Source organism: Paenibacillus sp. F4 (genome assembly GCF_002894905.1).
GTDB lineage: Bacteria > Bacillota > Bacilli > Paenibacillales > Paenibacillaceae > Paenibacillus > Paenibacillus polymyxa_B.
This window is the reverse complement of the sequence record NZ_POVS01000019.1, coordinates 115343-173013: the sequence shown is the minus strand read 5'-3', so window position 1 is coordinate 173013 and position 57671 is coordinate 115343. Positions and strand designations below refer to the sequence as shown.

Genomic DNA, 57671 nt, shown 5'->3' with positions numbered 1-57671 from the left:
TCCAGATGCAACCTTTGCATACTACGCTCTCCATGAACTTCACATTTTGCCACATGACCTTATGTCAATGAGTCAACGGGAACGCGCTGCGATTTACGCCATGATCTCTTATCGAATAGACCAAGAGAAAGCTGCTCGAAAGAAATAAGCAGAAAAGTTTCTCAGGCCTCTTGATTCACTACAAGAGTTGTAGTATTCTTGTAGTAGGAGGTGACGAGGTGAGTAATAAAGCGTTGAATATCATGATACCCGAGAAAATGTACAACGAGTTGAAAAAAGAGGCTGAGAAAAAAAGCATTTCTTTAGCTGCGTTGGCAAGGATTGTTTTTTCGGAATACCTTGATAAAAAATAAAAGGAAGCCCTTCTCCCCGACAAGAGATAAAAGGACTTCCCAACCAGGTTGTTGCCAACCTGTGAAATATTATAGCACGGGTTGCAACCTCCTAGCAATTAACAAGGAGGCAACATCAATGGAAAACATGTCCAAAGAAACCCGTATGACTGAAAAGGTTAGTGAATTTATCGAAACTTGGTTACACACATCACCGTGTGATCATGAAGTTGAAGAAGCGACTCAAATTTATAATCATATTATGGAACGGTTTGACAAGCTTCATTGGTTGGCATTGGGGGCTGTTTGCACTTTCGGAATCCAAGAGGGCAAACGCGCTGAACGCTCGAAAAATAAATTAACCATATGCGAGACAGAAGAAAACCAAACGATCGCTAAGGGAATACCTGAAGCTGATCGAATATATGTTTTGCAGTATCAAAACAAACTTAAAGAGCAGTGCTTGGGAATATTACTAGCTATAGTCGATGATGAATTGTACGACAAAGAAAATATCAAAACGGATGTTATTGAAATGGTAAAAACATTGAATGAATTAGAAGCTATTTTCCCTCTGTATGGGGGGGTCGCGCTCTAATGCCACGTTATTTTGATCATCAAATGTTCTTAGAACGTGTCGCAATCCTTGGGAACGGTGAATACACCGTTCTTGGGGAATATAAGAAGGCTAAAGAAAAAGTTTTAATCAAGCATAACGCATGTGGTCATGAGTATTTGGTTGCGCCTGACAAATTCTTGGGCGGAAGGCGGTGTCCGCCGTGTGCCGAGGAAATTCGCCGCAACAAAAGGCGTTTGCCATTAGAAGAGGTAAAAAGAAGACTCTTTGAACGAGTTAGGGATGAGTTCAGTATAGTCGGGGATTACAAAAGGAGGGATGCTCACACGATTCTAAAGCACAACATCTGTGGTCACGTTTGGGGCGCGAGAATAGATAACTTTTTAGAACTCGGAAGAAGATGCCCTAAATGTGGGGTGGAACGGAGAGGTTTGAAAAGAAGATTGTCGCAAGAGGAATTTGAAGAAAAGTTTCATTCTGCTCTAGGTGAAGGATACGAACCACTGGAACCTTATGTCACGGATAGACAGAAAATTAAGGTTTTGCACGTGGGATGTGGAACTGTTTTTTTAGCGCCACCAATGACCTTGTGGAAAGGACATGGATGTCCTGTGTGCAGGAAAAGCAAGGGTGAGTTAAAAATAGTTAATTTCCTGAATGATGCGAACATTGAATACATCCCTCAATATTCCTTTGATGATCTTAAATACAAGCTTAAATTAAACTTCGACTTCGCTGTTTTCAAAGACGAAAAGTTGATGTGTTTGGTTGAGTATGATGGAGAACAACACTTCCAGCCTGTCAAAGCATTTGGCGGAAAAGAGGAATTTAAGAAGGTTAAAAAGAGAGATCAACTTAAAGACCAATACTGCAAAGATAACGAAATAAAATTAATCAGGATACCGTTCACGCAATTTGATAATATCGAGGGGATTCTTGAACGAGAATTGAAGATTTTATCGAAGTTAAAATAATAGACTAACCCCTCCTTGTTTGGTAGAATGATGGTAAAATCTACCCATTCATGGAGGGTCATTTGTGAAAAAAGTCCTGACTTTAATTTTATTGGTTATTTCATTAACGATTGTTTCTGCCTGTTCTTCTGCTAAAGAAGAAGCGGCTACACCTACTCTTGATGATTATGTAAAGGCGCTTACGGATGTCGGGGCTAAAGATCAGGGAGAAAACGCATATGCTTTAGTTAATGCTTCTAGTGGGAAACTTCTCGCGCTAGGCACTACCCCAATACAAATTGTAGAGTATGATTCGGTTGACGAAGCGGAAAAAGCATTGAAAGAACAGCCCAAACTCAAAAAATGGTCAATACGTGGAAAGGTGCTATACAGCACCAAAAGCGACGAAGCGAAAAAAATACTAGACGAACTGAAATAATTGGTTGGGAAGGCGCCTATAAGGCGTCTTTTTTTATGCCGGAAAGGAGAAACGATGGCAACTGTATCAACTAGCCTCCAACTGTTCGATAACTTTTCTCAACGCCTAAACGCAGTCAATAGCGTCGTTCAGGCCACCACTAGGCAAATGGAAAGGTTGAGAACTGCCACGAACGCACACATGAGGTTTGATATCCAAATTGCTAATGAGGCAATTTTAATGAATCAGGTCAGGCTCATCAGACAACGAATACAAAGCCAACTAAGGGTTATCCAAGCTCGTATACAAATTGAACTACCAGCGTCATTGCAAGCTATGTTTGGCAATCTTCAAATGCTTGTGTTGCGTCTTATTCGTGTTGTCCGGCAACTCAGAACCAGTAGCGGAGCGAACGCAGCAGAGTTACAAGCCGCTTTAGCGCGAATAGCGGACCTAGAACACAAAATAGCCCAATTGCAAGAGCAAATAAACGGAAGCTTGAGAAGAGGCGAGGGAGCTTCAACTGGTTTGCTGGCTAACCTAAAAGGTATGGCAGCAGCCTACTTATCAATGCAAGGGCTTAAGGAATTGTTTAGCGCTACTGTGGGCGGTGCGATGGAACAACAGAAAATGCAAGATATGTTTGTTGCTCGTACAGGTCAGGAAGACGTGGGTAAAGCTATGTTTGGACGATTCAAGAAAAATGCGTTGGCGGCTGGGCAGGATGTTAATGAATCACTTCAAGGAACACTGTCATTTTTCTCCGCTACTCAAAATGTCGATCAACTGGATAAGCTGAACAACCTTGCGCAGAGATTGAATGCCTTCGATAGTGCCGGTAATGGCATGGAAGGAGCTGCCTTCGCCCTTAAGGAAGCATTATCGGCCGACATTGTATCTTTGGCTGAACGCTTCAATATGGGTAAATCCGATATTAGAGCATCTGGCATAGTGGACTTTGCCAAAAAAGGCGATATCGACGGTTTTATCAAGGGTTTCGACAAGTTATTAGAATCTCAAAAGATGGGACAAAAAGCGTTTGATACCATGTTGGCGAGTCCTGCTAAACAGTTGGAAATCATGAAAAACAACGCGAGGTCCATGTTTGCAGATGCTGGGGGAGCTGCTACCAAGTCACTTCTTCCAATGATCCAAATGCTAAACAATGCCTTTAAGCAAGGCAAATTTGACGCATTCTTTGCCAACCTGAGTAAAGGCTTGGATTGGGTAGTACAAAATGCGATTAAAGTTTTTAATGTTTTATCTCAAGTTTATGGTTTCATTTCGAGCAATTGGCAAAACATAGCGCCTATTGTCAAAGGGGTGGCAGCAGCGTTCGTGGCTTGGAATTTTGCTATGAAATCCGTAGGGATTACACTGGGAATCATAAAGTTTGCGACTGGTACTAGCACCATGGCTATATTCGCTCAAACCTTAGCAACACGAGGTCTTTCAGCGGCTTGGGCAACCCTAAATACTACAATGAAGGCAAATGTATTCATTGCGATTTTGACAGTGCTGGTGGCTATAGTGACGTGGATGTATGAAGTGTACACAACTAACGACATGGTTGCGGCAGCAATGCTGTTGAAATGGAATGAAGTATTGAATTTCTTCGATCAAGTACCTATCTTTTTTACTAAAGTCGGGTACGGCATCGCTCAAGCCTTTATGGACGCTAAAGCTAGCGTCATGCAAACAATGCAAGATATGATTAACGGTGTTGTGAATGGTGTGAATGATATGTTGGCAGCTTTGAACAAAACGGGAATGATCGAGGTTCAATATGTTGATCAAGTGCGAATCGCTGATGACTCCAAAATAGCCGCTGATAAATTCCGAAATGAAACCGCGGCCAAGATCGCTGCAAAGGAAGCCGCCGCTGCCGCAAAAGCCAGAAAACGCCAAGACGACACCATGGACTATATCCGTAAGCGTGATATGGATCGACGGAAACAAAACGCTGCTGCTAATCCTAAGGCAGATAAGCCTTTTGACTTCACCAAATGGAATGCAGCAGCTGACGCAGCTAAAAAAGCTAATGCTGGAGATGACAAAAAGAAAAACGTTGGCAAGGTAGATAAAGTCGGCAAGATTGAGGACAAGGTAGATATCTCATCGGAGGATTTGAAGGTCATGAGGGATATCGCAGAAATGAAGTCTATACAGAACTTCGTAACTCTTACGCCTACAGTGCAGGTCAAGACTGGCGATATAAACAACGGAGCTGATGTAGATACGATCATTAAGAAAATTGGCGACCATTTAGAAGAACAATTTGTTTCAACGGCACAGGGGGTGTACACCTAATGGAACACGCCATACTACTAAGTTACAACAACGGAGAAGAAGCATTCCGTATCCCAGTCAATCCGCCTGAAATGAGCATCAAGGAAGCTGGTGACGGCTCCACATTTAAAATCGTGGACGGGGGCGAGATTAACGCAATCCAGTCGCGAAAGCTGACGGAGATATCCTTTGATAGCTTCTTCCCTGGACAGGCGTACCCATTCGTCAACACCGATGAATTGCGGCCAATACCTGAATATATAGCTTTAATAGACAAGTGGATGGACACTAAGCGGCCCATCCGCTTTATTTATTCTGCGATCAGTTTTGATCCAGGCGCGCAGAAGAGTCCACAGGAAATTGCTATTAACATGCCAGTGACCATTGAGGAATTTGAATGGAAGCCAGTAGCGGGGACCTCGGATATCGAATACACCATCACATTTAAGAAATACGTGTTTTACAATGCGGTGCAGGCCAAGGTTAAGCAGACCACAACCAAGGCAGGCGCAAAAAAGACGACAACCACAAAGGCTAAGGCCAAGCGTCCTAATGAGAAGGTCAAACCCAAGTCGGTCAAGGTTAAAGCTGGAGATACGCTTTGGATTATCGCTAAAAAGAACCTGGGTGACGGGTCCCGTTACAAAGAGATTCAAACACTCAACAAAATCACGAACGCACAGGCCAAACGGCTAAAGGTTGGGCAAGTGCTGAGACTGCCGGGGTGATGGCATGGACATTTTTATAGACAACCGTGACGGCAATGTATGGCAGGTATCTGGCGAGGCCTTAGCCGGGAAGGAAAATGCATCGGGGTTGGTATCTGAGCTTACGTGGAAAACAGAACGCACCGGGAGCCCAGGGAGCGTAGATATCACCCTTGTTAAGGATGGAATCTATCAAAATAAAAAGTTCAAGGTGCAGAACGGGGATATCATACGGATCACCAAGGGCAAGTACAAGATATTTTATGGCTATGTTTTCTCGGTGGAACAGTCGGAGAAATCCGACATGAAGATTACTGCGTACGACCAAATAAGGTATCTCAATGCCAACGATACCTATGTTTTCAAAAACCTAACGGCCGGGGCGGTTATCAAGCGCATTGCGGAGGACTTCAAACTTAAGACCGGGATGATTGCTGATACAGGATATAAGATTCCGGCCATGGTCGAGGACAATCAAAAGCTATTAGATATCATTTACAAGGCTATCGACCAAACGCTCATGTCTACTGGATCAATCTATGTATTTTACGATGACTTCGGCGCTCTGGCCCTTAAACGTGCCGCTGACATGCTTGTATCTGTATCCGTGGGTGATGGCAGCCTAATGACCGGATACGCGCTTAAAAAGAGCATAGACAGTGAGACCTACAACTATGTAAAGCTGGTGCAGGATAACAAAGAGTCCGGCAAACGGGATGCCTACGTTTACCAGGACGGTAACAATATTAAAAAGTGGGGTAAGCTTCAACTCTATGACAAAGTAGACGAGAAGATGAATGCAGCTCAAATAAAACAAAAGGCGCAAAATCTGCTCACCTTACGCAACAGAGAAAGCAAAAGCTTAAGCATAGATGCTATGGGAGACTTGAGCATCCGGGCGGGGTGTTATGTGCCTGTGTTCATCGACGATTTGAAGGTGAGTCAAGTGTATTTGGTTGATTCATGCACACATAAATTTTCGGGTTTAGAACATACCATGTCACTCGAATTGAAGGTGATTTAATGTACAAACAATTACAAAAAATAGCGCTGGGTACTTTAGATGCATCTAAACCAAGCGAAAGTATAGTCGGACAAGTAACGGGAGTAAATCCGCTTGAAATTACTGTTGATCAAAAGCTGGTGTTGGACGCAGATTTATTGCTTGTTACGGAGCGTGTAAAGCGGTATGTGGTTAGTCTTACACACAGCCATATATACAAAGACGTGACTCCGACAGAAACGGCTACAAAGACCACTCAAACTGCCCTGCCGGATGTGCTGGTGATTCGCGAAGGATTGAAAATGGGGGATGCGGTTGTCTTGCAACAAATGAAAGGCGGTCAGCAGTTCGTCGTCGTGGATAAGTTGGTGAAACCATGATTCCAGAGGGTGGCAGCATCGTTGATGAAGAGATTGAAGAAGAAGAAATTCCCACCAAGACATATGCCTTGGACTTCACGAATGGTCGCGCACGCGGCATTGTGGACGGTCTGGAGGCTATGCGGCAGGTGGTGTATAAGATACTTCAAACTCTACGCTACGAAAACTTAATATATTCCGATGATTACGGAGCTGAGATAGACCGGCTGCAAGGGCAGAGCCGGTTATTTGTGCAGACCGAATTAAAGAGGCTGGTTCGCGAGGCGCTACTGGCGGATGACCGGATTACAGATGTGCGAGATTTTCAATTCACATTTAACGGTAGCGATGTTCTGGCCGAATTTGAAGTGATCACAACACAAGGGAATTTTAGAGATGAAACGGGGGTCGGAGGCATTGTATGAAAGTCAAACATTTGAGGCTATTCTAGAACGTATGCTTGCTCGCATACCGGATAGCATGGACAAACGAGAGGGGAGTGTTATATATGATGCGCTGGCCCCAAATGCTGCTGAATTAGCTCAAGCATATGTGGAATTAGACACTCAAATAAGCTTGGTTTTCCCTAATCCTGATAACGAGGAATACTTAGATAAATCTGTTGCTTGGTCGGGTACAGAACGCAAAGAAGCGATAAAAGCGCAGTGGCGAGGTAAGTTTTATAACAACCAAAACGAGCTTATGGATGTACCTATCGGTAGTCGTTACTCGATTGAAGAGTTAAACTACGTAGTCATAAGTAAACTGGGAGTTGGACAATTTTCTGTTGAGTGTGAGACTGCTGGAGTAATAGGCAATAAATACACAGGAACATTGCTTCCTATTGATTTTATCGACGGACTAGCAAAAGCTGAACTAGTAGATTTATTGGTTTCTGGAGAAGATGTGGAGTCAGGAGAGGCTTTGTTTGATAGATATCAAGATAAAGTCACCAAACCGATCACCAGCGCAAACAAGAACCAATATGTCGTGTGGGCACGGGAAGTAAGTGGCGTAGGGGATGCAAAGGTATTCCCGCTCTGGAATGGGAACGCCACAGTTAAGGTTGTGATTCTTAACAATGACAAACGAACACCTTCACCTGCTGTTGTACAGGCTGTGCAGATGCATATAGACCCTACTCAGGATGGACACGGTGAAGGCGCTGCGCCTATTGGTCCGGTTGTCACGGTTGTGGGCGCTGGGGAGGTGCCTATAAACGTCAGTGTTCGAGTACAGTTGGCACGGGATGCGACACCCGAAGATGTCAAAGAGCAGTTGGAGGCCAGCATTTCAAAGTATCTCGAAGGCTTGGCCTTTAACGATACCGATACACTGGTACGAATTACTCGGATAGCAAACTTTATCTTGGACGTGCCGCCTGTTATCGATTACTTTGACCTGACTATTAACGGAGTGACCAGCAATATCCAAGTGCCTTTGGATTCGGTTGCTGTGCTTGGGATGGTGGATGTACATGTCTAAAAAACTTATGTCTTATCTGCCTGACTATTACCAAGAGATTGAAGAGTTTGTTCAGATAATGGACGCTGAAGATATCGAGTTCGACAAGTTGAATGCAGCAATAGTGGATACATTCCGCCAGTTTCACCCGGAGACGGCGACCTGGGGCATTAAGTATTGGGAGAAGGATCTAAAAATAGTCTCAATGCCTTCCAAGCCGATCGAGCAACGCCGCAGCGTGGTTATCTCTAAGATGCGCGGGAGCGGCAAAGTGTCTGCAAGCATGATTAAAAATGTGGCAGACAGCTATGACCGCGGCGAAGTTGATGTTACTGTATTTCCGTCTGAATACTATTTTGTGATCAGGTTTATCGGGACACTAGGATTGCCGCCAAATCTCCAAGACTTAAAAGATGCCATAGAAGAGATCAAACCGGCACACTTAGAAGTGCGGTATCAGTTCAGGTACCTTGTTATACGTGAGATACACCACATGATGAGGATCAGTGAAATTAATAACACTCAATTAAACAAATTTGCAGGAGGTGTACCGATTGGCTAGTAATACACCTAAGTTAGGCTTATATATGAAGGACCCCGTAGCAGACGGTAACGATTTCTTCGATGTAAAAACGATGATGAATGACAACTGGGAGAAGATAGACGGTTTTGCTGGTAATATGGATGAGGTTGAAGAACGCCTAAACACTATATCCCGTCAGGACGTAACGCTGAATGCAGGCATGCAGGTCATCACTGCCATTAAGTCGGCTTTGTTTTCTCTGTCCGGCGTAACTGGACGAATGTTGGTGAACTTGCTAGGGCGTATGGGAAACTGCGAAAGCGTGGGCCTGTGGTCGTCTAATACCACAATCGCAACGGATACGGCTAATAAAACCAGCGGGACCAGCAGTTTTAAGCTTACACTTGGCTCTGTGCCTGCCACAGCCTCCGCTACCTTCCTTACCGCGCCAGGTAAAAAGTATATAGCCATTGCTGATGTTAAAAACGGCAATACCAGCAAAGTGTCCATATCCATAAATGGTATTACTGGAGCTACAGGTAATGAGGTAACGTCAGCCTCTGCTTTTGCGCCATCTGTTGTGCGGTTCGCCGCGACGGACTTTTTTCACATTGTTACGATCACGGGAACGGGTGCATCTGGCAATACGTTTAATATGGACAGCGTGCGCGTCTATGAGGTCAGTGATGCAGATTATGCAGCAGCGGCAAGTTATACACCAGCTCAAGCAGCTGCTAAATGGCCTTACGTGGACAGTATAATGCCTGTGCGCAATCCATATGCAATCCGCTGGACAGATACAAACAAGACCGATATCGCGTCCATGCTGGCATTACAAACTGACCTTTACGCCGACCCGATTACAGGAGCAAACGCCGATACGTTGTTTCAACGTGACGGGCAGTACTTCAAAAATAAAAATTGGCAAGGATTGACGTTAGATGGTTCGTTACCATGGGTCTATTACGAAACGGCAACAGGTTATAAGGTTGTACGGCTACCGATCACAAACGGACTTTCCGACAGAGAGCGCGTAGCAAAATATGACGGAAAACTCATTCAACATGCTTTCCCAGTTAGTGCCGCTGACCAATCATACCTGAGTGCTGCCTCTAATGCTCTTGGGCTCTCAATCCCTGTTGCAGACAGCGGGTGGGCAGACGGATACACGCCGACGACGGAAGACATCAAGGCTTATTTTTACGGTTATAAAGCATATGACGCTAATACATTTTTTCCCGCAGACGCTCAAGTAGCTACTACGGCAACATGGAGCGGTACAGGTACCAAGTACTGGGTTCAGCGTGTTGGTGCTCCTAACTATACTCAATCAATGCCACAGGCGGCATATGCAGGATACACGCCATATCAGCTTGTTTATCAGCTCGCAACATCAACGGTGGAGCCTGTCGTTTTCGAGGGCCAGCTATCGTTTGTTGAAGGAGATAACCAAATTGAAGTGGGTGCGGGTGCAATAATTCGAGAGCTGGCTAAACCGTACTTCGAGACGGCGGAAAACCGTTGGAATATTAATAATGGGTCAACTGGAGGGTTTCAGTCCTCACTAACAGCTTACAGAGTTAACAGATTTGTCGGTATATATCGAAATTCAAAACGAGATGAATGGACGCTATTCCCCAACACCGTAACCTCAGCGGGGGCATTGGCACAGAAAAAAGGTTCTGAGTATGATATATCAGCCGTCTACACAGTGTCCTATCTGGCTTTCATGACGGCGCCTGTCACAGCATTTACAGGCTCATATGCTGCAAACGAAAAGACGCTGCTTACGGATTTAGTAAACAACGTACAGCAAGCAAACTCGCGTGTGTCTGTGCTAGAGAACAAAAAGACCGAGAAAGATAGCCCGTCATGGATTGTTCCTACTACACTACTTAATGGTTGGGTGAGTATGGGCGTTCTGGAATACCGAAAGATAGAAAACACTGTTTATTTACGAGCACGAGTTAAAAGTGGCGTTATTGGTCAGCCCTTCATTTCTTTGCCGCCTGGTTATAGGCCGCCAAAAAGCGAAGTCCGGCCTATACAAACTTATACCACCACTGACGTATTTGGCGCCATTATAATCAATGCGGATGGTCGTGTAATTGTATCCGGTGGATCTAACCAAGAAGTAAACGTTTATGTATCATTCACCACGGATTAAGGAGGGATAGTCCCATGAAATCAGCAGCCAAAGTAAATACAAACGGCCTCTATCTGGAGGACGCACTAGTGGACGATGCCTTTTCGGGTGTCGTCCCTTTTTATGCCCGGACGAATAACACTGATCCGGCCGCAGATACTGAGCCGACAACGCCAGAGATTGCAGGCTACACAGTTGGCGTACCAATTACAACACGTGGCCTGTACAAGCCGCGTTTTAATCTGGCAGCGTGGGAAACGTACCAAGCAGCTGTTTATGAGGCGCAGGAAACGTATATAGCCGCGTTAAACGACTGGCAAGCAAAGGGGAGGGTTGCGGAGGAACAGCCTGTATATGTTGCTCCTAAGCAACCAGACAATCTATGGATTGAGGGTCTTACGCCAGAAGAAATAACGGAACTGACCAAACAGCCGGAACCACAGCCAAAGCTTCGTGAAGAACTTACAAATACACAGATTGCAATGGCTGATATGTATGAACAAATGCTTGCTATGCAGGCCGAGCTCGCGGCGCTTAAAGAGGGGAGGTGATTAACGTGGCAGCCATATACGGATCGCTCATTATGAAAGGAATCAAGAAGTTTGAGCAAGTACCAGACATTCAGAAGGAGCCAGTAAGGGCTTATCTAGCTAGTTGGGGATTAGACGTGGATGGCACACCATTAGAAAAATAGGAAGAGTAGGACAGGAAAATAGATAGAGACGGGGGAAGGGTATGCCGGAAGGAGACGTGATGGCGATTGAACAATTGCACACGAAAACAGAAGAGTTAACAGCTCAGTTGCAAGGCCTTAGCGCAGAATTTGCAAGGCTCTCAGCGCAAACATTATCAGATGAAGCGCGTTTTAAGTTGATTGAGCAAACCACAGGCAGGCATGATGATGAAATCCGACAATTGAAGGATTCCACACGGATGATGCAACTGCAATTTGATCAAGTAATGACCAAGATCGACACGCTGGAAATGAAACTGTTTAGCTGGCTCCAACAAACTCAACAGGACAGTGTTAAGGAACGAACCACAAATAATAAACAGTGGTTTAACTTTCTGACTTTTGTATTGGGCGGGACCATAATCGCTATCGTTACAGCGGTATTTGTAAAAGGGGGATTGTGATACTTGTTTAATCAAACCAAATACACGATAGAACGGCGCTACATAAACAAGCGTCGTAATGTAAGACCGGGTACTCGTCTAACAAGCGGGAATCCGGTCTTTTTAGTTGCGCACGATACAGGTAATCCAGGAGCGTCAGCGGATAACCATTACACCTATTTCAATGGGCTGGTAGATCGTTCTGCTTCAGCACAGACGTTCATAGACGACAAAAAGATACTGGAGATCATCCCAACTGGTACCGGACCCGATCCAGCAGAAACGGCTTGGCACGTCTTGTACAACGTAACCACAGATAATGAGCGCTTTGGTGATGATGCGAACGACATCGCTTTGGGCGTGGAAATGTGCTTTGGCGGCAAGATCGACACACTGGAGGCTTACAAGCGCTTTGTATGGTATCTGGCCTATTGCTGCGACAAATGGAGCATAAACCCACGTACACACATACCGAGCCATAAGCAGCTTGACCCAGCCCGTAAGAGGGACGTAGACCAAGCACTAGCGACGATTGGCAAGACGCTTAAGGAATTGGTGCAGGACGTGGAAACAGAGCTTAAAGGTGCTTCCGTGGCTCCTGCGGCGCTGGACTTTACGCCGTTACCTGTGTATATAGCTCAATCCTTGATTGATATCTATGTATCTCCAGCTTGGTTTGCCAGTCAGAAGGCAGCGGATCAGGAAGGCAAGACACATTTTCATAACCTCGCTAATAACCTTCGAGCGGCGGCCGGGTTGAATGAAAAGAATCTACCTCTTGCCGGAGCTGTGAAGCTGTTTAAATCCAATGCGCAAGAGATTATTTTCCGTTGGTTGTCTCCCGCTTGGTTCAAGGCTAAACAGGCGGGGGACAAGGAGCAAATGCAACATTTTAACAATCTGGCTAATTACCTGCGTTCTGCCGCAGGTTTGCCTAAACAATAATAGGGGGATTTATCATGCAAAACGTAATTGAAACAATTCAACCAGCTATTAATACCATTGTTACAGCCATTTTAGGCGTACTGGTGACCTTTGCTTTGGCAGGAATTAATACACTTAAGAATAAGGCTAATAATTGGCTAGACGCACGTACAACAGCGGCACAGCGAGAGGTAATCCATAAAGTAGCAGGGGAGGCTTTTGCACTTGCTCAGACTACGTTTAAAGATGCTGGCGGGGTTCGTAAGATGCAAGAGGCTTTGCAGTATGCATCTTTACGATTGACAGAACAGGGTATTGTAGTATCGTCTACGGAGTTGCAGGCAGCAATTGAGAAGGCATATTTGGAGTATAAGGCTAAGACGAAGTCGGCACTTGCTACTGAAGCACAGCCAAACGAGGAGGCAGCACAGGCCGCAGCTAAGGAAGCTGTATCGGGTCTTGCTGCAAAGCTTAATGATTTCTTGGCACAGGCCACAGCAGAGGTAGATAATACTATTCCAGCTCAGGTACAGGTTGAACCTGAGGCTATTTCAGCACCAACAGGAGCTGTTCAAACACCTGTGACTACAGAGTAAAATTAAAGAGGATAACCTGCTGGCTACGGCTGGCGGGTTATTTTTTTTGCTTGAAATGAGAACATTTGTTCTGTATAATATAAGTATAAGCACAGATTATTGCGATATACATACTGTAAGGAATATTTACCCTGTTTTTTTTAAAAAAACTAAATTTCAAGAAGGAATTAGTGTAGGCTATGTCGAAAGTTGTGTTTAATTTTATATAAATTAAATACAACCTGTTTAAGTAATAGCCTGAAAGCCGTGCTTATGATGTTTGCGTGTTCTTGTGTTTGGGAAAGTTGAGAATGTACTACGCAAAAGGCGGTGATATCCAAATGGCTAAAATAATTTATTTAGAACAGGTGAAGACTATGAGTACAACTAGTACGACTTTCACAGAAACAACAGTTTTCGATGTAGCTAAAACCTTTCTTAATTTAGAACCAATGACACCTAAGAAACTTCAGAAGCTTTGTTATTATGCATATTCCTGGTATATGGTTTTTTATGAGGGAGATAAACTATTTGACGGTGAATTTGAGGCTTGGATTCATGGACCGGTTAACCCCGAGCTTTATCGTGAGTATAGGAAATATGGATTTAACGAAATACCGCAAGAGGATGTATTGCCGGATGAAATTTCGAACAATCCTCAATTGGTAGAATTTTTAGAGCATATTCATCAAACGTATGGTCACTTGGATGGTGATCAGTTGGAGTATTTGACCCATCAAGAAGATCCATGGCTTAATGCGCGTAAGAACTTGAAACCTTACGAACCATCTAATAATGTCGTTGATGATGATGATATTATTGAATATTACAGGGGCGAGCTTGAGAATGGCTAAAGAGAAAAGAAATAGAGCTCCTGTTTTGGGGAGTATTCCTAGACCTTCTGAGTCCACTCCGCGCGCTGGTGAAGAAAGATTAACTAAAGTAGCTCGACGTAATATTGAGGGTTTTAAAGAAAGAAACGTCATTTTTTCTTGGCAGTTTTTTGATCGCAGTAATCCATTGTTTAATTGTGGTGAAGTGGGTCCTGAATGGTTTGTGGATTTAATGGATTCCATGAAAAGCATTTCGCAAATGGAGTTCGAAAAATTCAGAATCCATAATGGCCCACCATTAAGAGTTCATTCTCATGAGTGGGACAGAGTAAGCGCTAAGTATCCACTTAACGAGATGTTGCTTAAGCAAATTGAACAAGACACCCTTCAGTTTGCTGTTTCGAAGGCAAGAGGGCGGGTTCATGGTTTTGTTATTTCTAATGTATTCTACATAGTTTGGGTAGATCCACATCATAACCTCTATCCAATGGAAAGACATGGTGGATTGGATTATTGCGATGCACCTAGTAGCTGTTATGATTGTTTGGAAATTGAAAATAAGGAACTGAGAACTCAATTAGATGAGTTGTATGAAGAATATGGTAGGTTAGTGGCTGAAAATGATAGACTTCAAAGTAGAAATGACAACATAGAGAAATCATCTTAAAATTGCAATCCGAAAGCATCGGTGATACCCTGCTGGCATACGCTGGTGGGGTATTTTTCTGTTTTATAGGGGGAGGAATACATATGTTTAAGTGGATATTTACCGTACTGATTACAATCCTATTGGCTGGTTGCAGCGTGCAACAGCAGGAAGTGGCTAGGCCCAACAAAACAGCTCCTGTTGCGCTTCCAGTTTCACAGGTATCGGCAGACACGGTTAAGCTGGAGTTTCCGTCAAAGCGCTATCCCGAAACAGCACAGCATATTAAAGAGGCTATAGCAGCCGGGAAGTCGTCAGTATGCACGATTGACCGTGATGGAGCCGACCATAACCGCGACCTGTCCCTAAAGGGCGTACCCACCAAGAAGGGCAAGGATCGCGACGAGTGGCCTATGGCGATGTGTTCCGAAGGTGGAGAGGGTGCAGATATTAAGTACATAAGTCCAAAGGATAATCGTGGAGCTGGATCGTGGGTAGGTCACAAATTGGACGACTATCCGGACGGGACAAAAGTTGAATTTATCGTTAAATAGCAAATCCCCGCTAACCTTAACTGGTCGGCGGGGATTTACTTTGTTTATCTAGTAGTGGTTTATGGTATTTTTCTTCTAATCTCTTTTTCTCTATTGCAGCCTCCAGAATTACGGCGGAAGCATACATTCTCTTGCCCTTTACCTCCATCGGGTTATCATGATTCCTAATTTTTTGTTTGATCCTCTTTTAACAAGATACATTATAAGCGGCGAAAGCCGTTTTTTTTGTTTATATAATGTCACCTATAACTACCTTAATCACAAACAATTAAGGTTTTAATTCGATAATTACCAATGCTAAGAAGAATCTATCCAACGTCCTAAAATGAATTTAGATATTTCAGCCTCATTATGGGGAAAACAGCCTTCGGATAGGTCGGTATATGGGAAAGAAGATTCATTTATAGTAAATTATCGAATTTATTACTAGAAAAAATCAAAGCCTATGATATAATCAGCATTGAAATAATTACCATTAATTAAAAAAATATGAATAACCAAACCGAAACTGTATACACTTCCTACTCTTTTAAAATAGATAGGAATTTGTATAAGCATCACCTATCAACGAGCTCCTAACAAATATCTTGGAAGGTGGGAGGACACAAGTAAATATATTTAAGATTTTAAAATCCATTATGTGAGAAGTAGCAAAGAAGTTTTACGAGCATATTCATTTAAGTATTTATCAAAATGATTTAGGAGGTGAGGCTGAACTAAGGGTTAAGTTTTTCGCAGTTCACTCTGGTAGTAAAATCACCGATTATCATGGTTTTTAGAGATGCAGTCCATAATTCGATCATACTGGATTCACGCACTTACTGGACACCTTTATTGATAGAAAGAGTAAAGTCGCTATATAAATAATAGGAGGTGTTGGGTTTTTATGTTAAAATCATTAGTGAGATCTTTATCCTTTTCTATTGCTCTGATTATTTTTGTTGTATTACTACAGACACCAGCAATAACAAATGCAGAACTTGCTCGGGAACCGAAAACAAGTGTATATGATGTGAAAATCGGTGGATTAAATGTTAGAACGGGACCAGGTTTTGCTTATCCCGTAATAGCTCAAGTATCATATGGGGAGGATATTGTGAATTACTGCCCAGCAACTCAAAATAGCTGTGCATCTGTATCAGGTAATGGACAGGAATGGAAGCGAAACTACTATCCTGATTCCAATATTGGTTATTATTCAAACGCGGCCCTTGGGTATATGGCCTGGTATATTACAGCCGAACAAGGAAATTGGAATTATTACTATACCGATGGAGCATGGGTATCGCGCACAAGTACCATTTACAGGGATGCATGTCCAAATTTGAGTGGTAGCAGTGGCATTACTGTAAGCAAAGGGCAGTACCTTAATGCATATTATAAAGATTATGAATTGTATGCTACGGAATGTAATCCAAATGCCTGGCGGATTCACGATAAAGATGCTAATACGGATGGCTATGTTAATGGGTGGAATTTGAAAGCAGAATAAGGAGGTCAAGAGGATGAAAAAGAAAATTTTAATTAGTGTCCTTACTGTTCCATTGATTGTGGTTGCTACTGCAAGCTACTTATATTTAAACACATATACAGTTGTTAGCGCACAAAGCGAGACAATTGCAGCTGCTGAAAAATCCACTAGCAGTAAAGTAGAGTATATTAAAATAACTGTCTCTAATAGCACATATTCTGATCTTTCTTACTCAATTCGTATTCGTGATCGGAAAAATTTAAGTGAGGTCACTGAAGAATATGTGGGAGGAGTTCTGCAAAATAAAATTATAGTTTCTGAAGAGGGAAGACGAGTCACTTCTATAGGGAGGGATCATGTAACGGGGAAACTTGTAGGGAACACCTGGACATTGCCCGTTAACTTGGCTAATGAAAATAAGAAAATTTTAAATATCTCTCTCATGGAAGAACAGAAAAAAGAAATGAAAGAACAAAATTGGGTGAAATCTGTGCGTCTACAATCTAATGACGCATCACTTCAAGAGGTTGTAGCAGAAACGAATCTTAAAAAAGAGACGGTAACCATTGATACTAAAACAGGGCTCCCGGTAAAGAGAGAGGTCTTTGTGAAAGATAAAGAGGGGAATTGGACAGAAGACTCCGTTAGGGTCGAGGAATACAAATATTTAGACTCCATGCCAATGAACTTGCAAAAAATGAATGATGAAGTGGAGATCAAAGAAATTACTGCTCCAATTAAAGAAGATAAATTATTAAAAGGGTAATCCGAACAGTATAAGAACAAAAAGTGAACAACAATAGTAAGAGGAAAAAGTAGCACATTAAAAAGCTCTGCTAACCTTAATTGGTCGGCAGAGCTTGTTTGTTATTTGAAGTAATTGCGGACATTCAGTAATAGCGCGGCGAGGCTTATTACCAGGCCAGATATAGATATGGTCCATAAGATTTCATCATACATAGAGTTACCTCCTATAGAGGGGCATATAGCCCCTTATTGATAATTGTTAGCAGCCTCCAGTTCTTGCATTTTTGAATTTACCGAGTTGTGAAACATGATGTGCCAGTTACTATTCTTAAATTCTTTGTAATCTTTCGCCGCTCCTACCTTTTCAATTGGATGGCCCAACTCCTTCATTGCGCTTTCTAGCAAAATTACATTCTGCTTTGTTGCTCTGTACTTTTTAAACATTATCATTACCTCCCTACGTAAGGCCGCCGCCAATTGTGTATGTCAATCCGTTATGTTAAGATTGGGTGGAGATGGCGCTATACTAGCCGCCACCTCGGGTACTTTTAACGTTTACGCTGCCCGCGTCGTTTAGGTACCTTTTTCTTTTGCTTGCTCTCTTTAAACACTTTGACCAAACCGATAATTGCAGTTATCAGGTTTGTGAGTGCTGTGGAGAGCAAGACCCAATCTATAGCTCTCAATGTGTATCACCTCCTTACATTCTCTATTTTACAGCATTTAAAATGCTTTGTAAATAGCTTTTTTGAGTGTTGCTAAAATATTTTAAATGCTGTAAAATGTGCGTAATTAGGAGTGTGATTTTATGGCGGGAAGACCACCGAAAAAGGATAAGAAAGTCAGAGAGGCTATTTATTTTGAGCCTGATCTACTTGAATGGTTACAGGAGAAAGCCGAAAAGCAAAAATGCACTGTAAGTGTTATAGTCAACCAGATGGTGGAAAAAGCGAAAGAGCAAGAGGAATAATAATTAGTCCTCATTGCTCTTTTTTGTTTACATTGATAAGAACGTTTGTTCGTTATATAATGAGTTCATCCAAACATCAAGGGGTGACATCCGATGAAATTGACATCAAAAGAACTGAGAGCCTTGAGTTATATTGAACAATTTATCGAGGTAAGTAAATATCCGCCAACGGTTCGAGAACTACAAATAGGGCTGGGGCTAGCATCTACATCAACAGCATACGGGTACATGGAGCGCCTACAAAAGAAGGGCTATATTGAACGTGGTGAAAATATGCCGCGTGCACTTAAGGTGTTGCCTTATGCTCACTGATCGGGAACGGAAATTACTCCGCATACTTTATAACTACTCAGCCGGTCGGCGGCGTTTGCCAACCATGAAAGAGTTGGAGATAAAGACAGGTAGGCATACAGAGGACATAAAGGCGGGGCTGCTTGCCTTGGAACAAGACAACTATATTGCATGGGATAACAAGAGCGATACCCGCCACATCATGATAATAGAGGGCTGGGATCGCGCTCAAAAGATCGTTACACCTCCTGGCTCTGCTAATAGGTACTATACGGAATATTAAGCCTCGGATTAATCTGAGGTTTATTTTTTTGTGTACTGGAAAACATATCCCTTGTAAGGAACAAGTGTTCGGAATATAATTTCTACATAACACATCAGGAGGCTACATAAATGTCTAAAAAATTAGAAGGTAACGGGTTATGGGAAAGCAGCCGGATTATCATACCAGAACATAAAGAGGCTTATCTGAAGCTCATGCAGGATCGCCAGCGGCGCGGCAAACCTGAGTTGGACGACCAGGAGGTACAATTGATTGAGCAGGCTCTAATAGAGTCTTACAACTCACGTCAGCCTGTCAGCGTGACCGTATTCAGCCCGTTTGATGATACGGTTATGACTGGTGTAGTTACGTCGATTAACACCGCAAGACGCGAAGTAAAACTGTTTCGTGGTGAGGATGATTTTAGTTGGATTAAGCTAGAGGATATTATATTGGCAGGCTAAAACTAAAGTCCTAGTCTTGTTTTTTTTGAAAAATTGGAATTTATGTTGTTGTTGCTTAACTGTGATAATTTAATTTATTGCAGGATTCTGTATTTAAATGTTAAAGTCTTAACTTATATCGAGGTAGGGGAATGAGTAACGTGAACGAGATTACGGAGGATAAAAGGCTTTTAAAAGCAGAATAACGAGGAATACTTAATATTGCTGATAGAAATTAAGTTGTGCAGTTTTAGAAGATGGAACACGTATCATGTCAACTGGTGCGGTATTTAGAGCTTTTAATAGAACTAAGATGGGAAGACTCAAAAACGATGTTAGAGTAACTGATGTGCCTAATTTGTCCAGTTTTATTGACGCAAATAATCTTGTCCCTTCATTAATGTAAATTAAAGAAGTGTTTAAACCCTGTTGTATACATAAACAAAAGTAAAATCGCACAAGGATATCGAGCAGAGATAATTCCACTTATGTAATGCTTACTTGGAGGCAAGAGACGTCGGCGTATTAACTAAGCAACAAGAGGCACTGGCTATAATGAGTGACATTTTGGTTCGAGGTTTGGCGAAAGTTGGAATAGTTGCTTTGGTTGTATGAGGCGACTGGTTACCAAGATGTCAGAGAAAGAGATGAATTGCAACGTATTCTTAAAGCATACATTAGTGAAGAATTACTACCATGGACGAAGATGTTTTCAGATGAGTTTATTTAAGAAGAAATATGGCGGACAACAAGAATTTGGCTTTGAAGATAACGATTAATTCTTCCAATACACTAGAAAGCAATATGATCATTCTGAGGACCCTAAATTTTCCTAAATAATCGGGCCAGATGAATCTAAGATCCTTAGAAAGTTATTCTATTAAAGGCTCTTCCACATATTATTGGAATGAGCTTTTATTCTTTCATAAATGTTTATTCCTGAGCATAATCCCCTCTTTCTCAACGAAAGCGTGTTCTACACCTATTTCTAGTGTCAGTACCAGAGCCTTACACTTTGCTATGATACTTGGAAATTTACCTGGATCATCTCCTATAACGGTTCCGTTCTTGTCTATAACTTTTTCTGATACAATCTTCATAGAATCCTCCTCTAAACTTATTTAAGATACTCTTATTGTATGTACCTTTATCCATAAAAATAGGGGGAGATTCAAATGCATATTAGTCAGTTTCCGCAAGATGTACAGGATTTCATCCACGAACTTTGTGCAAGGGCGATTTTAAGAGCTATACGTAATGGAACATTTGTTTGTGATGTATCTTCTAAAAAGGAGAGATAGCATGAGGAATAAAAGGGATTTTTTCGAAAAACTTTTAAAGGACATTGACCAATACATACAGGAAGAAGTTGAAATACACTACAGAGAAAAGATATTAAATGATAGTGAACATGAAATGTCGGCTGTGGCCAAAGAAAGAAAAACATTAAGATCACTACCAGATGTACTTACTGCTAATGATATCGCTAAATATATGAGCATTTCAAGAAGTACCGTATATGAACTATTCAGAATTAATGAGGATTACGGTGGTATTCCTAATTTTTCAGTGGGTAACAGTAGAAGAGCCATGAAAAGCGACTTTTTAGATTGGATTGAAAAACGTAAACAAGAACATAGAGATAGTTATAGTAAAGAATAGATTATTCAGCCGCTTTTTGTGCCGTACTAAGATTTTTTTGTTCAAATAAAAATATTGATCTGGAGGGATACAAGTGGAAGCAGGAACGAAGAAGATTGAAATCAAGATAGTCAAACTCAAAAGCCATGGTATACTGGAAAAAATCCAACACCCTGAAGAGTGTTGGATTTTTAAGTCTGGGGATGTTATACAGGAATACGGAGAATTGGATCTTCTATATGTTTAGATGAGTTATCAATTTGATGGCTAGGAACTTTTATGTTATGCAGAAGGCCAATACATTTTAAGGAATGTCGAGTAGTAGAAGATGAAATCAAATATCACTATTTTGAATTGGATGAAGATTGACAATTACATGAAAAACAAAAGATTTTCCTGGAACAAAATTAGGGGATAAGAGGCTAATTCGTTTTTTACGAGTGCTGTGAATTTGATGTGAAAAACGATGTTAATTGCTATTATTTTAGTTTAAAAGACAATAATAAAGAAACGCAAACTTTGATTTTATGCGGTTGTATACCACTATAACAGAAAAGAAAAAAAGGAGGTCGTCCCCCGCATACGGTTCATGTGGAGTGTTGTTCACTATTGGTCAGAAAAGACTAATAGTTGAGGTGTATTGGCGTTTGAAAAAGGTAAAAATCAAAATGAAAATTTTGGGTATTCATGTGTAGAAATTGACGAAAAGGGTCAAGGATATTATTCCTCGGCTCTTTTTTTAAGCCATCCGCTTGGGAACGGCGTAAGCTGGGGAAAGTTATGCGGTGCAGTATTTCTATGAACTGCGGCGCAGTACGTTATAGAAGATGGCAAGGGAGGGGCGGCGCTCTTCCTTTTTTTGCGAGTCTTTTGGGGAGTATGCTCCTCTATTGAGTATGATATACTCATTTAGATGTCTATGCTTAACATATACTGCCGTTTGAACTACGTTGCTTAAGCATGTTATATGTGAAGAAGAAGCAAGGACATGAACAGGTTAGCCTTACCATTTTGGGACCAAAGATTTGTCCTGGTATTTATAGAGGAGTTTTTGATATGACGAATAATTTTTGGCGTGATTTGCCACGACCTTTTTTTATACTGGCACCGATGGAAGATGTGACGGATGTTGTGTTTCGCCATGTCGTAAGTGAAGCAGCCAGACCGGATGTGTTTTTTACGGAGTTTGCGAATACAGAGAGTTATTGTCACCCGGAGGGGAACAAAAGTGTACGCGGGCGTTTGACTTTTACAGAGGATGAACAGCCCATGGTGGCCCATATCTGGGGAGATAAGCCGGAATATTTCCGTGAAATGAGCATCGGTATGGCGAAAGAAGGCTTCAAAGGCATCGATATTAATATGGGTTGTCCCGTAGCGAATGTAGCCGAGAATGGGAAGGGAAGCGGCCTGATCTGCCGTCCCGAAATCGCAGCAGATATCATTCAGGCCGCCAAAGCCGGGGGACTGCCCGTCAGTGTAAAAACAAGGCTCGGTTTCACTACCGTAGACGAATGGCGCGACTGGTTGACCCATATTTTGAAACAAGACATTGTGAATTTGTCCATTCATCTGCGGACAAGAGAGGAAATGAGCAAAGTAGACGCCCACTGGGAACTGATTCCGGAGATTAAGAAACTTCGTGATGAGGTGGCACCAGATACACTGTTGACCATTAACGGAGATATTCCGGACCGTCAGACCGGCTTGAAGCTCGCTGAGCAATATGGAGTGGATGGCATTATGATTGGGCGTGGTATTTTCCAGAATCCATTTGCGTTTGAGAAGGAGCCGAAGGAACACAGCAGTGAAGAATTGCTTGAACTGCTGCGGCTTCATCTAGATCTCCATGATCATTATTCAGCGCAGGAGCCACGTTCATTCAGCCCTCTCGCCCGCTTCTTCAAAATATATGTCCGTGGATTCCGAGGGGCAAGTGAACTCAGAAACAGCTTAATGAACGCCAAATCAACAAGTGAAGTGCGTACATTGCTTGATGAGTTTGGAAGCAAGGAGCATGATGAGGTAGAGGAACGTGGAAATTAAATTGCCAAGTTGGGGGACGGGCTGTTAGTAGGCATTGAAAACATAGGAGGATATATGTCCTGGAGTAAATTGAAGCAACAACTGGAGAGCTTCCGCTGTCCTGCGTTAGACGGAAGGGTCGAATACCGAGCGACCAGTTACCGTTATTTACCTGATAAATCTGGAATTTGTTATATAACTGTAGACAAGAAGAACATACTCAATATGAATGATATCACTAGTCCAATCAAATGGTATCAGACGGAGTTGGAAATCAAGAATGATCCAGATATCCAAGTTCCTATCAGCAATGAAGAAATTGAAGCGATCAGAAAAGATACTAATGGGAATGTTCCGGAGGATCGTCTACAAGTAATTGCAAGAGGTAGAAAAATATCAGAGCATGCAAAGGAGCTTTTGTCAGCACAGGCCTCATTAAGCAAGTCTAATTTTAATGTTGTAGCTAATAAGTTTTTAACTACTTCTATAGAGGAAAGCTTAGAGAGTAATGATATCTTATTGAATATTCTAGCTTTAGTGGACAGACGAGTTGGAAAAAAGAGAATTTTAAACATGACCGAGAAGATGAAGTTAAAGCATCCGATTGTGCAGTATTTTTATGAACTACGACGTAGTACGTTATGAAAAAATTAACTTTCATTGAAAAGTATTCTTTAGCCAAAACCGGATTCTCCCTGAAAATAAAGGTAGTATGATAAGAGGTTACCGTAATATTGGACAATAATGGTTATTTCTAAACTAATAATTGAATTGAAAACGATTAAAAACTCTTCATTATCCTTTAGGCAGTATGTTAAGTTGTTTTTAGAAAATTATATACAAATTAAAAAGGAAGGGAAATATAAAGAACACAACGGAAACGATAACCAGATGAATGAATTATTAAGTTTATTCTTACCTTATTATTAAATACCAAGATAATCATTAATAATAATTGATAAGATACCAAGGATTCCTTAGAAGGAGTCCTTTTTAAATTTCATCAAAGTTAATGATTTTCAGTCCCTTAAAATGATATTATTTACGCATAGGCTAATAATCCTATCAATTTTAATGTAGTGTGCGGGAGAAAACAAATGAATGCAAATTTCGGAGAAGAATTGGTGTATTGGTATCTTAGATTAAATGGCTTCTTTCTTATTAATAATTTTGTTTTACATCAAAATAGTGAGGGAAGGACATCCGACGCAGATTTGTTAGCTGTTCGATTACCATATGTATATGAAGAAACAGGCGGTAGGTTAGAGGATTGGGATCCGTTGTTACTTTCTTACTTCGAGCCAGGGAAAACAATAGGGATTATTTGCGAAGTAAAAACAGGTCTCAACTTTAACACCAATAAAATTTTTCAAGATTATAATGTGAATAAGTCTGTCCAAAGAATTGGATTTACGAGTAACGAGTTAGATTACCAAGAAATTTTTGATAACTCTATGGTTAGTTTTGGAGATTATCAGATAGCCAAGCTGCTAGTAACAAGAAAACTTGATAATCCCAAAAGTGATTGCTTACATATCAAAATGGTTCACATTAGAAGTTTCCTACGGGAAAGGATGCATAAATATATGGACCGGAAGTTGGGAGACCGTATGTTTTTTTCTTCTTCATTACTTCAATATTTAATATGGGATGAAAGTTTAAAAATGAATCGGTGAGATTCAAAAAGTGGTTTCTCTGAGTACAAAGACGACGTTTATTTGCGTCAAATAGCCTAAAGTTCCATGAATACGATGCTTATTGTACCAGTTGACGTAATCGTATAATTCCAATTCTGAATGACGAAGGCTCGGAAAGCTCATCTGGTTCACAAACTCCGTTTTAATGATCTTATAGGTGGCTACAGCCACGGCTTTGGGGTTGTAGTAACTTCCCAAGATGCTGAATACGAAAGATGTTTCAAAGGATATGCATAAAAGGAATGGTCTTGCTTTTTAGTTTCTTTTTTAATCTGGAATTTAAAGTTTTCCCTATCATGCCGATAAAGAAAGGATAAAGTTACTTTTTCACGAATTATGTCTAATATAGCCAATGCACATTCTTGGAGGAATACCATGTTACCTAACGAACTTTCAAACATTTTCCGAAGTAAACAAAAGTCCTATAAGATGGTTCTTGTTTTGTCCCTCATCGACGAATATGAAGAGAACCACAATCTAGTATTTCCGCTCAACAAAATTGCTGAGCGTTTTTTGACTTATTACCGACATCATAGCAGTGCAGAGAATCCAGTGGATGCCCCGCCGCAGAGAGAAGCTTCAAGCTGGAATGATTATACGTTAGCCCAGACGAAGACACTGCTTAAAACACCGATAAATGCGTTATCATCGATACTTGAATTCAACAACGATCAGCAAGCCATTACTTTTAAGTCATCCATTACGAATGAGCTTAATGACAAAGTAATTCAGGAATTAAAAGAATATGCGCTAAATGAGTTAGACAGCTACAATAATCAACTGACATCTAACGAGATAGGAGCCGCCTTTTCACTGCAAAATACTCTAACTGAAATTTTAAATAGTTACCTACACGCCAAAACACAAACTTTTGCGAGTCATCCCTTAGGTGTGCTGTTTCGACAAACTATACCGGAACAACTAAGGAAGCTGCCCTTTATTGATGATAACTATAAAATCCAAGGCTCTATTGGTCAGGGCAACTGGGCTAACATACCCTGGATTGCTATCATGGATAAGCGAATTACAGGAACAACACAGCAAGGCCAGTATATCGTTTATTTATTTTCAGAGGATATGAGGAATGTTTATCTAACTTTAGCCCAAGGGGTGACCCTTCCTATCAAGGAATGGGGCAGGAAAGAGGCCTACCAATATTTCGAGCAAAAGGTCACCGAAATGCGAGATCAGCTTCCGCTTGAAAGCATGCAAAAGGATGATAACATCCAACTGACAACAAGCGGTTTAGGACGGGATTATCAAGTATCCACGGTGGCTTATATGCGTTATGATCAGGGCTCTATTCCGAATGATGAGCAATTATTGGCTGATTTAGAAAATGTAATGAATAACTATAAGCTTTACGTGGACAGCCTGACACAAGAGCCAGTAGAAGAGAATGAGCCTACTTTCGAATATGAGGAGCTAGGGCCATTGGATCCATTAACGGTATCGCCGCGAGTTGAGCAAATCAAAGCCTTTATCGAGCAAAGAGGATTTCATTACCCGACGGGGCTAATTGAGAACCTGTATTTATCTCTGAAGACTAAACCATTCGTCATTCTAGCTGGAGTATCGGGTACAGGCAAAACGAAGCTTGTTAAGCTATTCGCTGAGGCACTTGGTGCGATTGGAAGTAACCATCAATTCACGTTGATTCCAGTAAGGCCGGATTGGAGTGATCCGTCCGATCTTTTGGGCTACAAAGATTTATCAGGAGCTTTTCGTCCGGGCCGTTTAGCGGAAGTGTTGGTGGATGCTTCACAGCCAGAAAACCAACATAAGCCTTATTTTATATGTCTGGATGAGATGAATTTGGCTAGGGTGGAGTATTATTTTAGTGATTTGCTGAGTATCATCGAAACCCAAGAATGGAATAACAATCGAATTGTGACTTCACCGTTAATTAACCAAGATTCCTTAAGGTCAGAGGATCAGTCGATCTATGGGGATCTATATTTGCCAGATAACGTGTATTTGATTGGAACAGTCAATATGGATGAGACTACGCATCCTTTTAGCAAAAAGGTGTTAGATCGTGCCAATACGATTGAATTTAACTACATCAATTTACAGCAGTATCCAAACGATCATCGGGCAGAGCAACAAGAAGTGATAGTGGCCGAAAATCAATTTTTACGCAGCGAGTATTTACAGTTAGTGGACGTGTACAGGGATTATAGTGATTTGGTACATAAAACGACAGAGAAGCTCGTGAAGATCAACCATATCCTAGAAGAGATTCATGCCCAGGTCGGATTTCGGATTAGGGACTCCATTTGTTTTTATATGGTATATAATCAACGGTTTCAATTACTTACTGAGGATGAGGCGTTTGATTTGCAGCTTCTTCAGAAAATACTTCCGCGTGTCCAGGGTAGTAGTTTATCTGTGAAACGGGTGTTACTGCAATTGATGCAAGGAGCGCTAGGGAAGTCTTTAGTAGTAAATGATCTTATTGAAGATGCTTCAGGCCTCTACCAGAAATGGAGCTCCAGTCAAGGAGAAGAAGATGCGAGGCATCCTCAAACTGGTAGAAAAATTGCCTTCATGTTACGGAGGTTGGAGGAAGATGGATTTACCTCATATTGGCTCTCTTAGTCAGAGCGTTGAGCTTCTTCGTGTCGAGACGAATCTGTTTAATTTATATATTCAAGGCAAGCCGTTTCATCCGACCGTGGAGTTTTTGCAGCTTCACCGCACCGAGGAAGGGAAGTGGGTGGATACCTCACTGCAGGTGTCTACTCTGTCCACGGTTCTATCTATTGAAAAGGTATCTGTATTTACTCCTCAATTAGGCGAATTGTCACCATGGCAAACAGGTGACCCAAGCTACCCGATCTTTTTCGAGACGCAGTCTTATGAGCTAATTATTGAGAAAAAGCAGGATATAGCGTTAACCTTTCACCATGAGAATGTAAACTTACGTCAAGCGATTAAGCCCCTCGGTAAAACGATTTTATCCGGTATTCTGAACTTTCAAAATGAAGTCGGACTATCCGTTTTGGAGCTAAGATGGAATGGGCAGCCGATTTGTCAGCTTCAGCTCGAGATATTTCCAGCAAAGATGGATTACAAAAATGATTACCAAATGATCCTGAAAGATGTGAACCAGCAGATTTATAATCTATCCTTTGACTTTTTACGAAAAACCTACAATCTGACGGGTCTAAAAGAGACACGTAATCAAAGTCTAACTGAGTTTTTTACCATCCTTCAGCATGTGTTCGACCAGCTTGTTCAAGCTGTGGAGCGGATTAAGGCTTCTCCGCATACTAAGCTAGTGAAAGAGGAGCGAATTGTAGAAGCTGCCCGAGCGAAGAAGGTGGGCAAAGAGAACGTTCCTTTTATAACTAAACGTCCCCATCTGTTAGTGTCGGATGAGAGGCTTGGCTTTGTACCGTTAAACAACCAAGGCTATTACCCAAGTCATGTATTGGAGACGAAACGGCAAATTAGCTACAACACGATGGAGAATCGCTTTGTACGTTGGGGGCTGCTCCGTATTTCGAGCAAGTTGAAGGATATAAAAGCACGATTGATGAAAAAGGGTCGCTTACAAGATCCCTTGCTAGCGAAGCGGTTGGAATTTATGCAAACACAAATAAAGCGTCTATTGAACCTGGATTTTCTAAAGGTTGGCGAAATGAAGCAATTGTCGATCTCTTTGGTATTACAAATGGCACCGGGGTATCGGGAAGTGTACCGGAATTATTTGATGCTTATGAAGGGTTTGTCCATTCAAAATGACCTCTTCCGTATTTCCATGAAGGACTTAGCACAGCTATATGAATATTGGTGTTTTCTTAAAATCCATGATCTTCTTAGCCGGAAGTATGAGCTTCTCACCCAAGATATGATTAAGGTTGATCGCAGGGGCTTGTTTGTAACCCTGGATAGAACACAGAAGGCCAAGATGGTATATCGAAACCCGGCCAATGGGGAGGTATTCACCCTTTACTACAACACATTACCTAAAGGCGATCATAGCGAAACACTGGGGCAACAGCCGGACAATGTTCTTACACTGAAGAAAAATGAAGCTGCGGTGGAATATAAGTATATTTTTGATGCCAAATATCGCTTGAATCCTGGGTATGAGGGAACGTCGTATTTCAGAAATTACAGGATGCCTGGTCCCGAGGAAGATGACATCAACACGATGCATCGCTATCGGGATGCTATAGTGTACACCGATGCACATAGCTGGGATTTGGAACGAAGCATGTTCGGTGCTTATGTGTTGTTCCCATATCATGATGAGGAACGGTTTCAAGAACATAAATTTTACAAAAGTATTGAGTTAATTAATGTTGGGGCATTTCCATTTTTACCGAACTCAACAAAGCTGATGGAAGCTTTCTTGGATGAGATTATCATGGATAGTCCTGAGAAAGCCTATGAGCGTTCTACCCGGCCGCGGGGGACGAAGAGTTATTATCAGAACAAAATGAGCGGCAAAAATATTATGGTTGGTTCGTTGCGGGAAAAGGCGCAGTTAGATTTAGCATTAAAGTACGAGTTTTACCATATACCATTGGAGAATATCTCTGATCACAAATTATTAACACAGATAAAATATGTTGCTCTTTATCAGTCACGAAGTCAGTTTTTATCCACAGGCGAAACCGGGATTCATTGGTATGGGAAAGTGGTTGACTGGAAGGTAATGCGGCGTAAAGAAATCACCGAACGTCCTTACAGGCGAGGTACGGAAGATAAGCTATATGTGAAATTTACGGTGGAGAAATGGATGAAGAGGGACAAGCCGATTGTATCTGGGGGGAGAGGGATTTATACGGTGTTGTACACGTCGAAGTATATGTTTGACCGTGCAGCGGAGATTGCTGAACTCAAATTGGAAACAGAAGATGACCTGGTGCAGTGGCGCGAGCAGAGACGTTTAGGTACAGTTAAAGTGGATTTGAATCATGAGCAGGTAGACTTGGCTAGTAAGGTGTTGGGGGTCAGGCTTAAGGAGTGAGGAAGCATGAATTCTTTCTATCCAGATGCTGAGAAAAAGAAAAACATGGATTACTAGGATGTAGGATGTTTTAAGAATTATCTTTAGACTAGTAAACAAGGAGAGAACTGGAATGCCGATCGAACTAGGAATTTGGAAGATTAATGGAGCTGTCGAGAAAATTCACTTTTCTAGTATGGAGACCGAACGTAAGCTCGAAGATGTTATCACACATGATATTAGCATCATCGATCCTTCGTTATTGTTAATTGGGAGACAGATCAATACAGCCTTTGGTAAATTCATTGATATCCTTGCAATGAACTCGGAAGGGAATCTAGTCATTATCGAATTAAAACGTAATAAAACGCCACGAGAAGTAGTTGCACAGACGCTGGATTATGCCTCGTGGGTTCAACAGTTGAACTATACGGATATCATTGAGATCTATAGTGAGAGAAATCCGGGAAAGCAATTGGAACAAGATTTTGTAGACTATTTTCAAACCGACCTACCTGAAACTTTGAACGAACTCCATCAATTGATTATCGTGTCAGCAGAACTGGATCCAGCAACAGAACGAATCATTAACTACTTAACGAACTTCGGTGTCCCGATTAATGCACTCTTTTTTCATTATTTTAAAGACGGAGATAATGAATATCTGGCCAGAAACTGGCTCATTGATCCCAACAAAGTTGAGGTTAAAACATCTAATGTGACGACGAATAAAACAGGAAAGGCTCCATGGAACGGGAAAGATTTTTATATCTCTTTGGGAGACGGTGATTATCGGAACTGGGAGGATTGCAGACGATACGGTTTTATTTCGGCTGGCCAAGGAAAATGGTACAGCAGATCGCTGAATCTTCTGAAGCCAGGTGCTAGGATTTTTGCATGTATTCCTAAGGTGGGGTATGTTGGTGTCGGAATCGTGCAAGAGGAAGTAGTACCCATCAAGGAGTTTCAAGTGATGGTAAATGGAGTAAATATACCACTGCTTGATGCTGATATACATGTAAGAATGGATACAGATGTCGATGACCCCGATTTATGCGAATACGTTGTACGAGTGGAATGGGTCAAGACTGTTTCTAAACAGGAGGCGATCTGGGAGAAAGGGATGTTTGCGAATCAGAATTCTGCCTGTAAATTGAGAAACCAGTTTACGATTGAACGCCTTACGGAGCATTTTCGACTGGAGGAAGAGAACTGATAATAAATATGTCTCTTTCATTAAAAATGAAATTGATTGGTTATCATTATTCAAGGGTCTTTCCTGGTTGCCGCAATGTCCTACGTCACCCACTATGATATTTGGCGGGAAGTGGACGATCTGCTGGATTCCGTTTGGTAAAATTAGACCCACCCCGTAAACTCCAGTATAGACGCTTTCGCAGATTGCGCTTCGGATTGTGCCCCTTTACGCCATTCTTTTGGCGGCTTTCCCATAAGCCTGGAGAAGCAGCGGTTGAAGCTGGAAATGGAGTGAAAACCGACTTGTTCGGAGATCGAAAGAATAGAATCCTCCGTGCTTTTTAACTGCTTGCAAGCCTCTTCGATTCGGGTGCTGTTTAGGAAATCGAGAGGCGACGTCCCCATAATTTCATGGAATTTTCTTCGGAAATGAGTTGTACTTAAATGGCACAGATCGGCCAAAAAATCCATGGTAATGGGGTTCATATAGTTTTTCGTGATGTACTCCAGAACCGGAGAAATGACAAAATCGCTTTTCAGGCTATGCTCTGTTTCTTGATCTGCCAACAGTTCATTCCTGGAATGAATTCTAAGGAGTTCTATGTAAAGGGATAGCAATAAGCCGTAGGCACTTTCCTGATAGTAAGGATTCTGCTGTTTTAATTCCTCTACGATTGAAGTCGCAAGTGTATAAACCTTGGGATGTTGCTCCTTATTCAATATACAGTTCATTCCCTTCACCACCCACAAATTCGGCTCGAAGTTGCTGTAAGCACTTTTAAATGAATGTTGAAAGAGGTCCTCTGGCGAAAAAAAGATATAAGACCAAAGACTGGATGTATTTGGCGAACTATACGTGGTATGAGGAAGATACCTGGGGATGAAGGTCACATCGCCCGCTTTAAAGGGTACAGATTCTCCTTTGATCTCCATGATGCCGCTATCTGAATAGCATATACCAATCTCCAAATGGTTATGGAAATGGAGATGCTCACTTTTAATATCTGAAATCTTCCAACGCTCACCGCTTAATAGCAAGACAGGGAAATTTATAGGCAAGCTGTAGTGCCGATATTCTATAACGGGCTTCTTTTTTCTGGGCATATTCAATACCCCCATGACTTTGATTTTAACCAGCAGATATACATAAATGATTGGAATTGCGCAGTTTTGTTGCGAAAATGCTTAGATGGAGACTATTTTACTGCGTACAATGGAGTAAGTAAAGCGTTTTCAAAATGGCGACAAACAGCTCTCAAGCGCCTTTGGGGGCGTGTGCGCTAGGAGAGGAGAATAAAGATGCTTCAATTGAATTGTGACAAGGAAGAGATATTAAAAGTTATCGACAAAGTCGTCAGAAAAACAATGGCGATGGATTTGACGTGGGATTGGCCCTGCGGTGTGGCTTATTATGGTGTATCCAGAGCCTATACCAAAACAGGAAATAAAGAGTATTTGAATATGCTTGTGCAATGGGCAGATGGATATATCGAGCTGGGGCTGCCGCATTGGACGGTAAACACATGTGCTATGGGCCATATGCTGATCACATTGTATGAAGAAACAGGGGACCAGAAATATTGGGATATTGTGATGAGCAAGGTGGATTATATTCGAAACCATGCTCTCAGGTTCGGAGACAATGTTCTGCAGCATACGGTATCCGTTGCTAATGATTTTCCAGAACAGGCATGGGCGGATACGTTGTTTATGGCGGCATTTTTTCTGTTGCGTGTAGGAACCAAATTAAAGGATGAGGAAATGATCCAGGACGCCTTAAACCAATATTACTGGCATATCAAATACCTGCAAGACCCTAGTAGCGGTTTCTGGTACCATGGCTACAATAATGTCAAGCAAGACCATATGTCCGGATTTTTCTGGGGGAGAGCGAATGCTTGGGGAGCATATACCATGTCGCAAGTTAAAATTCATTTGAAAGACTGGTATTTATATCCGCAGTGCATGGACGTGGAGTGTTCGCTTCGGGATCAACTGGCGGCACTGAAGGGGGTTCAAACGGAGAACGGCCTGTGGCGGACGGTACTGGATGACGAGGAGTCCTACGAGGAAGTGTCTGCATCTTGCGGCATCGCGGCGGCCATGATCAATAACGGCAATCCGCTGCATACCAAATACGTGCAAAAGGCATTGGAGGGCATCTTGAACCATATTAGCGAGGACGGACGGGTACTAGGTGTGTCGGGCGGCACAGCGGTTATGAAAGATCGGGATGGGTATCGGAATATTCCAAAAGACTGGATTCAGGGCTGGGGTCAAGGCCTGGCATTGGCCTTTCTGTCTGATATGTTGAATTAGGAGGGAACCAAGTTGTCCAAACAAACTACGGGGGCCTTTACACTACCGGGAGAATCCGGTTATGAGGCGCTGACCCTGAAATTAGCTGAACGGTGGGGTGCCGATGTCATCCGTGATAGTGACGGCACGCAATTGTCCGATGAGATTATTAACGCTGGGTACGGCATATATTCGACAATCTGTATCATCAGAGATCATAATGAGTGGGCGTCCCACCATCTGGATAAGCTGCAGCAGTGTTTTTTAATTACAAATCCGAAGGTAGCTGTACAAGATTATGTATCCATCTATCTGATGGAGGATTTTTTTGCTGAACAATTCAAAGTGAATGATTCCAAAGAGGCGTTTAACTATTGGCAAGTTTTTGACAGAACGACCGGGGAGGAAGTTCCAAGAGAACAGTGGAATTATGAAAGGGAATCCGGAAATGTGGTCATTACCGGAATTGTTCCTTGGCATAAATACACGGTAAGCTTTATGGCCTACCGGATCTGGGAAGAGATTTCCATGTACAATCACACAACGAATCATTGGGACAAAGAGCATTTGATGCAGATTGATCCCATCTATGCAGAAACGCAAAATTATCTGCTGGATTGGATGGAAGATTGGTGTCTCCATCATCAGGAAACCACGGTTGTTCGGTTTACCTCCTTATTTTATAATTTCGCCTGGATCTGGGGCAGTAATGAGCGCAATCGCCATCTGTTCTCTGACTGGGGTTCATACGATTTTACGGTAAGTTCAAGAGCGCTTGATCTGTTTGCCAAGAAATACGGGTATTCGATGACTGCCGAGGATTTTGTGAATGGTGGGAAATACCGCGTCAGTCATATCCCGGCTGAGCAGCGCAAGCTGGATTGGATGGCATTTATCAATGATTTTGTAATCGAATTTGGCAAGAAATTAATTGACATTGTGCATAGGCACGACAAGCTGGCCTATGTTTTCTATGATGACAGTTGGGTTGGCATGGAGCCTTACAATGACCGTTTTCAAGAGTTTGGATTTGACGGGTTGATTAAATGTGTGTTCTCAGGTTACGAGGCGAGGCTTTGTTCAGGTGTAAAAGTGAATACGCATGAGATTCGGCTGCATCCATACTTATTTCCAGTTGGTTTAGGCGGGCTTCCTACCTTTATGGAAGGGGGAAACCCCACGCTGGATGCCAAAAAGTATTGGATTAATATCCGGCGCGCCTTGCTGCGGGAGCCTATTGACCGGATTGGATTGGGCGGATATTTGCACCTTGTAGAGCCTTACCCGGATTTTTGCGATTACATCGAAAAGATTGCCAATGAATTCAGAGAAATTAAGGAACTGCACCATGAAGGCAAGCCCTATCATATTAAGACGAAGGTAGCTATTCTGCATAGCTGGGGAAAATTGAGATCGTGGACATTGTCCGGACATTTCCATGAAACGTATATGCATGATTTGATTCATGTCAATGAGGCTTTATCCGGATTGCCGATTGAAGTGAAATTCATTGATTTTGAAGATATCCGTCAGGGAATTCTACAGGATTGTGATGTAGTGATCAATGCCGGCTCTGCTGGTTCAGCATGGAGTGGTGGGGAGTACTGGAATGACAACAAGTGTGTGGACTTACTGACCAAATGGGTTTATGAGGGTGGTACCTTTATTGGCATCAACCAGCCTTCTGCGGTTGAAGGCCACGACAGCTTTTTCAGAATGGCACATGTTCTCGGTGTGGATGAGGATACAGGCTCCAGAGTAGGTCATGGAAGATGGGTATACGAGGTTAGGGATGAGCATGGTTTGGTGCCTGAAGGAGCCAGTATAACGCCAAAGAATAGCATTTATCTTACGGATGGGTCAGCTGCGGTAGTGGAGGAAACGAGTGGTATGATAACACTGTCTACTCATGCCTTCGGTAAAGGAAAGGGGATATACCTTCCTTCTTTCGAATTCAGCTGGGAGAACACAAGATTACTGCTGAATTTGATTCGCTTTGCAGGCAATGAGTTACATGAAACGAAGTACATTACAGATAACCTATATACAGAGTGTGCTTATTATCCAGAAAGTAAAATATTGGTTGTTATTAACAATAGCGATCAACTTCAAAGAACGACGATTGATACGGAATATGGCAAACAAACCATGGAATTAGATCCGTATGACACCATGATCACCCATATCGGCTTAACAAAATCGGTATAGGAACGGAAAATTTGAGAAGTAGCGGTATCAAGCCCTCCTTTATTTTAAGGAAGGGCTTTTTGTTTCAGCACCTCCAGAAAATCAAGCCAATTTACCGGGGATTTTGTCCATTCAAAAGTATCTACTCCATCATTAACTATAAGTAGAACAATTAAGGAGATGATTTCTTTGAGAAAGGCAACCTTAATGAAAATTAAAAATGCGGAAGCAAAGTTGGGAAGAAAGCTAAAGAAAAGAAGTCACGTGGTTATGAATCTTAAAAAAGCCATTCGTGTAACTCAACTTGGAGATGGATTCGCACGCTTCACTTTCGCCCCGATCACTATTTCTCCTAATAGCTTTAGAAGCACTACGATTAACGGTAACGCCTACAATCTGATTAGCGGTGCATGGACTTTCTCTGGAAATGAACAAGGGTTTCTTCTCAATAATTATTCCGCGGCTGAAGACAGATGGGTATTTACTGCATGGAATCCATCTGGATTCACAAGAACGGTGTCCTATGCTGTTATCGCCAAACGGAAGCCATAATTCAAATGTCATAGTTAGCAAGGAAAAGGAGCGTGAGCCTTCTTTTCCTTGCTAAAATGTAGAGAAAATTTTGAACAAACCTTCGATGATCTTATAATTTTTGATAGTGGTTTAAGAGGTGCTCAACTCTATCTTTAATAATCCGTTTTAAAGATTCAGGCTTCACTGATATTACATAATGACCATATCTCATAAAATATTGAGCTATAAACTCCTCTTCTCCAGGATTATAAAATCCCTTAATAACTGTCTTATCACCATTTTCTATTTTCATTGAAGGATAATGTTCTTTATAAAAAATATCCTTGGCTTGTTCTACAATCTCTACTTCAAAGTCAATGCTCTTCTCAGTTTGATACATTTCCAATGAACGATTAAGGAGTTCATCTATAGAAAAGTGAGAGTTGATTTCCTCTTCTTCTATAAAGGTTATTCGATCACATCTGAAAACTCTATATTTATTCGTATTTAGCTCTATTCCAGTAGCATACCATTGGCCAAACTTAGCGGAAATTTTGAAAAATTGAACATGGTAACTTTTTTTCTGATTATTTTTTAAATACTGAATCTTACAGTTACTCTCATTAAGAATGCTTGTTAGAATTTTATCTAAAAAACGACTAACATGATTATGCTGATATATTTCAAATTGTAGGACTTTTTTCATTTTGTGAATCTGCTTTATTTGTATTTTAGAAAGACAGTGTTCAAACTTTTCATTAAGTTTATTAACACTTAAATGAAATGGTGTGGATTGATAGGATTCTAACGTCAACATTGCAAAGTACAGAGCATACACTTCATCCATCGTAAAAATAATGGGGGATAACAATCTATTTTTTAAGATACCATATCGTCCATGTCTGCCATGTTCCGAAAAAATAGGCATACCTAATTGTTCCAATGAACTAATATCACGTAGAGCTGTACTTTTTGAGATATGGTATTTATCCATTAGGTCATTTAAATTAAAGAACTCTCGACTGTTTAAGTATCTGATCATATCATTTAATCTTTCCGATTTCTTCATCTAAATCTCCTTATAAAGGTGTCATGTTTTGATACCTTTTTATATGATAATAAGTTCAAGGGAATATATCAAATTCATAAGATATCTACACATATAAAAGGAGATTGATACCATGAGTACAACATTAGAAGTAGCTATTTTCTTATCCATGAACGGAAAGGCAAAAGAAGCTATACATTTTTACAAAAAACACTTCAACGCAAAGGAATTGTTTCTTGTTACCTATCAAGATATGGCCCAACGTGACAGCTCCATACAGCTTACGGATGAAAATAAAAATTATATTTCTCATTCTGTCTTATCCATCGGAAAATCAAAAGTAATGATAGCAGAAGTTACAATGAACCCCAGTGAAGAATATACAGTAGGGAATAACACTTCTTTATGTATTCAAAGTGCTGACCTAGAAGAAATTAAACATTTTTATAATAGCTTAATTACAGATGATCGCGTGAAAATTATTGTGCCTTTATCTAATAATGTGTTTAGCCAAGCCTACGGTATTATTGAAGACCCGTTCGGTATTCAAATACAATTAATGTTTGATAATCGATTATAATAAAAAAGCATATTCCATGTTTCATAATTGGATAATAAATGGGCAGAAGTAAAAACTAAAATGGGAAAACCTAAGATACCGCAGCAGAAAAGGAGACACTATGACGGAGAAAAAAGAAATAGCAGATCAAATAGGGTGGAACTTCGACAACAGTTACTCTCGTTTGCCGGAATCATTGTTTACAAAGCTCAACCTAACTTCTGTCCGCGCACCAAAGCTGATCATTCTTAATCATCCGTTGGCAGCATCACTGGGGTTGAACGGTACAGCGCTGCAAAGGAATGATGGCGTAGCGGAGCTGGCTGGAAACCAGGTTCCAGAAGGAGCCGTACCTCTTGCTCAAGCTTACGCAGGGCATCAATTCGGGCATTTTAACATGTTAGGAGACGGGCGTGCACTGCTGCTTGGCGAACAGATCACTCCCTTGGGTGAACGGGTTGATATTCAGCTCAAGGGCTCAGGCAGAACGCCATACTCCCGTGGTGGTGACGGCCGTGCGGCACTTGGTCCGATGCTTCGCGAATACATCATCAGTGAGGCGATGCATGCGCTGGATATTGCTACCACCCGCAGCTTGGCGGTGGTATCCACGGGTGAGTCGATCATCCGGGAAACCGAGCAGCCCGGAGCCATTCTGACCCGTGTGGCTGCCAGTCATCTTCGCGTCGGAACCTTTCAATACGTCTCAGCATGGGGCACGTCCCAAGATCTCCGTGCTCTGGCTGATTATACCTTGGAAAGACACTACCCGGAAGTTGCCAATGACGAAAACCGTTACCTTTCACTGCTTCAGGAAGTGATTAAGCGTCAGGCTGAGCTGATTGCCAAATGGCAGTTGGTTGGTTTTATTCATGGGGTGATGAATACCGACAATATGACCCTTAGCGGAGAAACCATTGATTATGGTCCTTGCGCCTTCATGGATACCTATGATCCTGAGACGGTGTTCAGTTCCATCGATAGGCAGGGACGCTATGCTTATGCCAATCAGCCGCATATTGCTGCGTGGAATCTCGCGAGATTCGCTGAGACGCTCTTGCCACTGCTGCATGACAACAGGGAGCAGGCTGTCTCACTGGCTGAGGATGCAATTTCAGATTTTGTAAAAATGCTTCACCATCATTGGCTTGCAGGAATGCGGGCGAAGCTGGGGATCTTTAACGAAGAGCAGGAGGATGAATCTCTTATTGAGGATCTTCTGAGTATTATGCAGAAGCATCGTGCCGACTACACCAATACCTTCCGTGCCCTAACTTTGAACAAGTTGGAGGATACGGTTCTGTTCAGCACAGCGGAATTCACCCAGTGGCACGAGCAATGGCAGGCGAGACTGGGCAGACAGCAGGAATCACAAGCCTCCTCGTATCAGCTGATGCGCAGCAGCAATCCTGCAATCATTCCACGCAACCACCGGGTAGAAGAAGCACTGGAAGCTGCGGTGGAACGAGAAGACTACCGTGTGATGGAGCAGCTTCTTGAAGTTCTTTCGAACCCTTATGCCTACTCTACCGAACAGGAAATGTACTCTACATTGCCTGAGGAATCCACCTGTCCTTACCGAACCTTTTGTGGTACCTGATGTGGAGCGAATGATTTGAAGATAACCTATATCATGCGTTGGTGGAGAAGATGGCCATTCTCTCACCAGCGCATTTTGTTTTTATAGGGGTAGGTTGCACCTGATTAATCCAGTTCCTGACCGTCATTTTCGATCTGTATGTGCCCGCAATAAAGACATTGATGCGTACAGTTCTGCGTAAGAGCAGGCTGGCCCTCGATGCGCATGTCGCTTTTTCCGTTCAGCCAAGGCATCGTAAGGACAGGAATACACGGGGCCTTTTTCACCCCATAAATATCGACCATCTCACTGGCTTGCACAGCCGGATTCAGCGGACTGGAGCAATTTCCAAAAGATTTTATGTTCACTCCAGGTACATAATCTCCAATATTCATCTGTGCTTTATTTTTAACATACACCCCATGGCTAAAAGGTCGCTTCAAACGCGTAGGCTGTGTACCGTAACTACAGCTTAAAATCGCACCTGCCACGACATAGCTTTTTTTCGCACCTGTTCCAGGCTGCACACTTGCTTCTTCCATACGGATTATTCCTCCTTTGTGGCCATCTCCACTTTTTGCACACGAACACCTGTAAATGGACGACGCAGCAGACTTTCCGCTACCGCGAGATTGATATAGACATGTGCTTCCAACATGCCGGCAATCCGAAATATAGGCGATTCGATTTTCCCGTGTTTAAGTACCAATTGCTTTAAGGTGTGGTCGGGATACCACTCGGTTTGTGAGGAAAGACAATCCACCACAGGTGGACGCAGTATCCAGTACACATCCTGCCTGGCTTTCTGAAAATCGGTAAGTATAGCGGCCTTCCATTCCAGCTCCGGCATATATTTTTCCAACAGGGCTTTCATGGAGTCTGAAACCAGCGGCAAAGGGAACTCCAGAAAATCCGGATATACGGTTCGTGGATCTGTATGTACTGCTAAAAATAGGGGAGTGTCCTCTGTCTGAATGGTATGACCCGAAAGGATATCTTCCACCTGCAAGGGAGCTAGGGGCGCAGTCTCCACCCGATGCTTTACGCGCTCGTCCACCATGAGTCGGTAATACCTCATGACATCCACTCCCCTTTTCTCACTGCATCTGTTATCTGTGTAGCTAGTGGCGTTTCTATAGCAGCAAGTCCAATGGCTTCGCTTAGTTGGTCATCTGTAAAGATTGCCCGGTGTAGTTTTGCTCCTGTAAAATTAGCTTTTACTAAACATGCACCTATAAACGAAGCGTCAGTAACATCGGCTCCTACAAAGCAGGCACCTGTTAGATCCGCGCCGTTAAATAATGCTCTTTGCAGCGCGGCATTTTGGAAAGCAGCCCCTTGAAGCTGTGCATGTTGAAAACTAGCTCCCTGTAAATTAGCTCTTGTAAAATTCACTCCATCCAATCCTAACGGTTCCCAATCCAGCCAAGCATCCGATCCATATTCGCTATTGCTTATAACTTCGTCTAGTACAGCCTCTTGCAGAGAACAGCCACTGAAATCGGCTCCATGAAGCAGGCTGTGCGAAAAGTCGGTTCCATCTAGCTGAGCTTCTTGCCATACCGTGCCTACGAGGATACAGTGATGCAATCGACTTTGTTGCATCCCGATCTGGCGAAAGACTGTATAGCGAAAATCCAAGGAACTGTAATCTGCATCCGACAGTTGAACTTGAGACAGTGCTTGGTAGCTGTAGGCCGATTCTTCTTTTTCCTCCAGCCAAGACTTTATTATGTTTGCATCCATGGGTCTTCGATCTTCCCGGTACACAGAGACACTATGATCCATATACTCTCCGACACGAATCTCAAAAGCTTCTTCACGATCCAACGCCTCAAACTCTGGTAGGTTGACTGCTTGCTTCATAGCCTGACGAACCAGACTAACGATCATCGTATGAAGATATCCCGCTGCTTCCAGCATGATCTGTTCCAATTCAAGTTCGGAAAGGGAGACTTGCTGCTTCAAAGTTTCAGCCCCAAGCTGTTCACGTAATTGAGTCCAATAGAGAAAAATCCAACTTGCATCGTACTCCAACTGAACGGGCTCAGCATCAAGCAGCCATAAGGCATCCGTAGCTTCAACAAGATAAACGGGCTTCTGTTCAAGCCATGTGGTGCGCAGCATAGAGTAGGTGATGTAACCGATATGACCTTTACGACCTGTGAGTTGTTTTTGCCGAACCAGCTCACAAAAGGCGCGAAAATGTTCTACTATATGCTGTAATCGTTGTGTTTCTGCTGATTTACATTTCAACGCCCATTCTTTGCGAATGAAAGACCAAGCCTGATGAAGAGCCGCTTGTTGCTGATCTAACACATCTGTTTGCTTTTCCATTTTTAATCATCCTTAATTCGACTTCACTTCGCTGCCTTTCATATCCGCCGATCCGCTTAATTCAATATGACTGCCATTACAATCCATACGGAGCTGACTACCTGCGGACAGACTCATCGTCTTCCCCGCAGACAGGCTGAGATTGCCTCCCGCCGTAATATTCACCTGTTTGCTGCTCGCAATATGAATGCCTTCTTTATCGTCCAGTTTGATATAAATAGCGCCGTCCTTACCTGTAACGACCAGTTCATCTGGTCCCAGTCGAATTTCCTTGCCATGCGGGGTACGCCATATTTTCATTTGCGGATTGGAAAAATGGTTATGCGTACTCTTGCGATCTGCCCTTCTCACGGCACTACCTGCAACGCCGTCTTCTTCCCGACTACCGGGGAAATAGAGGGAAACTGAATCGCCTTTTTCTGGCATGACGTACCAGCCGGTATGGCCACCGCCACTGTACACAGTAGAATAGTTGAACCAGTGTGCTTGGTTTATGTCCTGTTGTTCATCACAATCCAGATGGATGCGCACCTGATCCTGACGAACGTCCAGCACAACACCGCTTAATGAGGCTCCTGCCAGCTTATCCTGGTAGTAGCTTTTTTGCCGAAATCCTTGGTAAGAACCCAACACATACTGATGCCGCAGCAGTCCTTGACTCATGGCGGTGTAGGCTTCCATCACATACAGGTTATGCCCCTGAAAATTCAACTGAGCGCCCAAGTCGAGTACCTCATCCGTTTCCACCTCATAAAAAATAAAATCGTGTTCACTCAGCTTGGTTTGCTCATTCTCCTGAAAATAACGAAAAGGAAGCAATTGCTTACGTACGGTATAACGGGTATGATCCAGTATCGCCTGTGCAGGGCTGTCCTCAATACCAAAATAAAATTTGGGACTGTCAAAACGAGCTACAGGCATCAGACTTGTATGATAACGGGAGGCTATGCGTCTTAAAAACGCCCAGTCTGTCTCCTGATACTGAATGGCAAGCCGTCCGATGGCTTCTCCTCCAGTAGCCCCGTCGATCACATCCAGTCCTTCATAGTCCTTACCTATGTGCTCCAGCATTTGAGGAATCGTCATTTTCGTATACTGAAAAGAACGAGTACGCTGCTTCATGTCCATCCGGTAAGTATGGGAAATAGCTTCCACCTCCAGATAGTACACACCTCGCACGACTTTTACCTCGACCGAGAGGGCAATCCCACTAAATAGCGGCTTGCTTGCGCCAGATTCATCTTGTTGGCTGACTTCAATGATGGTATTTTTTTCTGTCGTTTCCACGTAACTGTCTTGCAAGTCTTCGGGGATAACACCTGTAAAATAAAGCCGAGTATGCTCGTTAACTTTTTTCGTTAAGGTGAGCTCTTCTAGATCAATTTGTTCATAAGGGTGAATTTGAATTTGATCGTATCCCAGACTCATGGTGTAGTCATTCCTTTCTCATTTGTAGAATAGATGGAGGGTGGAAGGACAGAAAGGGATTGAACCCAGTATTCTGCTACAGGTAACCAGACTTCGAGATCTGCCTCCAGACAGCTAAAGGAACCTATGACAACTCGTCCATTGTGGATGAAGAGCAGCATTTCGTTGTATAGATTACCGTCGATCCCCGCCGCCACAAAACGAATCTGTCCAACTGAAAGTCCGGAACAGTTGGTGACCATTTCGGTACCTAACCAGTTGCGAATCGGTTGTACAGACCGTAAAATATCCGCCATTTGCTCTACAAAATCGGGCAGTTCTTCCGCTTCCAGAGCGGTATCTGTAGGATTAAAAGTGATATTGATGGTCCCCTCAGATGAGGTATAAATAACCTTTGGTCGATGCTCTGAAGGATATTTGATTATAGCTTGCTCCATTGGCATAGGAGTAAAGGACTTGGGGATGTAGAAACCAATCTCTCCGTGTAGTATTGTAATGGGCTCCAACGTGAGATAATCATTTTCAATATGAAGTAGCTTTGTTTCTTCAAACATGGAACCGTCCTGTTCTGATTTCTGAGTTTGAGCTGGGATGGATTTCACATTATCGTTATTAGCTGTCTTCTGATCCACCATTTTAGCTTTGAGGCTAAGTATATGCTCGTCTAGATAGTTCATAGAAAGCCCCCTTTTAGGAAAAATACACGTTTGTACTTAAATATGTAAAGATGGGAGGAGATATTTAAGCACAGAACCAACATATGTATTTATCGGTTAAAAGAGAGATTTAGTTTACAAAATGAACCATTCGTTGGGGGGACATTGTTCGATTTTAGATTCTATTTCATTCCATAACGCCTTTTTGCCGTAACAATTCGGTTGTAGTACTCCAAAGTAGGCGTTGCATCTTGATATCCCCACCAGGATATGCCGGCACAATCAGCTTACCAGTACCAACATTAAAATATCCGCCTGTCACTTCTTGATATTGGGATTCTGTTGCTAAACGAATAATGATGTCCGCTCCTTTCCGTGGGTCTCCGATATGCAAAGCGTTCAATATTTTTGCAAGTATCGAAGAAAATCCTAACTCACGGCCAAGGCCGGTAACGTTAAAGCCTGGATTAAGTGCATTAACTACGATTCCAGTTTCATCCAGTTGACGTCCAAGTTCTTCTGTAAACATGATATTAAGAAGCTTGGTCTTTCCGTATATTTTAGATGAACCTCTTGCGGTAAATGCAGATGTATCTGTTAAATCCTCCGGTAATTTTAATTCACCATGGTTGCGTGATGCTTCAGAAGCCACATTGACGATCCTAGCATTTGTGGATTCCATTAGTGAATTGAGTAGTGTATGCGTTAACAGCCACGGGGCAAGATAGTTTACTGCTATCATTTCTGCCAAACCCTCTGAGGTTATTCGCTGTTCAAATCCATGTAATCCAGCATTGTTCACTAATACATCAATCTTAGGATAATTAGCTTTAATTTCATCCCCAATACGTTTGACATCTTTCATAAGAGACAGGTCCCCGAAAAAAAAGTCCACCTTTGTATTGGGCGCCAGATCTTTTAAAATATTTTTAGTCGTTTCAGCACGTTTTTCATTTCTGGCTGTTAAGACTAGATGGGCTCCACGTTTGGCTAATTCAATTGCTACCCATTGTCCAAGACCGTTAGTAGCACCAGTGATTACAATAATCGGGTATATCGACATATAAATCATCCTCCAAATTCTTGATTCAATTACATCCATATTCATTTCTACGCTTTACGGTTGTGGATGCTTTATACTGTAGATATTCTGTTTGACACTTACTCAAAGTTGAAAATATGATTGACATATATCAAGTATATGTATTTTGATTGATATATGTCAAATATATTCGAACTCATTCAAATAAGGTGGAGACATATGGATAATAAAACTCAACATCCAAATTCTACAAGAGAGCAATTAGAACTGAATCTTGGTGAACAACTTAATGCACTTATAAGTGCGTCACATGCACTCAATGTAAGAACTGCAGTACTTTTCGATCCATCATTACAACCTGCAGCTTTTCTGATTGTACGTTGTCTCCTGTCATACGGTCCGGCAAGCGCTACATTTTTGGCGGAATCCACCGCTATGGATCGAAGCTCTGTCAGCCGACTTGTTACTCAGCTTAAACACTTGAATTATGTAAAAAGTGAAACTCACCCTGAGGATCGCCGGGGAGTGTTGATATCCCTGACAGCTAATGGTCGTGAAAAAGCTCTGGAGGCTTTAAAAGAAAAAGAAACTGAGTTTTATCAACGCATTTCAACATGGGAGGATTCCAAACTTGAAGCGTTTATCGAGATGCTGAAGTGTTTTAATGGGTATGATTGCGAGGATTAATGATTCAACATAAAGCATCGTATGATGAAAAAAGGAGGCATTTCAAAAGTGAAAGAAAAAAATGTTAGGGAAATTAGAGTATCTGATTATCATGATATTTATTTGTTAAACCAAGATTTTAACCCCAATCTATATCTATTTCCTGAAGAAAAAGTAAAAGAGAAGATTGAAAGGATTATAAATGAATCAAAAGATATGATCTTTGTTTATGAAGAAAACAACGAGGTGTTAGGATATATTCATGGAAGCCCACATGAATTACTTTTTTCTGAATCTTTGGTAAATGTACTAGGATTTGTTGTTAAAGAAAAGTATAGAAATCAAGGTGTAGGTAGCATGTTGATTGAGCGTCTTGAACAGTGGGGGAAGTCCCATGGATTTTCCGGAATCAAACTGTTATCTCACCCAAGTCGGATACAGGCCCACAGGTTCTATGAACGACGTGGCTATATGTTTACCAAGGATCAAAAAAATTTTATAAAAAATCTCAAATAAATACATATTCATTCATCATTGAATAAGTGGGTTCAAAAGCCTGGTCTTCAGCTAGGCTTGAACCCTTCAATTTTATAGATGAGAACCACCACTTGCATCAATTCATTGACCAGTTATATCTTCATCTCAGATTTCAGATAGGCTTAATATCGTGATATTTATCATTGAAGAAATATGTTTGTTTAGCACTCTAATGCATTGCATTAAATTGACCATTGTTCAGAAAATATGAATAGCCTTCCTTTCCATTTCATGCATAAAAATGTCTGCTAATTAGCAGTTGTATTTAGGCGTTTTTTGTCATACAATGCATCTAATGCTACGGACTCGGTCTTAGAAACAGTAAGGTTTGGACGGTAAATAGGACGTGGTTTTCTTGTATATTTACGAATCGTGGAACTACTTTGTAGTCGTTCACTCACGACCACGTCAGTCTGAAAAGTTAATAATGTTTAGGGACAGTTTTCCGGATCATTAGCGTTTGATGATGAACATATACGAAGGGGAGCGTTCTTTTGGAATCGAAACAATTAACGAGAGGGCTAAAGCCACGGCACGTTGAGTTGATTGCGCTTGGAGGCACGATTGGCGTTGGTTTGTTTATGGGATCGGCAAGTACGATAAAATGGGCAGGTCCCTCAGTACTATTGGCTTATCTCTTAGCTGGGATTATTATGTTTTTTGTCATGCGGATTATGGGGGAAATGCTGATTCTTGAACCGGTGACAGGCTCATTCGCTACATTTGCTCATAAATATATCAGCCCTTTAGCCGGTTTCTTGACCGCCTGGAGTTATTGGTTTTTATGGGTTACCGTAGGGATGGCAGAAGTCACTGCGATTGGGGTATATGTGGGCTACTGGTTCCCAGATATCCCGCAATGGTTGCCGGCTTTGGCAGGTGTAATTATTATTGCATTGGCCAATTTGGCGGCTGTGAAATTTTATGGGGAATTTGAGTTTTGGTTTGCGATGATTAAAATTGTCGCCATTATCTTCATGCTAGTAGTGGGTACGGGGATGATCTTCTTTGGACTCGGTAACGGTGGACAACCGATAGGTCTATCCAATCTGTACAGCCAGGGAGGCTTCTTTGCAGGTGGTTTGAAAGGGTTTCTATTTGCACTCTGCATTGTAACAGCGGCTTACCAAGGGATAGAGATGGTAGGTATTACGGCAGGTGAAGCTGAAAATCCGAAGATGACACTGCGAAAAGCCATTAAAAACATCATCTGGCGTATTTTGATTTTCTACGTGGGTGCAATCTTTGTCATTGTTACGATTTATCCTTGGAACCAAATAGGCGAGATCGGCAGCCCATTTGTTCTGACTTTTGCCAAGGTAGGAATTGTGGCCGCTGCGGGTATCATTAACTTTGTTGTACTTACAGCTGCGATGTCTGGTTGTAACAGTGGTATTTACAGTGCGGGCAGAATGTTATATACATTGGCTAAGAATGGACAAGCTCCTAAGTTCTTTGGGAAAGTTTCTCCAAGCGGCGTCCCTAGAAATAGTATAATAACGACCATTTCCTTGCTGCTGGTAGGGGTGTTATTTAACTATTTAATGCCTGATTCCAAACTGTTTCTGTATATTTACAGCGCCAGTGTTCTTCCAGGCATGGTACCGTGGTTTGCATTAGCCATCAGTCAATTTAAATTCAGGAAAAAGTGGAAGGACGAAATGAAGGATCACACCTTTAAATCTCGTTTTTTTCCGATCAGTAATTACATCACTATTGTCTTTTTGTTGCTTGTGATCGTTGGAATGTGGTTTAATCCAGACACACGCTTGTCGTTGATTGTCGGGGCAACATTTATGGCGATCGTCATTGTTGGATATTTCGTCTTTGGCATAGGAAAGCGGCAGAGAATTGAAGAATTAGAGGAAAACTAAAAGATTGCTAAATACGTAACATTTGCCGAGCGCAATTCAGATGATCCTGAGTTCGCTCGGCTTTTCTTTTATATGACGAGGGAGGGGCTACGAAAGGGTTGTTACTGAGGTATAGAACCGTGTGGTTATCCTGTTCGCACTACAAGTGTAAATATAGATACAAAAAAAGTGAGAACGAAAACTGAGAAGTTTATTATTGCTACACTCTTACGATTGGCCTTAAACTCTGTAATTCCCGAAAATAAAAACATAAACGCTAAAAAAAATTGTGAGACTTTGTATAAGTCCTCGTAGGTGTCTGGGTATGCGAGTGATAAAAAGGAAGAGATCATAACAACTACAGCAAATATTAAAGTGAGGCGCTAATAGGTAAAGAGCGCATGCGGTGACTTCAAGAAGCAAAGTGAAGGTGAATCTGCAACCGGAGCAACAACGGTTTTGACTATATAGTCCACCAATTTGGACAATACGAGACAGGCCAGTATGATGCTACTGTGAGCAATACTGCAGACTAAGCTACAAGAGAGAATGCGAAGATGTACTCATACCTTCCATGTCCAAGTGTCTATGTTTGAATTTATCTTCTTCTAATATTTAACTGTTAATAGAATTATTGAAAAGCTATAATGCTAATAATGATTTGAGTGTACTTGGAGAAAGAGGTTGAGGGTATGGTGTTGAAAAAATGGCCGTTATTATTGATGATAGGTATTCTCATGGTGGCATCTGTGAGCTGGAACAGTGGAGTATCTTATGCAGCTACAGAATATACTTGGGATAAGTACAAGGGCACTGAGGTCAAGACATATAGATTGACTGCAGTACCTGGAAGAGTCGAATATATGGATCAGGAAAGGTTTTTTGCAGCTTTAAGCCAAACCCCAAATGTGTATGGAGATTTCAGCGGCTATAAAACGGGGAAAACAACTGGAGTCGTAACCGAGAGTATAACGGATGATGTGTACAAATTTACAGTTACTGATTTTCTTCGCGATCAAGAGCCTGAGGTTGTAGAGTATATAAATCCTAGAGGCGGAATTCCTCATAGATGGAATGGAACTAGTGATATTCAAATTTTTATGAGAGGTTCAGAAGCGGCTACTTTGTCTGAGCTGTTTTATGAGGGGACACCCAGTGAAGGACGCTTTCAATTTAATGCTAACGATATATATTTAGTTACATTCTGGTCCAGTACCGTAAGACTTATCAGTGGGATGTCTGCTGAGGCGCTAATAGAGGAAGGTCCTCACACATTTAACAATCGGGAGCTTGTAGGTCAAGTAACCAGCGAAGATCCTACAGCTTATCCGCAAGATGGGATTTCAGAAGGTTATTATTATGTTTTTAAGGGTGCTGGCAACAAAGAATCAACAGCTGATGGAGATAGCCAATAAAAACAAAAGAAGAGATAACATTGTGTATGGTGCTTTATACATGATGTTATCTTTTTTATTGTGATGCTTGCATTAGGAAATTAAATATTGAAAAAATGCTGTAAATGTTAATTCCCAATGAAAACCATTTTAAAAGATCGGGATATATGCCTTTAAAATAATGACAATTTTACGGATAGAACCGTAATCTATAATTACTTTTTTTGCTGTCTTTATTCAATCCTAGGGATATTATTCCGATAATTCAAGTATATACAGTTTGGTGTTAATTGAAATGAAATCCGTTTGAAAACAAAAGAATTAATTTTCAAAATTTACACAGAAGTCCAGGTGCAAGTAACCTGATGCTATATTGTAAAGGAGGTGCAAGAATCCAAAATAATATGAAATGTGAAAAAAAGTTAAAACAAATTAGGCAGTACATCGCTGCTATACTGGCTGTTTGGTTGTTCTGTATACATACTGTGCCTGTTTTTGCAAACAGGGCCTTTAACGATATTGAACATTCCTACGCAGCTGATGCAATTGAAGCCATGGCTGCTCAAGGGTATGTTACGGGTTATCAGGATGGAAGTTTTCGACCTGTACATTTTATTTCGCGACAGGAGTGGGCGAGTATTTTCGCTAAAACGTTAAAGCGAACTTCGGTTAACAAAAGCGTTGCTCCTTTTAGTGATGTGTCACCATGGGCTCTACCCTATGTGCAGACCTTGCAAGCAGAGAACATTACCAAAGGAATTAGTGATCAGTTATTCGGTGCAAAACACAATATGACTCGTCAGGATATGGCAGTGTGGTATGCCAGGTATTTCGGTGTCACTGAAGATACTCGTGCTTCCGATAAATCCAGTTTTGTGGATCAGTCTGATGTATCAGACTATGCACAAACGAGCGTATGGCTGATGGAACGTTTGGAGCTGATCGAGGGGGACATGAATCATTATTTCCATCCCAAAGAGTCTGTGAGACGGCAGGATGCTACACTGGTGGCATATCGGATATGGCTAGGTGGTGACGGTCTGAGAGAACGTGCCGAGCGTTTGCTGGAGTCATTAGGAAGTGGAGCTGCAACGTTGAATCAGCCAGCCAGTCCACCGGAATCGAAGAAGATCGTGGTCGACCTGGCGCCAGAAATTAGTCACCAGCGTGCGAATCCGGAAATCGAAGAGCCTAAAAGCCACAGTCCAAGGCCCGATCCACCGGTATCTCCGGTAACACCTACAGAGCCGAACCCGGAACCGCCAGTTGTACGACCAGATCCTGGTCCCAAACCACCAGTGACACCACCAGTGACACCACCAGTGACTCCGCCAGAACCATCGGATCATTCTTCGGATTTTCTAGTGGATGAGGTCATAATCAAGGCGCCCGAGTTGGTCAATCAACCGGAAACGTATCCTTCGTATCAGCTATCCTTTGATCTCTACAATAAAGGGCACTTGGTAAGCATTCCCGCTGTAAGCGTCACAAGTGTTACTTACACATTTAGTGATGCATTAGGTGTATTTGATGAACATGGGAAAATTGCGCATTCCGAAAATATACCTGCTGCTGATGGTTACATTCCTGTAGAGATGGAAGTCATCATTGCTAAACCCCATCAGGTGCTTAAAGCACAGACCAAGCTGATCGTGAAAGGGAAGACTCCTCCGGTAGAGGAACCGAGTGTAATCAGGTCCGTATACTTGGCGACGTATTCCATCTCACAGGCCGCGACTCTAGACCCTGATGCCTGGAGCATGCCCTATGTGTTTCAAAATGCAAAGGGAGAGGTCATACCGTCCGGTCTATTGCCGTCAGACTTGAAGCTTCGGATTGAGGATTCCAGAGGGATATTTGACGAGGATGGACATATTGCCAATCTGCATCTGATACCTGCATTGAACTCTGTCATTCCATTCAAGATTGAGGTTGAGTCACCCTCTCAGGGAATTCACTTCATATCCGATGCCGAGTTAACTGTAGTACCAGGAGCACGCAAAAAGCAATATTTTGCTATCTCCATGATGCTGCAGGGAAAAGATGCGGGCAGTACGACCACGATAGAGCAAATTGAGCAGTCACGTCAATTGCTGATGGATCACTTTGGTCCCAACGTAAAAGTGACGTGGGCCATGGAAAATAGATTTATTTTTGTGGAATCAAATCGTCCGCAGCTTAAAAAGGTTTTGGAATATGTGGATCAGTATGGCGATGAAGTCGGGATTTTGGATGGATATCCGAATAATCTGTTTGGTCTCCCTGAATGGGAAGCACAGATGAACGAGTGGTTGTATATGTATCGTTATAATGCACTCAATGAGCTGCACCAATCTGGTTCGTTGGGATCACCTTCGGTGTTTGAAAGCATGGATACAGACCAATATCGGAAGTATCTGCCTAAATCATTGACCGGCTTTACGGTGAATCCTGAGCAGGCCCAATGGCTGAAGGATCATTTTAAGATCACCTCAGCGATGGGGTGGTCGGCTACACAGTATAATGTGAACAACATGTATGGTGAGGGTTCACCTTTGATGCCTTACTGGTCCCATAAGGATAATCCGATTGTTCCGGCACAGGGGCTTACAAATAATAGCGGTATCGTATTTATGAACTCGATTACGATTGATCCGATTGGATCACGTTATACCAAAGATTCCTCACGCTGGACTCTCCATCCGGGCGATCCATATGTGACCGAAACGGATGCGGCACCACAACTGTATATAGCGCAGCAGTATTTAGATAACCCGTATCAACGTTTGAATACAGTAAACTACATGTCCGTTATTTTGGATGTCAACTGGCTTGCCAAAAACCATAACATGTCTCAAATATGGGAGAACTTTGTGAATCACTTCCCTGTTGACCGTGAGGTTGAGATTGTGGGCGTGGACGGGCTGAAACAGATTTATGAATCGGTAGCTGGATTGAGTAATGATCATACGGAGTTTTCGCTCATGTTTAGAGGCTCAGGCTTTAAGGCAGTTATGGACTCCAATAATTCACCAGCCAATCTGCGTTACTTGTGGACTGAAAACGCCTCACAGCGGATTATTTTATCCAAGGAGGATGGAGATGCGGCATGGTCCATTATTGACTTTACTGACTATACCCGAAGTCCGGTTCCGAAGATGGCATACAATCTGGATAGGAACACGGATGTAAGCTATGTCACTGGAAGGAACTTTAAGCTGCATCCTACAGCTCCGTTAACAGCAGATGAAATTCAGCGCGTAAAGGATCGTTTGAAGGAGATTTACTTTGCAGAAGAAGTGAATTATCAGTAAGGATTTTGAATGACAGATTTTTTTTAAGACTTGAGGTTTTATGAAAAAGGGGCGCCCATAGCCATAGAAATGGCTGTGGGACGCCTCTTTGTTTTAGAGTAAAGGTTTTACACCCATTCAATAACCTGATCTACAGATCGCCGGGTTTTGCCACGCGGCTCGTTCAGGCGGTATCCAAATGCCACCATACAGGAAATACCGAAATGCTCGGCATCCATAATGCCTTCTTCGGAGAGGATGCGTTCGATTTCCTGTTTATTAAAACCTTCGATAGGACAGGAATCAATGCCGATTTGAGCTGCGGCAGTCATCATGTTGCCCAGTGCGATGTAGGTTTGCCGGCAACCCCATTCGAACAAGGCTCTTTTATTTTCCTCCAGCGCAAAATCTGATTTTAGGAAGGTGTCATATACTTTCTCTTTGCCTTGCATCACTTCAGCAGGTAATTGCTGCACGTTCTCCATCATACTCTTGATATAATCGGAGGAGGCTACCATATCTTCAGGAAGTCTAGAGAGGATGAGTACAAAATGGCTGGCTGTTGGCAGTTGTTTTTGTGCCCCCCAAGAGTAAGGCAGCAGCTTCTCACGCATAGCTTTACTCTGAACGACAACAAATTTCCAGGGTTCAAAGCCAAACGAGCTTGGAGATAAACGACCGGTTTCAAGAATAAAATCAAAATCGGAATCGCTAATTTTCTTATGACTATCAAATTCCTTCGTTGCATGTCTGAACTCGTATGCAGATAAGATTTGATCTTTAGTAGTAGCTAAGGTTTCCATCGTTATTCCACTCCTTATGGATGTTGATTAAAATTGACGCTTACCAAGTGACATGCTTAATATTAGAATATACATGACCGTTTTTGAAGTACGCACATTAATGTGCTGTAGTATATAAAATGATACTAAGGAGGAGAAAAGCCTATGCGTAATCGGAAAGGCGGCTTTGGGGAATGTACCGCTGGAAATGATCAGGCGTGTCCAGTTGAGTTCACGCTGGACGTGATTGGGGGCAAATGGAAAGGGATTATTTTATATCATCTCATGTATGGGACTAAGCGATTTAGTGATTTTCGGCGGATCTGTCCGGGAATTACTCAGCGTATGCTGACACTCCAATTGCGTGAGCTGGAAGAGGACGGAGTCGTTCACCGTGAAGTCTACCAACAGGTTCCTCCTAAGGTCGAATACTCTCTCACCGAATTCGGAAAAACGCTCATCCCGATTATTAACTTGATGAAGGATTGGGGAGAAGAATATAAGACAAAACAGCGATCACCAGAAAGCAGCCTTCAGCAGCCTAGCCCCAATGTGTAGGTTTTTGAAGACGGCTCCACGAAAAAGACCTGACCATCATTTTGGCAGGTCTTTTGATTTATTAAGGAGGGATGTACAAAGTTCGTTTTTCAGTTGACAGCAAGGACGACGCTTGATATATTTCTTACGATATTGATAATCATTATCATGCGTATCGGGAAGATCATCTTCACAATATATAGGGGGTTAATCAGTTGAAAAGAAAATCGTATTTTATGATGACAGCTATGTTACTTGTATTGTCTGTACTCATCAGCGCTTGCGGCGGAAATAATAATGGAAGTAATCCGGCTTCATCTTCAGGAGATAAGCAAGAGTCGGCTACTACTGGAGAGACTAGAAGCTTTAAAACGGTTAAGGGGGATATTCAAATTCCTGCTAAGCCCCAGCGTATTGTAACGGATTTTTACGGCGGAGAACTGCTGTCCGTAGGTGCTAACGTGGTGGGTGTAGAGCCGACTGCGTTTCAAAATCCTTTTCTGACCGATTTGCTGAAGGAAAAAAGAACCAAAGAGGTGGGTGATCCGACCAATTTGGAAAAGACGCTGGAACTCAAACCTGATCTGATCGTGGTTATGAAGGATACGAATTATGAGGCTTTGTCTAAAATCGCACCTACCCTGTACATTCCGTACGGCACGACGACTAATATCTATGACACGGTCAAGCTGTTCGGCGATATCACCGGGGAAAAGGAGAAGGCTGAGCAATTTATTGCTGCATTTGATAAAAAGGCCGCTGAAGGTCGCGCACGTCTTAAAGGTGTGATTGACGAAAAGGCAACTTTCGGTTTGTATGAGCTGACGGACAAGCACGCACTTTGGATCTTTGGCGACAATGCGGGTCGCGGCGGCCAAGCTGTATACAATGCGCTTAAACTGAACATGCCAAAGAAAACAGTGAACTCCAAGGAACAAACGGTGCAGCTTTCGATGGAGGTATTGCCACAGTATGACGCAGATTATATGTTCCTGACTACGTATGACCCCGAGAAAAAGGGTGACGCGCTCAAGCAACTAAAGTCGTCCGCTGTGTGGGGGAATCTTCCAGCGGTGAAGAACAATAAAGTGTTCTTTAACGATTTTGATACGTATTATCGCTATGATCCAATCGCTATTACCGGACAAATTGATATGATCGTAGATATGCTGGTCGAAAGAGAAAAAGAGAATAAAGCTAAACAATAGGTGTGAGATTCACATGGATAAGCATTTCACTACACGGACAGCTGACCGGGGTGAGGTGCTTTTTTGTTGAATTACTGAATAACTGAATAACAAATAAATGACAATATGAAGTAAAATAGACTAATATGTGATTCTATCTTATTCAAGTGAGTAATCATGCGCAGATTAGCAAGGAGTGAGTCTAGTGGAAACATCCTCGACAAATGAAATCATTCAGGCTGACCTAATGGAAGCATTTCATCGATTTTTCGGTTTAAATATAATTGAATCTGTTCCCATCCAACGAGGGTGGTTAAATCTAAAATGGAAAATCACCACGAACAATGGGACTTATTTATTGAAACAATATAATAAACAAAGATATAAGGATTATAATTTTGATGATCTTTTGAGAGCGTTTTATCAACAAGAAAGATTGCATGGGCTTGGTCTGGCGTGTCCACAGTTATTTAATCATGAAGGGCAAGTCTTTATGGAATCTGAGCGGAGAGAGCGCTTCCTAGTGATGGGATTTTGTCCAGGGACGTTGGTCTCACCAGGGGAAGCTAATGTTTACCAATTATATGAACTAGGCAAGGCAACCGGAAAAATGCACCACTGGTTAAACGACGGGACAATCAGGAGCAAAAGTACCCCGAAGCTTGTGCTTTCCAGCCGTAAGGAACGTCTAGCCCATTGGGATTCAGTATGGAAACAAGCGGAGGAAGCCGATAAAAAAGAGCTTTTGCCTGATATCGAAACCCAGCGAAAAGCAACAGAAATGATACACATCGAGATGATGGATGCACCTCCACCCGGTTGGGCCCATCGTGACCTTTGGGCGGACAATGTTCTATTCAACGATGATAAGCTAAGTGCAATTCTGGATTTTGACCGACTAGATTATGACTATCCACAGTTGGATATTGCCCGAGCAGTCATGTCTTTTGCCTGGGATAAGCAGTTAAAACTTCCCCTTGTTTCAGCATTTATGGCGGGGTACAGGGAAGAGCATACGATGGTAGGGGGGTGTTTAACAAGATCATTACAATGGCTGTGGTATATGGAAAGTGTTTGGTGGATCAACGCCAACATAGATGAACATTCTGTGCCTATCCGATTTGCTAAAGAAATGAACTGGCTTGCTAGAAATTATAAAGTTCTGCCTGACTTATTAGCAGATATGTAGGGGTTATCTATAAAAAACCAGTCCAACATGAATCATGTTTGGACTGGTTTTTATTTACTATTTCGTCGTAATTTCAATAGTATCTTCTTTTTGTATCCAATCTACCTTGGCCCCCAGCATTTCGCTGAGTAGTCTTAGTGGAAGATAACCAATTCCATTCACCATGAAGGGCGGATTGGTGAGTTTTACGGCTTTACCGTTCACTTTTGTTTGGCTGGTTTTGAAATTTACTTCTAGAGAGACAGGATGATCTTCTGTCTTAGACTGATTCATTTTCGCTATTTTGCTGTTGAAATCATAAGCGATCTCAGCCCCCAGTTTGTCAAAAACAGAACGAAGGGGAATAAACGCTTGCCCGTTGCGGGTAATGACACCATTACTCAGAGAGACAGGCGAACCATTGAGATGGACAAGAATCGGTTTTTGTACAGGAACTGGTGAACTATACAGAAACTCATAGTCTCCTATACCGAGCTGCGCGTGTTTGTTGACACCCCAGCCCCATAGGGCCCCATCTGCTTTTTGCATGATTACGTGCCGTGGACCTGCTTTGATGCTTTGAATATTTTTAGCAAGTAATGTAAAGGGGGCATTGGATGGTAACTTTTCACCATCTAGAGACGCAACATATACATTCCCAGCTGTGGTGAGGGCGAGTATGGAGCGTTCGGCGAAAAAGGCGTCTTTAACATCCTTTACTCCTGATAATAGTACAGGGGTATTTTCATTGTGATAGGTTGTATTATCTGAGTAACCTGTAACTGTAGCACCCCAGAACCATAGCCGACCTTGCTGATCAATCGCGAGATTGGAATACCTATTGGCCTTGATTGTCTTGATATCCGATAAGGCTTGAATTTGCGATACGGATAGAGTTTCGGACGGAGTTGCATTTTTATCAAATTCTTTGGGCCACGTCCACACGGTGCCATCTTTTTTTAAGGCTATGTTTTTAGCGATTGACGTAATATCCTTTAATGATGAAATAGGTTCGAAGCCCTGCAAGGCTTTTGTATTTTTCCATACACTGCCGTCTTTCTTTAGAAATATCCAGCGTTCCTCATAATCCGGTCTTTCCTCATAGTAACTATCTATATTGGCAACCTCGTCGATGCCAGATAGGGTTTGAAAAGGACTAAAGATGTTTCCATTGTCGAGCCGATCAGCGGAAGATATGCTGCCTTCACTGCTCAGAGCGAGAACATGATCACTCAAACTACTTACAGCTGCGAGGTTCTGTAATCCTTCCAGAGGAACGAATTTCACGGATTCAGCAATATTATTTCTAGGCACATACCAAGCAGAGTGGTCTTGTAAGGTAAATACCAGATCGCCCTCGTTGATGATATTAGAAAATGTTTTTTCAACGTCCGGCTTACCCTCTACACGAGTCGGTACGGACTGATTATAACCCCACAGCCACAAGCTTCCATCGGATTGAATCAGACTCCCGGAATCATAGGAGCGAATATGGGATGTGG

At 42.2% G+C, this 57671-nt stretch carries 60 protein-coding genes and 1 pseudogene (1 of these 61 cut by a window edge); 46 read left to right on the top strand and 15 right to left on the bottom strand.

What is annotated here, in order from left to right:
* The first annotated feature begins 218 nt into the window (after nt 1–218).
* From C1T21_RS28190 to C1T21_RS22645, 22 genes are all read left to right on the top strand, one after another.
* The gene (locus C1T21_RS28190) at nt 219–353 is read left to right on the top strand and encodes a hypothetical protein (RefSeq protein WP_258012599.1); all 135 of its coding nucleotides are present in this window, start codon (nt 219–221) and stop codon (nt 351–353) included.
* A 118-nt stretch (nt 354–471) separates the two neighbouring features.
* A complete protein-coding gene (locus tag C1T21_RS22740; protein ID WP_103049861.1) occupies nt 472–930 on the top strand; it encodes a hypothetical protein in 459 nt (152 codons plus the stop codon).
* On the top strand, nt 930–1883 hold the full coding sequence (locus C1T21_RS22735; RefSeq protein WP_103049860.1) for a hypothetical protein: 954 nt from the start codon (nt 930–932) through the stop codon (nt 1881–1883). The genes C1T21_RS22740 and C1T21_RS22735 overlap by 1 nt, the downstream gene beginning before the upstream one ends.
* 64 nt (nt 1884–1947) lie before the next feature.
* Nucleotides 1948–2301 carry a hypothetical protein gene (locus tag C1T21_RS22730; protein WP_103049859.1) on the top strand — a complete coding sequence of 118 codons (354 nt, stop codon included), beginning with the start codon at nt 1948–1950 and terminating at the stop codon, nt 2299–2301.
* Between the two features lie 54 nt (nt 2302–2355).
* Entirely contained in the window at nt 2356–4590 is a 2235-nt protein-coding gene (locus C1T21_RS22725; RefSeq protein ID WP_103049858.1) for a hypothetical protein, read from the top strand.
* Nucleotides 4590–5297 carry a LysM peptidoglycan-binding domain-containing protein gene (locus tag C1T21_RS22720; protein ID WP_103049857.1) on the top strand — a complete coding sequence of 236 codons (708 nt, stop codon included), beginning with the start codon at nt 4590–4592 and terminating at the stop codon, nt 5295–5297. Before C1T21_RS22725 ends, C1T21_RS22720 begins: the two co-directional genes overlap by 1 nt.
* A gap of 4 nt (nt 5298–5301) precedes the next feature.
* Nucleotides 5302–6300: an XkdQ/YqbQ family protein gene (locus C1T21_RS22715; RefSeq protein ID WP_103049856.1), complete on the top strand. Its 999-nt coding sequence runs from the start codon at nt 5302–5304 to the stop codon at nt 6298–6300.
* Complete coding sequence (locus C1T21_RS22710; protein ID WP_103049855.1) at nt 6300–6659, top strand: DUF2577 domain-containing protein; 360 nt, start codon at nt 6300–6302, stop codon at nt 6657–6659. Before C1T21_RS22715 ends, C1T21_RS22710 begins: the two co-directional genes overlap by 1 nt.
* The gene (locus C1T21_RS22705) at nt 6656–7063 is read left to right on the top strand and encodes a DUF2634 domain-containing protein (RefSeq protein WP_103049854.1); all 408 of its coding nucleotides are present in this window, start codon (nt 6656–6658) and stop codon (nt 7061–7063) included. The genes C1T21_RS22710 and C1T21_RS22705 overlap by 4 nt, the downstream gene beginning before the upstream one ends.
* The gene (locus tag C1T21_RS22700) at nt 7035–8123 is read left to right on the top strand and encodes a baseplate J/gp47 family protein (protein WP_258012598.1); all 1089 of its coding nucleotides are present in this window, start codon (nt 7035–7037) and stop codon (nt 8121–8123) included. The genes C1T21_RS22705 and C1T21_RS22700 overlap by 29 nt, the downstream gene beginning before the upstream one ends.
* Nucleotides 8116–8664 (top strand): YmfQ family protein, encoded by a 549-nt coding sequence (locus tag C1T21_RS22695; RefSeq protein WP_258012597.1) that lies wholly within the window; start codon nt 8116–8118, stop codon nt 8662–8664. The genes C1T21_RS22700 and C1T21_RS22695 overlap by 8 nt, the downstream gene beginning before the upstream one ends.
* The gene (locus C1T21_RS22690; protein WP_103049851.1) at nt 8657–10792 is read left to right on the top strand and encodes a hypothetical protein; all 2136 of its coding nucleotides are present in this window, start codon (nt 8657–8659) and stop codon (nt 10790–10792) included. Before C1T21_RS22695 ends, C1T21_RS22690 begins: the two co-directional genes overlap by 8 nt.
* Nucleotides 10793–10806: 14 nt before the next feature.
* Nucleotides 10807–11322 (top strand): hypothetical protein, encoded by a 516-nt coding sequence (locus tag C1T21_RS22685; protein ID WP_103049850.1) that lies wholly within the window; start codon nt 10807–10809, stop codon nt 11320–11322.
* 5 nt (nt 11323–11327) lie between these two features.
* Nucleotides 11328–11465: a CD1375 family protein gene (locus C1T21_RS27480; RefSeq protein WP_180984645.1), complete on the top strand. Its 138-nt coding sequence runs from the start codon at nt 11328–11330 to the stop codon at nt 11463–11465.
* Nucleotides 11466–11506: 41 nt separating this feature from the next.
* Nucleotides 11507–11908 carry a hypothetical protein gene (locus C1T21_RS22680; RefSeq protein ID WP_103049849.1) on the top strand — a complete coding sequence of 134 codons (402 nt, stop codon included), beginning with the start codon at nt 11507–11509 and terminating at the stop codon, nt 11906–11908.
* A gap of 3 nt (nt 11909–11911) precedes the next feature.
* Nucleotides 11912–12832 carry a peptidoglycan recognition protein family protein gene (locus C1T21_RS22675; RefSeq protein WP_103049848.1) on the top strand — a complete coding sequence of 307 codons (921 nt, stop codon included), beginning with the start codon at nt 11912–11914 and terminating at the stop codon, nt 12830–12832.
* A 14-nt stretch (nt 12833–12846) separates the two neighbouring features.
* Complete coding sequence (locus tag C1T21_RS22670; protein WP_103049847.1) at nt 12847–13407, top strand: phage holin, LLH family; 561 nt, start codon at nt 12847–12849, stop codon at nt 13405–13407.
* Between the two features lie 290 nt (nt 13408–13697).
* Complete coding sequence (locus C1T21_RS22665; protein WP_219727878.1) at nt 13698–14240, top strand: Panacea domain-containing protein; 543 nt, start codon at nt 13698–13700, stop codon at nt 14238–14240.
* Entirely contained in the window at nt 14233–14886 is a 654-nt protein-coding gene (locus C1T21_RS22660) for a hypothetical protein (protein WP_103049846.1), read from the top strand. Before C1T21_RS22665 ends, C1T21_RS22660 begins: the two co-directional genes overlap by 8 nt.
* 83 nt (nt 14887–14969) lie before the next feature.
* Nucleotides 14970–15419: a NucA/NucB deoxyribonuclease domain-containing protein gene (locus C1T21_RS22655; RefSeq protein ID WP_103049845.1), complete on the top strand. Its 450-nt coding sequence runs from the start codon at nt 14970–14972 to the stop codon at nt 15417–15419.
* Between the two features lie 886 nt (nt 15420–16305).
* Nucleotides 16306–16911, top strand: coding sequence for an SH3 domain-containing protein (locus C1T21_RS22650; protein ID WP_103049844.1), 606 nt, complete (start codon nt 16306–16308; stop codon nt 16909–16911).
* Nucleotides 16912–16924: 13 nt separating this feature from the next.
* Nucleotides 16925–17656, top strand: coding sequence for a hypothetical protein (locus C1T21_RS22645; RefSeq protein ID WP_103049843.1), 732 nt, complete (start codon nt 16925–16927; stop codon nt 17654–17656).
* A gap of 227 nt (nt 17657–17883) precedes the next feature.
* Here C1T21_RS22645 and C1T21_RS22640 read toward each other — a convergent pair whose 3' ends face one another.
* A complete protein-coding gene (locus tag C1T21_RS22640) occupies nt 17884–18081 on the bottom strand; it encodes a hypothetical protein (RefSeq protein ID WP_053325013.1) in 198 nt (65 codons plus the stop codon).
* 104 nt (nt 18082–18185) lie between these two features.
* Nucleotides 18186–18323: a hypothetical protein gene (locus C1T21_RS27475; RefSeq protein WP_180984642.1), complete on the bottom strand. Its 138-nt coding sequence runs from the start codon at nt 18321–18323 to the stop codon at nt 18186–18188.
* 122 nt (nt 18324–18445) lie between these two features.
* Between C1T21_RS27475 and C1T21_RS27470 the strand changes: the two genes are divergently transcribed.
* The 3 genes from C1T21_RS27470 to C1T21_RS22625 all read left to right on the top strand — a co-directional run bounded on the left by C1T21_RS27470 (nt 18446) and on the right by C1T21_RS22625 (nt 19624).
* Nucleotides 18446–18607, top strand: coding sequence for a hypothetical protein (locus tag C1T21_RS27470; RefSeq protein ID WP_180984641.1), 162 nt, complete (start codon nt 18446–18448; stop codon nt 18605–18607).
* 93 nt (nt 18608–18700) lie between these two features.
* Nucleotides 18701–18919 carry a LexA family protein gene (locus C1T21_RS22635; RefSeq protein WP_103049842.1) on the top strand — a complete coding sequence of 73 codons (219 nt, stop codon included), beginning with the start codon at nt 18701–18703 and terminating at the stop codon, nt 18917–18919.
* Between the two features lie 372 nt (nt 18920–19291).
* A complete protein-coding gene (locus C1T21_RS22625; protein ID WP_103049840.1) occupies nt 19292–19624 on the top strand; it encodes a YolD-like family protein in 333 nt (110 codons plus the stop codon).
* Between the two features lie 902 nt (nt 19625–20526).
* On the opposite strand, the gene C1T21_RS27465 is transcribed toward C1T21_RS22625, so the two are convergent.
* Nucleotides 20527–20703, bottom strand: a complete 177-nt coding sequence (locus C1T21_RS27465) for a hypothetical protein (RefSeq protein ID WP_180984640.1) — start codon at nt 20701–20703, stop codon at nt 20527–20529.
* 202 nt (nt 20704–20905) lie between these two features.
* On the opposite strand from C1T21_RS27465, the gene C1T21_RS22620 reads away from it, so the two are divergent.
* The 5 genes from C1T21_RS22620 (at nt 20906) to C1T21_RS22600 (ending at nt 24945) form a co-directional block, all read left to right on the top strand.
* A complete protein-coding gene (locus C1T21_RS22620; RefSeq protein ID WP_245249152.1) occupies nt 20906–21265 on the top strand; it encodes a helix-turn-helix domain-containing protein in 360 nt (119 codons plus the stop codon).
* A gap of 73 nt (nt 21266–21338) precedes the next feature.
* On the top strand, nt 21339–21491 hold the full coding sequence (locus C1T21_RS27460) for a hypothetical protein (protein WP_180984639.1): 153 nt from the start codon (nt 21339–21341) through the stop codon (nt 21489–21491).
* 809 nt (nt 21492–22300) lie between these two features.
* Complete coding sequence (locus C1T21_RS22615; RefSeq protein WP_103049839.1) at nt 22301–23290, top strand: tRNA dihydrouridine synthase; 990 nt, start codon at nt 22301–22303, stop codon at nt 23288–23290.
* A gap of 54 nt (nt 23291–23344) precedes the next feature.
* Nucleotides 23345–23914 carry an SF0329 family protein gene (locus tag C1T21_RS22610; protein WP_103049838.1) on the top strand — a complete coding sequence of 190 codons (570 nt, stop codon included), beginning with the start codon at nt 23345–23347 and terminating at the stop codon, nt 23912–23914.
* A 452-nt stretch (nt 23915–24366) separates the two neighbouring features.
* On the top strand, nt 24367–24945 hold the full coding sequence (locus C1T21_RS22600) for a hypothetical protein (protein WP_025677352.1): 579 nt from the start codon (nt 24367–24369) through the stop codon (nt 24943–24945).
* Nucleotides 24946–24948: 3 nt separating this feature from the next.
* Here C1T21_RS22600 and C1T21_RS22595 read toward each other — a convergent pair.
* Nucleotides 24949–25140, bottom strand: a pseudogene (locus C1T21_RS22595) (IS3 family transposase); the annotation flags it as partial.
* A 201-nt stretch (nt 25141–25341) separates the two neighbouring features.
* Between C1T21_RS22595 and C1T21_RS22590 the strand changes: the two are divergent.
* The 3 genes from C1T21_RS22590 to C1T21_RS22580 all read left to right on the top strand — a co-directional run bounded on the left by C1T21_RS22590 (nt 25342) and on the right by C1T21_RS22580 (nt 31145).
* Nucleotides 25342–27567: an MrcB family domain-containing protein gene (locus tag C1T21_RS22590; RefSeq protein WP_103049835.1), complete on the top strand. Its 2226-nt coding sequence runs from the start codon at nt 25342–25344 to the stop codon at nt 27565–27567.
* On the top strand, nt 27539–29950 hold the full coding sequence (locus C1T21_RS22585; RefSeq protein WP_103049834.1) for a restriction endonuclease-like protein: 2412 nt from the start codon (nt 27539–27541) through the stop codon (nt 29948–29950). Before C1T21_RS22590 ends, C1T21_RS22585 begins: the two co-directional genes overlap by 29 nt.
* Before the next feature lie 112 nt (nt 29951–30062).
* Nucleotides 30063–31145 (top strand): endonuclease NucS domain-containing protein, encoded by a 1083-nt coding sequence (locus tag C1T21_RS22580; protein WP_103049833.1) that lies wholly within the window; start codon nt 30063–30065, stop codon nt 31143–31145.
* A gap of 143 nt (nt 31146–31288) precedes the next feature.
* Here the strand turns inward: C1T21_RS22580 and C1T21_RS22575 are convergent, their stop codons facing one another.
* Nucleotides 31289–32230, bottom strand: a complete 942-nt coding sequence (locus C1T21_RS22575; protein WP_103049832.1) for an AraC family transcriptional regulator — start codon at nt 32228–32230, stop codon at nt 31289–31291.
* 195 nt (nt 32231–32425) lie between these two features.
* On the opposite strand from C1T21_RS22575, the gene C1T21_RS22570 reads away from it, so the two are divergent.
* The 3 genes from C1T21_RS22570 to C1T21_RS22560 all read left to right on the top strand — a co-directional run bounded on the left by C1T21_RS22570 (nt 32426) and on the right by C1T21_RS22560 (nt 36163).
* Complete coding sequence (locus tag C1T21_RS22570) at nt 32426–33445, top strand: glycoside hydrolase family 88/105 protein (RefSeq protein ID WP_103049831.1); 1020 nt, start codon at nt 32426–32428, stop codon at nt 33443–33445.
* 12 nt (nt 33446–33457) lie between these two features.
* Nucleotides 33458–35632: a 1,3-beta-galactosyl-N-acetylhexosamine phosphorylase gene (gnpA, locus tag C1T21_RS22565; RefSeq protein ID WP_103049830.1), complete on the top strand. Its 2175-nt coding sequence runs from the start codon at nt 33458–33460 to the stop codon at nt 35630–35632.
* Nucleotides 35633–35791: 159 nt separating this feature from the next.
* Nucleotides 35792–36163 carry a hypothetical protein gene (locus C1T21_RS22560; RefSeq protein ID WP_258012596.1) on the top strand — a complete coding sequence of 124 codons (372 nt, stop codon included), beginning with the start codon at nt 35792–35794 and terminating at the stop codon, nt 36161–36163.
* A gap of 91 nt (nt 36164–36254) precedes the next feature.
* Here C1T21_RS22560 and C1T21_RS22555 read toward each other — a convergent pair whose 3' ends face one another.
* Entirely contained in the window at nt 36255–37193 is a 939-nt protein-coding gene (locus C1T21_RS22555; RefSeq protein WP_103049828.1) for a helix-turn-helix transcriptional regulator, read from the bottom strand.
* 112 nt (nt 37194–37305) lie between these two features.
* On the opposite strand from C1T21_RS22555, the gene C1T21_RS22550 reads away from it, so the two are divergent.
* Entirely contained in the window at nt 37306–37752 is a 447-nt protein-coding gene (locus tag C1T21_RS22550) for a VOC family protein (RefSeq protein ID WP_103049827.1), read from the top strand.
* Between the two features lie 100 nt (nt 37753–37852).
* Nucleotides 37853–39331 carry a protein adenylyltransferase SelO gene (locus C1T21_RS22545; RefSeq protein ID WP_103049826.1) on the top strand — a complete coding sequence of 493 codons (1479 nt, stop codon included), beginning with the start codon at nt 37853–37855 and terminating at the stop codon, nt 39329–39331.
* A 104-nt stretch (nt 39332–39435) separates the two neighbouring features.
* Here the strand turns inward: C1T21_RS22545 and C1T21_RS22540 are convergent, their stop codons facing one another.
* The 6 genes from C1T21_RS22540 to C1T21_RS22515 form a co-directional block, all read right to left on the bottom strand.
* A complete protein-coding gene (locus C1T21_RS22540; RefSeq protein ID WP_013308879.1) occupies nt 39436–39852 on the bottom strand; it encodes a DUF4280 domain-containing protein in 417 nt (138 codons plus the stop codon).
* Nucleotides 39853–39857: 5 nt separating this feature from the next.
* A complete protein-coding gene (locus tag C1T21_RS22535; RefSeq protein ID WP_180984637.1) occupies nt 39858–40388 on the bottom strand; it encodes a hypothetical protein in 531 nt (176 codons plus the stop codon).
* Nucleotides 40385–41647: a pentapeptide repeat-containing protein gene (locus C1T21_RS22530; RefSeq protein WP_103049825.1), complete on the bottom strand. Its 1263-nt coding sequence runs from the start codon at nt 41645–41647 to the stop codon at nt 40385–40387. The genes C1T21_RS22535 and C1T21_RS22530 overlap by 4 nt, the downstream gene beginning before the upstream one ends.
* A 12-nt stretch (nt 41648–41659) precedes the next feature.
* Nucleotides 41660–43075 carry a phage baseplate assembly protein V gene (locus C1T21_RS22525; RefSeq protein WP_103049824.1) on the bottom strand — a complete coding sequence of 472 codons (1416 nt, stop codon included), beginning with the start codon at nt 43073–43075 and terminating at the stop codon, nt 41660–41662.
* Nucleotides 43072–43752: a hypothetical protein gene (locus tag C1T21_RS22520; protein ID WP_103049823.1), complete on the bottom strand. Its 681-nt coding sequence runs from the start codon at nt 43750–43752 to the stop codon at nt 43072–43074. The genes C1T21_RS22525 and C1T21_RS22520 overlap by 4 nt, the downstream gene beginning before the upstream one ends.
* 166 nt (nt 43753–43918) lie before the next feature.
* A complete protein-coding gene (locus C1T21_RS22515) occupies nt 43919–44794 on the bottom strand; it encodes an SDR family NAD(P)-dependent oxidoreductase (RefSeq protein WP_103049822.1) in 876 nt (291 codons plus the stop codon).
* A 198-nt stretch (nt 44795–44992) separates the two neighbouring features.
* Between C1T21_RS22515 and C1T21_RS22510 the strand changes: the two genes are divergently transcribed.
* The 3 genes from C1T21_RS22510 to C1T21_RS22500 all read left to right on the top strand — a co-directional run bounded on the left by C1T21_RS22510 (nt 44993) and on the right by C1T21_RS22500 (nt 47850).
* Nucleotides 44993–45460 carry a MarR family winged helix-turn-helix transcriptional regulator gene (locus C1T21_RS22510; protein WP_103049821.1) on the top strand — a complete coding sequence of 156 codons (468 nt, stop codon included), beginning with the start codon at nt 44993–44995 and terminating at the stop codon, nt 45458–45460.
* 48 nt (nt 45461–45508) lie between these two features.
* A complete protein-coding gene (locus tag C1T21_RS22505) occupies nt 45509–45955 on the top strand; it encodes a GNAT family N-acetyltransferase (protein ID WP_103049820.1) in 447 nt (148 codons plus the stop codon).
* 515 nt (nt 45956–46470) lie between these two features.
* On the top strand, nt 46471–47850 hold the full coding sequence (locus tag C1T21_RS22500; RefSeq protein ID WP_061831603.1) for an amino acid permease: 1380 nt from the start codon (nt 46471–46473) through the stop codon (nt 47848–47850).
* Nucleotides 47851–47975: 125 nt separating this feature from the next.
* Here the strand turns inward: C1T21_RS22500 and C1T21_RS22495 are convergent, their stop codons facing one another.
* Entirely contained in the window at nt 47976–48182 is a 207-nt protein-coding gene (locus tag C1T21_RS22495) for a DUF3953 domain-containing protein (RefSeq protein WP_103049819.1), read from the bottom strand.
* Nucleotides 48183–48521: 339 nt separating this feature from the next.
* Between C1T21_RS22495 and C1T21_RS22490 the strand changes: the two genes are divergently transcribed.
* Both C1T21_RS22490 and C1T21_RS22485 read left to right on the top strand, forming a co-directional pair.
* Nucleotides 48522–49244 carry a hypothetical protein gene (locus tag C1T21_RS22490; protein ID WP_103049818.1) on the top strand — a complete coding sequence of 241 codons (723 nt, stop codon included), beginning with the start codon at nt 48522–48524 and terminating at the stop codon, nt 49242–49244.
* A 383-nt stretch (nt 49245–49627) separates the two neighbouring features.
* Nucleotides 49628–52516 carry an S-layer homology domain-containing protein gene (locus C1T21_RS22485; RefSeq protein WP_103049817.1) on the top strand — a complete coding sequence of 963 codons (2889 nt, stop codon included), beginning with the start codon at nt 49628–49630 and terminating at the stop codon, nt 52514–52516.
* 107 nt (nt 52517–52623) lie between these two features.
* Here the strand turns inward: C1T21_RS22485 and C1T21_RS22480 are convergent, their stop codons facing one another.
* The gene (locus tag C1T21_RS22480; protein ID WP_103049816.1) at nt 52624–53298 is read right to left on the bottom strand and encodes an NAD(P)H-dependent oxidoreductase; all 675 of its coding nucleotides are present in this window, start codon (nt 53296–53298) and stop codon (nt 52624–52626) included.
* A 144-nt stretch (nt 53299–53442) separates the two neighbouring features.
* On the opposite strand from C1T21_RS22480, the gene C1T21_RS22475 reads away from it, so the two are divergent.
* The 3 genes from C1T21_RS22475 to C1T21_RS22465 all read left to right on the top strand — a co-directional run bounded on the left by C1T21_RS22475 (nt 53443) and on the right by C1T21_RS22465 (nt 56190).
* Complete coding sequence (locus C1T21_RS22475) at nt 53443–53835, top strand: winged helix-turn-helix transcriptional regulator (protein ID WP_068938572.1); 393 nt, start codon at nt 53443–53445, stop codon at nt 53833–53835.
* Nucleotides 53836–54029: 194 nt separating this feature from the next.
* Nucleotides 54030–55022 carry an ABC transporter substrate-binding protein gene (locus tag C1T21_RS22470; RefSeq protein ID WP_103049815.1) on the top strand — a complete coding sequence of 331 codons (993 nt, stop codon included), beginning with the start codon at nt 54030–54032 and terminating at the stop codon, nt 55020–55022.
* A 184-nt stretch (nt 55023–55206) separates the two neighbouring features.
* Complete coding sequence (locus C1T21_RS22465) at nt 55207–56190, top strand: phosphotransferase (protein WP_103049814.1); 984 nt, start codon at nt 55207–55209, stop codon at nt 56188–56190.
* A 57-nt stretch (nt 56191–56247) separates the two neighbouring features.
* Here the strand turns inward: C1T21_RS22465 and C1T21_RS22460 are convergent, their stop codons facing one another.
* A protein-coding gene (locus C1T21_RS22460; RefSeq protein ID WP_103049813.1) for a stalk domain-containing protein crosses the window boundary here: on the bottom strand, nt 56248–57671 show its 3' portion. Its footprint extends 79 nt past the window's final position; only the last 1424 of its 1503 coding nucleotides appear in the window; its start codon lies off the right edge, out of view — the gene reads right to left on this strand; its stop codon occupies nt 56248–56250.

Coding starts and splice junctions, on each gene's coding strand:
- C1T21_RS22495 (WP_103049819.1), bottom strand. CDS start 48,182: ATGATCTCTTCCTTTTTATCACTCGCATACCCAGACACCTACGAGGAC.
- C1T21_RS22645 (WP_103049843.1), top strand. CDS start 16,925: ATGAAAAAGAAAATTTTAATTAGTGTCCTTACTGTTCCATTGATTGTG.
- C1T21_RS22560 (WP_258012596.1), top strand. CDS start 35,792: ATGATTTCTTTGAGAAAGGCAACCTTAATGAAAATTAAAAATGCGGAA.
- C1T21_RS22535 (WP_180984637.1), bottom strand. CDS start 40,388: ATGAGGTATTACCGACTCATGGTGGACGAGCGCGTAAAGCATCGGGTG.
- C1T21_RS22685 (WP_103049850.1), top strand. CDS start 10,807: ATGAAATCAGCAGCCAAAGTAAATACAAACGGCCTCTATCTGGAGGAC.
- C1T21_RS22600 (WP_025677352.1), top strand. CDS start 24,367: ATGAATGCAAATTTCGGAGAAGAATTGGTGTATTGGTATCTTAGATTA.
- C1T21_RS22485 (WP_103049817.1), top strand. CDS start 49,628: ATGAAATGTGAAAAAAAGTTAAAACAAATTAGGCAGTACATCGCTGCT.
- C1T21_RS22670 (WP_103049847.1), top strand. CDS start 12,847: ATGCAAAACGTAATTGAAACAATTCAACCAGCTATTAATACCATTGTT.
- C1T21_RS22530 (WP_103049825.1), bottom strand. CDS start 41,647: ATGGAAAAGCAAACAGATGTGTTAGATCAGCAACAAGCGGCTCTTCAT.
- C1T21_RS22740 (WP_103049861.1), top strand. CDS start 472: ATGGAAAACATGTCCAAAGAAACCCGTATGACTGAAAAGGTTAGTGAA.
- C1T21_RS22540 (WP_013308879.1), bottom strand. CDS start 39,852: ATGGAAGAAGCAAGTGTGCAGCCTGGAACAGGTGCGAAAAAAAGCTAT.
- C1T21_RS22680 (WP_103049849.1), top strand. CDS start 11,507: ATGCCGGAAGGAGACGTGATGGCGATTGAACAATTGCACACGAAAACA.
- C1T21_RS27465 (WP_180984640.1), bottom strand. CDS start 20,703: ATGAAGATTGTATCAGAAAAAGTTATAGACAAGAACGGAACCGTTATA.
- C1T21_RS22655 (WP_103049845.1), top strand. CDS start 14,970: ATGTTTAAGTGGATATTTACCGTACTGATTACAATCCTATTGGCTGGT.
- C1T21_RS22710 (WP_103049855.1), top strand. CDS start 6,300: ATGTACAAACAATTACAAAAAATAGCGCTGGGTACTTTAGATGCATCT.
- C1T21_RS22525 (WP_103049824.1), bottom strand. CDS start 43,075: ATGAGTCTGGGATACGATCAAATTCAAATTCACCCTTATGAACAAATT.
- C1T21_RS22610 (WP_103049838.1), top strand. CDS start 23,345: ATGTCCTGGAGTAAATTGAAGCAACAACTGGAGAGCTTCCGCTGTCCT.
- C1T21_RS22725 (WP_103049858.1), top strand. CDS start 2,356: ATGGCAACTGTATCAACTAGCCTCCAACTGTTCGATAACTTTTCTCAA.
- C1T21_RS22545 (WP_103049826.1), top strand. CDS start 37,853: ATGACGGAGAAAAAAGAAATAGCAGATCAAATAGGGTGGAACTTCGAC.
- C1T21_RS22705 (WP_103049854.1), top strand. CDS start 6,656: ATGATTCCAGAGGGTGGCAGCATCGTTGATGAAGAGATTGAAGAAGAA.
- C1T21_RS22515 (WP_103049822.1), bottom strand. CDS start 44,794: ATGTCGATATACCCGATTATTGTAATCACTGGTGCTACTAACGGTCTT.
- C1T21_RS22520 (WP_103049823.1), bottom strand. CDS start 43,752: ATGAACTATCTAGACGAGCATATACTTAGCCTCAAAGCTAAAATGGTG.
- C1T21_RS22585 (WP_103049834.1), top strand. CDS start 27,539: ATGGATTTACCTCATATTGGCTCTCTTAGTCAGAGCGTTGAGCTTCTT.
- C1T21_RS22625 (WP_103049840.1), top strand. CDS start 19,292: ATGTCTAAAAAATTAGAAGGTAACGGGTTATGGGAAAGCAGCCGGATT.
- C1T21_RS22620 (WP_245249152.1), top strand. CDS start 20,906: ATGAGGAATAAAAGGGATTTTTTCGAAAAACTTTTAAAGGACATTGAC.
- C1T21_RS22555 (WP_103049828.1), bottom strand. CDS start 37,193: ATGAAGAAATCGGAAAGATTAAATGATATGATCAGATACTTAAACAGT.
- C1T21_RS27470 (WP_180984641.1), top strand. CDS start 18,446: ATGGCGGGAAGACCACCGAAAAAGGATAAGAAAGTCAGAGAGGCTATT.
- C1T21_RS22615 (WP_103049839.1), top strand. CDS start 22,301: ATGACGAATAATTTTTGGCGTGATTTGCCACGACCTTTTTTTATACTG.
- C1T21_RS22480 (WP_103049816.1), bottom strand. CDS start 53,298: ATGGAAACCTTAGCTACTACTAAAGATCAAATCTTATCTGCATACGAG.
- C1T21_RS22640 (WP_053325013.1), bottom strand. CDS start 18,081: ATGTTTAAAAAGTACAGAGCAACAAAGCAGAATGTAATTTTGCTAGAA.
- C1T21_RS22575 (WP_103049832.1), bottom strand. CDS start 32,230: ATGCCCAGAAAAAAGAAGCCCGTTATAGAATATCGGCACTACAGCTTG.
- C1T21_RS22550 (WP_103049827.1), top strand. CDS start 37,306: ATGAGTACAACATTAGAAGTAGCTATTTTCTTATCCATGAACGGAAAG.
- C1T21_RS22490 (WP_103049818.1), top strand. CDS start 48,522: ATGGTGTTGAAAAAATGGCCGTTATTATTGATGATAGGTATTCTCATG.
- C1T21_RS22580 (WP_103049833.1), top strand. CDS start 30,063: ATGCCGATCGAACTAGGAATTTGGAAGATTAATGGAGCTGTCGAGAAA.
- C1T21_RS22590 (WP_103049835.1), top strand. CDS start 25,342: ATGTTACCTAACGAACTTTCAAACATTTTCCGAAGTAAACAAAAGTCC.
- C1T21_RS22700 (WP_258012598.1), top strand. CDS start 7,035: ATGAAACGGGGGTCGGAGGCATTGTATGAAAGTCAAACATTTGAGGCT.
- C1T21_RS22695 (WP_258012597.1), top strand. CDS start 8,116: ATGTCTAAAAAACTTATGTCTTATCTGCCTGACTATTACCAAGAGATT.
- C1T21_RS22735 (WP_103049860.1), top strand. CDS start 930: ATGCCACGTTATTTTGATCATCAAATGTTCTTAGAACGTGTCGCAATC.
- C1T21_RS22665 (WP_219727878.1), top strand. CDS start 13,698: ATGTACTACGCAAAAGGCGGTGATATCCAAATGGCTAAAATAATTTAT.
- C1T21_RS22475 (WP_068938572.1), top strand. CDS start 53,443: ATGCGTAATCGGAAAGGCGGCTTTGGGGAATGTACCGCTGGAAATGAT.
- C1T21_RS22715 (WP_103049856.1), top strand. CDS start 5,302: ATGGACATTTTTATAGACAACCGTGACGGCAATGTATGGCAGGTATCT.
- C1T21_RS22570 (WP_103049831.1), top strand. CDS start 32,426: ATGCTTCAATTGAATTGTGACAAGGAAGAGATATTAAAAGTTATCGAC.
- C1T21_RS22720 (WP_103049857.1), top strand. CDS start 4,590: ATGGAACACGCCATACTACTAAGTTACAACAACGGAGAAGAAGCATTC.
- C1T21_RS22510 (WP_103049821.1), top strand. CDS start 44,993: ATGGATAATAAAACTCAACATCCAAATTCTACAAGAGAGCAATTAGAA.
- C1T21_RS22660 (WP_103049846.1), top strand. CDS start 14,233: ATGGCTAAAGAGAAAAGAAATAGAGCTCCTGTTTTGGGGAGTATTCCT.
- C1T21_RS22635 (WP_103049842.1), top strand. CDS start 18,701: ATGAAATTGACATCAAAAGAACTGAGAGCCTTGAGTTATATTGAACAA.
- C1T21_RS22650 (WP_103049844.1), top strand. CDS start 16,306: ATGTTAAAATCATTAGTGAGATCTTTATCCTTTTCTATTGCTCTGATT.